Source organism: Treponema sp. J25, assembly GCF_004343725.1.
Lineage (GTDB): Bacteria > Spirochaetota > Spirochaetia > Treponematales > Breznakiellaceae > J25.
In genome coordinates, this window is sequence record NZ_PTQW01000006.1 from 1 (window position 1) to 57,671 (window position 57,671).

Sequence of the window (57,671 nt, forward strand, 5' to 3'; positions counted from 1 at the left end):
CGCTCATGGCAGCGGATACAAGATAATTAAATCACACTCTCAGGAGCCATCGCGGACGGTTTGTATCCTTCCGCGAGTGTAACCTGATTCGATTATAGTACACATCGAGGTATTCGAATACTGCTGCTCTGACCTTTCAGCAGAAGGTACGAATGTACGTTCATCAAGCTTCTCCATTCCCCCCTTTCAAGGTCTTAAAAAAGGATTCCGCACGGAAGTTGTCCCCGCAAAACCTTTTCTAAGAAAAATCTTTCAATCGTTTATAACGCTACCCACTTTTTCTGTACCCTTTTTTTTCTCTGGATGAGTTCTTGCTGTATCCTTTCGTATTCCCTTTGAGAAACAGGGAACCCCTCAGGAAAGGATCGTACCAGTTCTTCCATCCGGGTAATCCATTCCAGGGCACTGGAATAGTCCCGCCGATACCATTCGTCGATAATCGCCAGGGCCCGATACCAGCGGTACCGATCCCGGACAGTTCCTCCTTTTTCTATCGCATGCAACACCACTTCTCGGGCCTTGGCCACATCTCCCCATCGAAGGAAGAGAGCACTCCAGTACAAAGGGAAACGGGGGTTTCCCTTTTTCACGATACTCTGGGAGAGACTCTGGACCGCCTGGTAAAAAAATTGCGCCACCTCCCTGCTTGTAGCATCATCGCTTGGGGAAAACTTTGCCCTGGCCGACAATTTTTTACTTTCCAGAGTGAGAAGACCCTTTTCTTCAAAAAGTACCTCGCCAGGAGAAAGGGGAAACCTATACTTTACATACCGCCGGTACCAGCGGAGAGCAAGGGCTTCCACATCGCCTATTTCGGCTTCGAGGGCCCTGAGGGGATCCGAAAGGATATGCCCCACCTGGTAAGAAAGGTAGTACAGACTCTCCACATCACATTGATTATGGCTGGCTACCCGTACAAGGCCAGTTACATTGCCGGTCTTAAGGAAATGGAACCAATAGAGGGGAGCAAGCTCCCCCGGGATATCGTTTCCCCGGGGCCGATGCAGCACCCGTTCCTCAAGAGCTACGAGAGAACAAAGACCATGCTCATGTCTCCAGAAAAGGCGGGCAGGATACAAAAGATCGATATGATCCAACTCAGGGAACACAAGGCGATGCATGATTCCCCGGGACCGCAGGAGGGGTAGATCAAAGCGCTTTCCATTATAGGTAACAAGAATTTTTCCTTCCTTCTTACGCTGATCTAATTCCTGTTGTATTGCCTCCAGAAAAGCATATTCGCCCGGAAAATCCTCAAGGAGATACTGGGTAATCCGAAGGCTCCCATCAGAAAGGACATCTCCCAGGGCCGCAAGGAAAACCACCGTCCCGGCCCCGCCGGAAAGACCCGTTGTTTCAAGATCAAAAAAACAAAAATCGCTTATCCCTATTGTCCCCCGCCCTCTTTCTTCCAGAGCCACCCCCGGTAAGCTCTGCCAGAGCAGGACCGGCCAGGGGCTAAGCGATTCTTTCGACGCGGAGGAATTTTCTTCTATTTTCAGGAGCACCACCTGGCGCCATACCAGGCTTTCCCAATGCTCCCAGGGAAGGGGAAATATCTTCGGCGATTTCTTTTCTCCGTTTTCTTTTACACCACCCGAGCGGGAGACCTTTTCTGATTCAGCCGACCCGGGGCTTTTCCCATCAGCAGGGGCACCCGGCATCCGCGACAGGGCAGTTCCTTCCAAAACGGAGGACCTCGGCAGAAGGGTATCTCCTGTAGGAAGGGGCGATACGGAGGCCTCCTTTGAGTATTTTCGGATCCGCTCTAAGCGCTCTTTTAAACTACCCATAGGGGTTCCCCTTAGAAAGTACCGGCATGAAAAGCGGCGAGGAACTGTCTGGTTCCTTCTTTATACCCATCGGGTCCCACACAAGAAGGACAGCCTTCCTTACAGGGGCAGCGGGCAACCACATCACCCATAGCCACAAAGAGGTCCGGCAAATGCTCCAGCAGGGCTTCCGAAAGCCCCGTTCCCCCCGGATAGTGATCAAACACATACAGGGCTGGAAGACGAAAATGAGGATCCCGAACCCGTTCGGAAACGCCGATATCCCGGGAATCACACAAAAGGTAGATGGGCGCCAGTTTCTTTAAAAGGGTACCACAGCTCCGCAGCACGGCCCCCCGTTCTTCATCATCCTTAAGAGTTTCCAGGACGCGGGCCCCTTCCGAATCGGGGGGAAACAAAATCACCAGACAACGGGTATGAAGTTCTTCTTCGGGGAGCACAATATCCCCATAGCCCACATTTTCATGGGTATGAAAGCGAATCTTTTTGTACTTTGTCACCTGGGAACGGACCAGCACATCCCCCAAAAGGGCCTGGAAAAGCAGAGGGCCCTTCTCTGAAGACCCTTCGTTCTTTCCAGGAGATCCTTCGGCGGCTAGAGTCTCTCTGACAGGACTCGCTTCTTTTTTCCCGTTGGAGAGACTTCCGTTACCCGCGGCAACCTCTTCGCGGGATCCCTGGATCACCTGAATACCCCTGCCAGGGATTTGAAAAAATCGGTACAGTTCATCTTCCGAAAGGACCTTAATATCCCGCTTTACAAGCCCGTCGGTATAATAGTTTACCTCCGATTCCACCACGAGGCAGGTCCGCTTTTCTATATCGAGCTTTTGTACAATATATTGATTTCCCCGATGGATATAGACCGCATTGTCAAAGAGGAGTTCCTTGGCACTGGGCCGATCCATCTCGCCAATCACCTGATAGCGGCCACCCGTAATATCCACGATGACCACGTTGTCGGCGTTACTGGAACGGAGGCTCACTCCCTCTGCGGGATAGGAGCGATCCGCCCAGAACCAGCGCCGCCGGGGTGTTGTACCCGTACAGCGGAGTATTCCATCCTCCGTAAGGAAGTCCAACACCGGAAGGGCATCGCTCCCAAAGGGATCTTTCCCTGATGGAACAGAAACGGTGTCGGTAGCCTCCTGGACAGAGGGGCCCTCCCCTAGTTCTTCCTCCGCAAAGGGAAGTTCAAAGGCTCCACACTTAACGTGGTCCGTAAAAATGTAGGGGTTCTGGGGATTAAGACGCCCCTCTTCCGCAGGGATAGAAAAAAACCACTGGGGATGCTGCATGATAAACTGGTCCAGGGGGTTGCTGGTGGCCACGAGCACCGCGAGAGAAACGCCACCCCGGCGGCCACTGCGTCCAATCTGCTGCCAGAAGGAGTTGAAAGAACCAGGGAAACCGGCGACCACCGCCGCATCAAGGCCACCAATATCGATACCAAGTTCAAGGGCATTGGTAGAAACAACCCCTTGAATGGTGCCTTCCCGCAGGCCCCGCTCAATCTCTCGCCGTTCCCGGGGTAACAGTCCAGCCCGGTAGGGTTCAACCCGGATATGGTAGTTATCGGTATACAGGTTTTTTAAGTCCTCCCGCACATAGGAGGCGGCCACCTCCGTTTTAAGGCGGGAATGGGCAAAAAGAATCGTTTTTACCCCCCGCCGGAGCAGTTCCACCATCCAGCGGCGACTTTCCAGAATAGAACTCTTACGAATTCCCTGAACAGGATCCACAAGAGGGGGATTGTACAGAACTATCCGCTTTTCACTCGTGGGGGCCCCGTTTGTATCCACCAGAACTACCGGTCGGCCAATAAGGGTATGGGCCAAGTCTTTCGGGTTTCCAATAGTAGCAGAACAGAGAATAAACGTAGGATTCGCCTTATAAAACTGACAGATCCTCAGGAGTCGCCGGATAACATTGGCCACATGACTCCCAAAAACTCCCCGGTAGGTGTGGGCCTCATCGATTACCACATAGGCCAGGTTAGAAAAAAATTTAATCCACTTTGGATGGTTCGGCAAAATCCCCGCGTGGAGCATGTCAGGATTGGAAATGATGATCCTTCCGGTATCCCGGGCGGCAAGCCTTAAGGATTCGGGGGTGTCCCCATCGTAGGTGCAGACCTTAATGGGAAGGGCATCTCCCCCGCCAGCCACCAGGTCATTCAGTTCCGCCTGTTGATCCTGGGACAGGGCCTTCGTGGGAAAGAGATACAGGGCCCGCTCCTGGGGGTGTTCCAGCAGTCCCTGGAGAACCGGCAGGTTATAGGAAAGGGTCTTCCCCGATGCGGTGGGGGTAAGGACCATCACATCCTGCCGGGAACGGACGGCCTGCCATACCGCCCCTTGATGGCTGTAGAGCTGAGAAATCCCCTTTTTTTGCAAAGACCCTGCAAGCCGGGGATCAAGCTCCGCCGGCAAAGGGACATACCGGCCTTCCCGGGCAGGAATCGTATAGGTATACACAATGTGGGGGGCAAAAGCGGGGTGTTGTAAGAGTTCCCCCAGGATCTGCTGAGTATCCATGCTCATCATTATACAGAATACGGAAAAAGTGTCGACAGATAGAAGAAGCGGTTATATACTAGCTGTAGTACTACAGTCGTGAGGAGGCACCAGCATGTCCCAAGTGTTATCTATTATTCTCGGTGGAGGCAAGGGAACTCGCCTGTATCCCCTTACCAAGGACAGGGCCAAGCCGGCGGTTCCCTTTGGAGGAAAGTACCGCCTTGTGGACATCCCTATTTCAAATTGTATTAACTCCAACCTTCGGCGTATCTATGTATTAACCCAGTTTAATTCCGCATCTCTCCATATGCATGTGGCTCATACCTATATTTTTGACGCCTTTTCCCGGGGCTTTGTGGAAATTCTTGCGGCCGAGCAGACCTTTACCCACTCAGGCTGGTACGAAGGGACGGCCGATGCGGTTCGGAAGAATTTTGTCCACTTCCGGACCCAGAATCCAGACTACTACCTTATCCTTTCGGGGGACCAACTCTATCGGATGGACCTGCAGGACCTTATCCGTCAGCATCAGGAATCGGGGGCCGACGCCACCATTGCCTGCACCGCGGTAAGTCGAGAAGATGCAAGCCAACTGGGCATCCTTAAGGCAAACAAGAAAAATGAAATCACCGAATTTTTAGAAAAACCCGGCCCTACCCGGGATATCAGCGATTTTAAGATTCCCCCGGAACTCATGACGGATCGGCGAAGCCGGGGAAAGGATTACCTGGCTTCGATGGGTATCTATGTATTTAACGCCCAGGCCATGGAAGAAAGTCTGGACAATGATTACACCGATTTTGGGAAGGAGATTATCCCCTCCCTTATCGGGAAAAAGAAAATGAACGCCTTTATTTACGAGGGCTACTGGGAGGATATCGGAACCATTAAGAATTTCTACGAGGCAAACCTGGATCTTACCAGTCTGCGGCCTAAATTTGATTTTTACAACGAGAAGGCCCCTATCTACACCCATATGCGCAATCTTCCCCCTTCTAAAATGAACTTCAGCAATATGAACCAATCGATTGCCGCCGAAGGATGTATCATCACCAATGCGTCGATTTCAAATAGTATCGTCGGTATCCGGACCATCATCGAATCGGGGGCCAGTCTTAACGGCGTCGTATGTATGGGGGCCGATTTTTATGAATCGGAGGAGCAAAAGAAACAGAACGCCGAAGCCCGCATTCCCGATATCGGCATTGGGAAGGGGACCATCGTCAAAGGGGCTATCATTGATAAGAATGCCCGCATCGGAGAGGGCTGTCGGATAGGCATTGATGACCTTAATCGGGTGGATGGGGATTACGGGCACTACCACATTGTAGATGGGATCATCGTGATTCCCAAAAACGCCGTACTCTACCCTGGCACGGTGATATAGGATCGATAGGCAGGACCTTGCCGGACGCCTGCGGGGAGCGTCCGGCCCTGTATCGTTGTCCAGGACAGTTCAAGGGGCGACAGGAAGGTTTAGTTCAATTTTCCGTCTCATCCATAACAGGATTCGTGAGCACCCCTATGCGTTCTATCTCTACCTCTACCACATCCCCAGGACTAAGGGGGCTTACTCCGCTGGGGGTCCCTGTTGCAATGATGTCCCCTGCTTCGAGGGTCATATGCCGGGAAATAAACGAAATAAGGGTGGCCACCGAAAAGAGCATCTGTTTTGTGGAAGCCTGTTGAGTGACGTGTCCGTTGACACGGCAGCTAATAGCCAGGTTCTGAGGGTCAGGGATATCCTCTGACCGCACTATCACCGGACCAATAGGCCCAAAGGTGTCGAAGGATTTTCCCCGGAACCAGCCGGAACTATCACTTTTCTGGATATTGCGGCAACTGACATCATTGAAACAGGTATACCCATATACGTATTCCAGGGCCTGTTCTTCGGGAATCCATTTTCCCCTTTTCCCGATAATACAGGCCAATTCCGCTTCGTGATCGATCCGTAGATCGGGGAATTGATAGAGCCGGGCAAGTCGGGGAATCAAAATCGGCTCCCCGGGGCCTACAAGCACATTGGGGGTCTTTGCAAAAAGAATGGGTTCCTTCGGCAGTCCTTCCTGGGGAATAGTAATCTTAGAACTTTCTTCCACATGATCAAGGTAATTGAACCCTACACAGATAATCTTCGACGGCCGAAGGGTATATTCCCCTCCCCCCTGCACAGGAAGGGTTAGCATAGAAGGGCCCCCCTTCCCCCGGACCAATTTTTCTTTTCCGCCCTTTCCCGCCAAACCTTCCTTTCAGCCTGACCGGCAAACACCAATGGCAGCATCCTCTTAACTCCGTTCTACCGGCTGTGAGGGAATATGGGGAATGGCGGTGATAACCGGTGGAGTCCGGGTCTTTTTTATTTTAAGGACCACCTGGCCTTCCCGGACATCGGCGACAAAAACAGAGCCCCGCGGAGGATCCTCTTCCAGAATAAGAAGGGCCAGGGGATCCTCGAGCAACTTTTGCACCGCCCGTCGCATGGGCCGAGCCCCATACTTTGGATCCCAGCCCTGCTCTACCAGCACCTCCCGGGCGGCGGGCCGTACCTGAACCGAATACCCCTGCTCTGCAAGGCGTTCATTAAGGGCCTTTACTTCCAGGTCCAGAATAGCCAGCACCTGTTCCTTACTTAAGGGATGGAACACCACAATGTCGTCTACCCGATTAATAAACTCAGGATTAAAGAGCCGCTTTAACTCCGAAAGGGCGGCGGACCGAATTTCTTCCACCGACATGATACCGCTCCCCGAATTAAAACCGAGCCGGGCATCCCGGGAAATTTCCCGGGCCCCTGCGTTGCTCGTCATGATGATTACCGTGTTCCGGAAATTCACCGTGTGCCCCAGGTTATCCTTTAGTTCCCCTTCTTCCAACACTTGAAGCAGCAGATTGAACACATCATGATGGGCCTTTTCGATTTCATCGAAGAGGATAACCCGGTAGGGGTTACGACGGATCTGTTCAGTGAGGGTTCCCCCCTCTTCATAGCCGATATACCCCGGCGGCGCCCCCACAAGGCGGGATACGTTGTGTTTTTCCATAAAGTCGGACATATCGATTCTGATAAGGGCTTCTTCGCTCCCAAAAAGATACTCCGCCAGGCGCTTCGCCAGGAGCGTCTTTCCCACCCCCGTGGGGCCCAGGAAAATAAAGGACCCCTGGGGACGCTTAATAGAAGAAACCCCTGCCCTGCTGCGACGGATGGCGCTGGCTATCTGACGAATTGCCTCGTCCTGGCCAATCACAGCTCGATGCAGCTCTTCTTCGATATGGAGGAGCTTCCGGGAGACACTTTCTTCCAGTCGAGTAAGGGGAATACCGGTCATCTCGGAAACCACCGCCCGCACGTCCGCCTCCGTAACTTCCGGCCGGCGTTCATTACTGAGTCGCTCCCAGTTCTGTCGGACCGATTCAAGGTGATACCGGAGGGAACGGACCTGGTCTCGTATAATCGCTGCCCGCTCATAATCCTGGCGGGCCACCAGAGCCATTTTTTCTGCGGTAAGGCGTTTAATTTCCGCTTCAATCTCCTCTATTTCGGGGGGACGAACCTCATTTTCGAGCTTCTTCTTAGCCCCCGCTTCATCCAGCACATCAATTGCCTTGTCCGGCATATACCGACCCGTAAGGTAGCGCTGGGCCAGGGTAACCGCCGCTTTCAGGGCCCCCTCGGTATACACCACCCGGTGATGGGCCTCATAGCGCTGCCGAATTCCTTCCAGGATCTGCAGGGTCTCCTCCGGGCTCGGTTCATCGACCAGTACCATCTGAAAACGCCGTTCCAAGGCGGCATCCTTTTCAAAGTGTTTTCGGTACTCCGCCAGCGTGGTGGCCCCAATACACTGGATTTCCCCCCGGGAAAGGGCGGGCTTCAGCATATTGGAGGCATCGATGGTTCCCTCGGCACCGCCCGCTCCAATGACGGTATGAATTTCATCAATAAAGAGAATAATGTTTCCCGCCTGGCTAATTTCCTTCATGATTCGCTTAAGGCGCTCTTCGAATTCCCCCCGATATTTGGTCCCCGCCACCACCGACGCCAGATCGAGGGTAATGAGCCGCTTATCCATGAGTATTTCCGGCACATTCTCCGAGGCAATAAGCTGGGCAAGCCCTTCTACCACTGCCGTCTTCCCCACCCCCGGTTCTCCTACCAGGATGGGATTGTTCTTTGTCCTCCGGGCAAGGATACGCACCACCCGCTGCACTTCTTTTTTTCTCCCGATAACAGGATCCAGGTTTCCTGTTCGAGCAAGGGCGGTAAGATCCCGAGAAAATTCATCGAGCACGGGGGTCCGCACCGCCTTTTGTGTTGGGTTTGCCGCGGTCGGCCCTGGGCCACGAATTTCTCCCGCCGAAGAGGGGCCGTTCGCATCGGATCGTCCCCCTTCGTGTTGTCCGTCATCATGCTGGTGGGCCAAAAGATTTTTCAACACCGAACGGAGTATGTCCAAGGAAATTGCATGGGAATGGAGGTATCTACTCGTAGGGGTGTCTTCCTCCCGGGCTGCAGCCAAAAGGATGTGTTCCGTTCCCACATAGTCATGACCAAAGGTACGGGCCTCCTCTGCGGCGGTTTCCAGAAGGACTCTGGCCCTCCGGGAAGGGGGGATGTCTCCAAACACATAGGCCTGGCTTTTCTGGGGAACTTCCCGTTCAAGGAAGTGACGGAAGTCCTGAAGATCTATATTGAGCTCTTCCAGGGCCTTACATGCCACACCGGTTCCCTCTTTGAGCAGGGCGATCATGATATGTTCTGGCAATAGTTGATCCCCATTAAAACGACGAGCCTCATCTTGAGCTAACACAGAAAGTATTTTCTGAGCCCGCTGGGTTAAACCTTTAAACACGGTGTTCCTCCGCTACTCTTACATCCTACTACGGGAGAGCCCTTCTTACAAGAAGGGCCCGCACCTTTTTCGGGTTTTCTTTTTTACCTGCCTCCGCAAGTAAATCCCTTATTTCTAAATTAATCATTTGAGGGCCCAGCGTAAACCAGAGGGTATCGAGGGCCCCATAGGAGGGGATATTCTTTTCTTGAGGAAGAATGCCATAGGCAAGACCCATGCGCACCTGGGCAAGCATAAAACGGGCCTCCTCTTCATCAAGGAGAAGGGCAGCACGAAGCACCGCTAGGGCCTTAGCCACCCCATCCTGTAGTTCTTCCATTTCCTCTTCCAGATGATAGTGTCGGGCCTTCCGCTCGGTAAGCACCACTTTTTCAAGGTGTTCCTCAAAAAAGGCGAGGGCCTCTTCTTCACTCATCCCGGCGGGGACAGAAAAGCGCAAATTCACCAGGGGAAGATGATCCTCCGTGTTCTCTGAACTGCCCTGTTCTCCCCTTCCCCAGACAGTATCCAGAAAGACTAATTCAATACCCTTGCTTACCAGGTTCCCTGAGATCCGTTCAAACAGTTCCTTTGCAAGGATAGCGGGGATAAAAACCAGGGCTTCCAGCGTCATAGCCGCGCCACAGAGGCTAACATCGGAAGTTAAAAAACCGAATTCCTCATGGCAGGCCCACTGAAGCGTTCTATCAAGGGCTTCATCGATCTGAACAAGGTCTTTCCACAACGAACGGAAGGAAACCCCACCCTGGGTGAACACGACCTGCAAGTGATCTTCCCCGCCAAGGTAATACAAATTTCCTGCGGGCCGCCATATACAGGCCCCCTCATCTTCGGGGACCGAAAAAGGGAAAAGAGGATAGAGTTCCCGTACGGCGGGGGAAGAAAGAAGAGTAAGCCCCCCTGCATCTTTCCCGGGGAAAAGGTTATGAGTATCCGATTCTACAGGATGAAAAGAGGTATCTACCTGAGCAATGGCGGCCTTGAGCTTTTCTCGCAGGGGTTTTCGCTCCACCTCCGGAAGCCGGGCAGGGAACGGAAAGCCCTCCAGGTTTCTCCGGATACTTATACGGCTGTACAGGACCACATCCTGAGGAGCACTCGAAGAAAACCAGGGCAGCACCAGCGAAGGCTCCATAGGGTTATGCTCCTTGTTCTAACTGTTGAATTGCGTCCCGATACTGGGCCGCTTCCTCATATCGCTCTTTTTCAAGGGCCTCTTGCAACAGTTTCCGTAGCCGTTCTAGCTCACTCTGCCGATTCTGCTGATTGCGGAGAGAAACTGAAAGACGGCCCTTGTATCCCCCTTCTTTCCCATAAGAGATAATTTCTTTCTTTAAAAGGTTTTTAAATATGGCATAGCAGCGGGCACATCCGGCCCGCTGGGATTTTTGAAGATCCCGCCAGGTGGTACCACAAAAGGGACAGAATTCGTTTCCCGTTCCCTTTTTTCCTCGACTGTTTCGAACCGTTTGGGGAAAATTCTTGAGAAGTTCCATAAGGGCCTTCCCGACATCCTCTGAAAGATGTACAAGGCCATGACTTTTTGCACATTCTTCACACAAATGAAGTTCTGTTGGGCCCTCGCTCCCAACCTGATGGATAAACACAACAGCCTGACGCTCTCTACATATATCACATTTCATGATTGTTCGCTCCCTCTTTCTGGTGCCAGAAGATCATTGTTTTTGCAAAATTGCTACCGGCGAAATGGCCCCTGCCCTTCGGGCCGGCCCCCAGCCGGCAAGGGTACCAATAAGCACCGCCGCCCCGTATATTCCCAGGACCATGGGCCAGCGGATTATTACCGGAATTTCCACCAGGTAATAGGATGGATTAAGAAGGTGGAGGGGTTCTCCATGAAAAAACCCTCTGACTGTATTAATAACAATCTCCACCCCTTGAAGAATCTCATTTATAGTATACCCAATTCCAAGGCCAATGGCGATACCCACCAGAGCCCCCATCATCACGGTGATCAGGGCCGATCGAATAAAAATGCCCTCAATATCTTTTGGGCTTGCACCGGAGGCTTTAAGAATTGCGATTTCCCGGTTTTTATCTATCACGAGCATGGTGGTGGCGGCCGTCACATGGAAAGAGGCCACGATCATGATGAGGGTCATAATAAAAAGAAGTAATTGCTGGGTCGCCTTAAAAGAGGCATACTGGGTGGCAAGCAACTCTTTCCATGAGTAGACCCCATAGCCACTTCCTAAATATTCCTGCAGGTCCTGGACCAGGACTTCTAGATTCCCATAGGGGTTTTCGGTCTTTATCATATAAAATGTCCGGGAATTTTCGGGAGTCACAATGCGAGACTCAAGGGAAAGGGGAACAAAGCACCAGAGTTCATCAAGTTCCCGATATCCCGCCTGGACGATGCCCCGAACCGTAAGGCTCGTCACCCGGGGGATAAGGCTCCCATCAGCGCCGGTCCGCAGGGTCATCAGCCGAACGGTGCTCCCCACCGTGGCGCCAATGGTCCCTGCGATGGTACTTCCTAACAGACACTCCCCCGCTCCTTTAAAAGAAAGTTCCCCCGCCACAAGGGTAAGGTACCGTTTACTTCCCTGATTTTCCAGGAAGGGTTCACTAACGGCCCGAAGCTGGGCGCCACTTTTTCCCTTTGGCCCCACCAGAATCCCGAGGCTTTGGACTTCTCGCCAGTACCCAGTGATAAGGGGTTCCGCAGACGATCGCTCCGCCCCATTTTTCTGAGAGAGAAAGGCCTTTATGGGGTCATTTTCCCCTTCCTCAGCCCTTATATAGGGATAAATCTGTACATGCCCCGTTCCCAGTTCCAGGAAACGATCGGTAATACCCTGAATCATTCCATCCGACACGATGAGGGTTACTATAATGGGAATCATACTGATGGCAATGCTGATTCCCGCACCCCGCAGGTAACGGCCCCCATCCCGTTCTTTTCCCCAGAGGTAGCGGATGGCACAATACCAACGAAACCCCTCTCTCGTCATACAGGAACCTCTGATGTCGGATGAAGGGCCCCCTCCCGGAGCACGTAACGTTTGTGGGCCCGGGCGGCAATGTGCTGATCATGGGTAACGAGCACCAGGGTGCGGTTATGTTTGCCGGTAATTGCAAAGAGGAGTTCTATTACCAGGGCACTATTGCGGGGATCCAGATTTCCCGTGGGTTCATCCGCCAACACCAGTAGGGGCATATTGATGAGAGACCGGGCTACCGCTACCCGTTGACGCTCTCCCCCTGAAAGCTGGGAAGGATAATGGTGCATCCGCTCTTCCAAACCTACTTCCGTAAGTAACTGGCGAGCCCGCTCCATGGCTTGCCGTTTGGATTCCCCCGCCATAAAGGCGGGAAGCATCACATTTTCCAGGGCCGTAAAATCCTTAAGGAGATAATGAAATTGAAAGATAAATCCCACATCCCGGGATCGATACCGATAGAGTTCCTGTTCCTTCATCCGATGAAGTTCATAGGGCCCTACCACCACTTCTCCCGCATCGGCCCGATCAAGGGAGCCCATAATATTAAGGAGCGTGCTTTTACCACACCCACTTTCGCCCGTAATAGCCACCGACTCGCCGGGAAAAACATCAAGGGAAAGGTCCTGCAAAATAGCAAGGCGCTCTGAACCTGAGTCATAGGACTTGTAAAGGTGACGGATCGTTATACAAGGAAGAGAAGCATTTTCATTCATAACGCAGAACCTCCGCAGGGCGTAGGGTAGTGATTTTCCGGGATGCCAGGAAGGCCGCCAGGGTGGAAACCACTATAGGGAAGAGTAAAATCAAAAGGATATCCAGAGGAAGGAGTCGGCTTGGAACCGTTTTAAGATAGAAAATCTGAGGAGAAAAAATACCAAAGGTGCCCATTTCTATGGGATGTGCGGTAAACAACGAAATTCCCCAGGCAAGCCCTTTGAGGACCCCATTAACCACAGTTTCCAAAAAAGTAAAAAAAGGCCCTATATTAAAGGCAATTAACACCCCGGGGAACAACCCTATAAGGGCGCCCCCGCAGCCGATGAGCAGCCCCTCAAAGGTAAAAATCATCCGAATGGCCCGAGGAGAAGCCCCGATAGCCTGAAATAGGGCTAGTTCCTCCTGTCGTTCCAGCAGGGCCCGACGCTGGCTCTGAAAAATATTAAGGCCCACCACAAGAAAAATAAGGGCTACCAGGAAAAACATCAGGGACTTTTCAGTTCGGAGGGCCTGAAAGAAGGCCCTATTGTAATCCCGCCAGGATTCACTATGCAGGGATGGAAACAGTTTTTTAAGTGAAAATAAAACTTCCCCCTCCCGATAGGGATCAGTAAGTTTTATCCCTATCACCGGGCGGGTAGCCGAAGACACCAGGGAAAGACCGTTTTCATAGGGAATAAAGCCCCAGGCTGCATCGTACTGATAGTAACCACAGCGGAAAAGGCCGGTCACAAGAAACTCATGAACCGCCGGGTTCCCTTCTTCCCCGAGATCCCCAACCAACCAGAAAAGGGTAAGCCGATCCCCCACCGAGACCCCCAGGGAACGGGCCAACTCGGCCCCAAGAATGATACTGTTTGGTTGAGAAAGATCAAAGCTTCCCTCTTCTATGTGGAGTTTTTTAAGAAAACCCCTGTCTTCCTGGGCCCTCCTACCATCCAGAGCCCGGACCACGCAAACCTGGGGATTACGTCGGGAACCTTTTATAAGTCCCTGGAATTCTATAAAGGGTGTGGTAGATCGAATACGGCTATCCTGAGCAAGATAGCTCATCAATTGGTCCCTTGTCGCCTCGTCCTCCGGGAGCACACTTCTAAGATGATAGGAGGCTATTTCCAAAATGCTTTCTATAAACCCCAGTTGAAAACCATTCATCACCGAAAGGATGATAAGAAGGGCGCACACCCCCGTGGCAATTCCCCCGATGGCGAAAAAACGGGAAAAGAAACGGGAGCGGCCGCCTTTTTTAGGTCCCCCCCCAAGGTAGCGTCCAGCCACAAATACAATCCAGGCTTTTCCCATATGGACGTTACCTCCTCCTCCCGGGCCACTCTTCCCGAACTTTTACGCCCCCTTCCCGGACAATGCGCAGAATAGTTTTTCCATTCTGATACAGTTCTTCCACTTCCTGTTCTCCCTGATAGAACACCCGCCGTTCCAGAACACCCTGCTGATAGTTCCGTTCTTCCGTAAGACGTCCTTCCGTATCATACTGATAGGAGGTGCGGCTTTCCCGGCCATCGGGGTAAACCCGCCGTTGTTCTACAAGACGATCTGAATCCCAGCGATTGTACACCGTCACCACCAGGGCACCCTTTTCATCCAGTTGCCTTTCTTCCAGTACCCTGCCGCGGGAATCCAGGTTTACCTCGCTTTTTTTGACTCCCTGTTCTCTTTCAGCCATACCAATGCCAAGGGACCCCTTCTCGGAAGAAGGGATGGGGTCATTCCCTAAACCTAAAAGGGATACAAAAGAAATATTCTCCCTTTCCCCCGTATCGGCGTATTCCCGATACACGGCACGGAGTGCCCCTGTTCGATCATATCGATACCGATCTTTCCACAGGGTTTTTCCACGAAGATCCTGGACATCTCCCTGTACCAGCACAGAGCCATCATAGGTATAATAGGCCACCAGTCCCTCGTAGAAATTTTCCTCCTGTTTTTGGGCTTCCGCCCCTCCCTCGGGAGCTTTTCTTTCACTCCACTCTTCGATACGACGCCGTCCCTGGACATCAAGGACTTCGACGAAACGACGGTTATACTGATCCTCCTGAACTCGTCCGAGCAACCCCAGGGAGGCATCGTAGATACGATACCGCATCAGAATGGGCTTCCCCCGATGAAAGAGCTCCGCCTTTTCAAGTTGGGCCATCTGGGGGAAATACCGTTCCCGCAGTTCCTTCGCTAGTAAGGAAGGGGCGGCCCAGTCTACCCGCAGGGCATACTCCTGCTTTTGAGCCACCAGGGCAGGAACTTCCCGCAGAGGGATTCCCGCCGCATTGGAGAGGTACCACCGTTCTGCGGCAAGGGGAAAGAGGATGAAGAGCCCCCACATTGCCACAAGGGCGATGCCTCTGGAGGAATAATCAAACCCTCGGAAAGCCCGTTCTATCCCCATAGGATCTATGCCAGCCCCACGAATTCCCCTACAAAACGTTCTAGTTGAAAGGGCCTTAAGTCTTCGTATCGTTCCCCTTCTCCTAAAAAAAGAATGGGCAGTGAAAGTTGGCGGCCCAGGGGAAACACCACCCCTCCCCGGGCGGTAGAATCATACTTGCTCAGGATTACCCCATCCAGGTGTACCGCCTGGTGAAACACCTCTGCCTGGGAAAGAGCATTCCTTCCGGTGGTGGCATCCAGAACGAGGATCTTCCGAGAAATCCAATCCCCTGCGCGGGAAGCAATAACCCGATCGATCTTTTTCAATTCCTCTACCAGGGCGGTTTTGGTGTGCATCCGCCCCGCCGTATCGGCAATGACCAGTTCTGCCTGCTGGGCATGGGCCGCTTCAAGGGCATCGTAGACCACCGCCGCCGGATCCCCCCCACTCTGGTGGGCCACCACCCGAAGATGTAACCGCTCCCCATGGATTTTAAGTTGATCTATGGCCCCCGCCCGGAAGGTGTCCGCCGCCGCCAGGATTACCTTTCGGCCCTCTTTTTGATAGCGGGCCGCCAGTTTAGCACAGCTGGTGGTTTTTCCTACCCCGTTTACCCCCAAAATAAGAAAAACACCCCGTTCTTGTGGATTCAAAAGGGGACCTTGATTTTTATAGAGAGGATCCAGTTCTTCCACAAGAATTCTTGCCAAAAGTTGCCGGACTTCCCCCGCCTCAGAGAGGCCTTCCTTCTTACAGCGGATGCGGAGTTTTTCCACCACAGAAACACTTTCCTGGGCCCCCAGGTCTCCCTCGACAAGGTAATCCTCAAGGTGTTCAAAAAAGTCCTCCGAAATACCCCGACTTCCCTGAATAAGCTGTTTTAGTTTTTCCGCAAAGCTCCCCAGTCCCATAAAAAGCTACACTCCTCTTTCATCGCTATGGATTCATCATACCCGCATCATCCAATCTTTTTTGCATCCTAAAACCCTTCATCGGGGCTCCACAAGGGGCACCGTTTGTTGGGTCACCCCATCAATATACCTATTAAGATGATAGAGGGACTCTGCCAGGAAGATTCCCGTCACTACCCAGGCCCCGGCTGACACATAGTAGGTCCGCTGGGCATCGCCAAGGAGATTATACAGACCCTGGTATTCTACCGCGATAACATAATTTTGATATATCCCATTCAGCAAAAAAGCCATCGGCAGGGCAAGCCAAAAACGGCCAAAGGCCTGATAAAACCGTTTCCGCGTAACCTCCACCGAAGGGGGATCCTTTTTCTCAGAAGCAAACTGCCAGCTGATACCCTGAGGTGCTGGCCGATCATACTCAAGGCGGGTCACCAGGGTCTGTTCCTTTCCGTCGGGACTCACCAGTTGGATGGCTTCGAGCGCCCCCGGGGCAAGAGTAAGGGAAAGGGGCGTGGTGCCTACATAGAGGCCCCCGAGGTACACCCGGGACTGTTCGGGGCTTGTTTCTACCGACAGGGCCTGCAACGAGAGGGGTTTTAAGGAAAGGGCCACCCTGGTGAGGGCCCCGGAAGCCCGGTCTACCGAAAGGCTATAGAGATAATAGCCCGGGACCCGAAAGAGGAGATTGAAGGTCCGGGGTGGCCCCACAAGACGGCTCCCCGAGGGGAAAGGGATACCGTCCACGATAACCGAGGCATCCTTAGGTTCTACCTGGATTTCCAGAACCCCTAGGTCTTTACCAGAAAGAACCCTCCACAATTCATACACCACCGCTTCCAAGGCCCGTTCCTGATCCTCCGTGGCAAAGGCGACTACATCTTCATAGATGATTCGGTCCTCCAGGGCACTGTACAGGGACAGGGAAAGCTTCCACCGCCCATAAAAGGACTGAAGAAATCCGCCCAGCAGGGCATCTACTTTTTTTTCTTTGCAATAGGAGCGGCGCTCTCCTTCTTTCGGCATAGGAGGGAAGGTATCTTCCGTCCCGGCAGGGAGCACCTTGAGAGGAACAGGGTTTGGGGGAAGCGGAAAGGCTTCCTGAGCAGCGGCGAGGTTCTTTTGCAATTCCGCAAGGGTCTGATCAATCTTTTTTCGTTCTTCTTCGTATTTTGATGACCCAAGACCCTTAAAAAGAAGGGCATCCCGCTCTGAGCGCTTATTCGCAATTTCTTTGGCAAGCTGCTGGATTCTCTCCTGCTGGAGCTTTCGCTGATAACGTTGTAGTTCCTCGGCACTCCGCTCCCGTTCAGAAAGCTCTGAAAGGTAGGACCGGAGTTCCCTCATAATAACTGCCCCCAGATAGCGCTGAGATTCCTGCAAAGAAGCCGTATCCAAGGCGGTAAGCTGAAGGACCCAGGGGGACCTTTCTTCCTGGCCCCCCCACAGCCCCATCCCCACCATGAAAAACCAGGGGAGTATCAAGAGGCGTCGAAGTTTTTTACTGGGCATGCTGATTAGATTGCCACACAAACCGCAGATACCCCTCGATAAATATATCGATATCTCCGTCCATGACGGCCTGAATATTTCCCACCTCTATCTTGGTACGGTTATCCTTTACCAGCGTATATGGCTGAAACACATAGCTTCGGATTTGGTTACCCCATGAGATGTCCTTTTTCTCCTGGGCAAATTTTTCGTGTTCCTTTTCTTTTTCGGCCCGGTAGTATTCATAGAGCCTGGCCTTGAGCATGTTCATGGCGATGGCCTTGTTCTTTATCTGGCTCCGTTCATTCTGGCAGGCCACCACAATTCCCGTGGGGATATGGGTAATGCGGACCGCACTGTCCGTTTTGTTCACATGCTGGCCCCCGGCACCCCCGGAACGATAGGTATCGATCCGTAGGTCCTCAGGGCGAATCTCCACTTCCACCGAATCATCCAGGAGAGGAAACACATACACCGAAGCAAAGGAGGTATGACGGCGGGCGTTCGCATCAAAGGGAGATATCCGCACAAGCCGATGGACACCTGACTCCCCCTTCAGGTATCCATAGGCATAGGGGCCTTCGATCTGGACGGTCACCGATTTAATGCCCCCTTCGGCTTCTAGGAGATCCAGTTCTTCCACCTGGAAGCCCCGCCGTTCGGCCCATCGCAGGTACATGCGGTAGAGCATCCGGGCCCAGTCACAGGCTTCGGTTCCTCCCGCCCCCGCATGAACCGTAAGGAAGCACCCCTTTTCGTCCACCTCACCGGACATGAGTTCCACGATGTTGAGCTTTTCAAAGCGACTTTCTAGGTCCCGAAGGGTCTGCTCTATTTCCGCCGCATGGGATTCATCCCCCTCTGCCTCCGCAAGCTGGTGAAGCACCTCCAGGTCCTCCACCTCTTGCACTAACTTTTTCCACGGTTCGTACCGATTCCTAAGGCCCTTCAGTTCTGCCAGGACCTTTTCGGCCCCTTCCTGGTCATTCCAAAAGTCCGATTCTTGGGTCCTTGTCTCTAGGACCTGTATCTTTTGTGCTATTCCCGATGCTTCAAAGACGCCTCCAGGTATCCATGATACGGGCCTTTAAAGCTTGAATAGGAGACCCTAACTCGATGAGCAACATACGATTCTTACTCCTTTCTATCTAGACGATGATTATGGGGTCTTATTTTTGTGCCGGCGGACGGGAGACCAACTTTTGCCATTTTTTATCTTTCAGGTATGAAATCACCAGGGTCCCTTCCACCGGATACTGGTATATCCTGATTCTATCAAAGGCATCGGTAGCCCGGTCAAGATCGTACTTAAGGCGAACAAGGGTATCCGGATGTATCAGAGCCGATTCCCATACTCCCCGTTGAACCTTCTCAAAGCCATACTGGGCAATGATGTTGGCCAGTTCGCGGGCCCGCTCTTCTGAACCAGGATCCAGCACTACCGAAACAAACATATGTTTACCTTACCCTATCAGGGCCATTCTGTCCATAAGGGAGAATCGAGGTAGAGAAACCAGGGCCCTTAAAAAACCAGCGGCTCTTACCTCTCGGGTGCTCCACTGGCAATGCGATACTGCCCTTCCGATTCGGCAACAAAGGATTCCTTTTGCAGGTCCTGGAGGACCGAAGCAAGCCGGGTCCTTTCGTAGCCAGCATGCTGTTCCAGTTCTTCCAGGGTAAGGGCCCCTTCCCGGGAAAGAATACGGAGAATGGCCCCTCGAATTTGACGACGGGACCCCTTAAAGGGGCTTTGGCGATTATAGTGGGCGCTCTTTCGAGAAGGATTGGGGAGAATTTTCTTAAGGGCCGCCCCGTAATCCATAAGGGCCCAGTACCACTCCCGGGGCCGTTCTCGGTCCAGGGCCGCCTCCAGGATGGGCACCAGTTCCTGATCCGGCACACCCTCCCGATCTTGAAAAAAGAAGTGGAGCACCGCCGCCCGGATGTTGGTTTCGATAAAAACTTCGGGGGTATTGTAGGCAAAACAAGCCACCGCCCGGGCGGTATACGGTCCGATGCCGGGCAGCCGTTCCAGTTCGTGCACAGAAGCGGGGACCAGTCCTCCATAGTGTTCAGTAATACGGCGGGCCGCTTCCTGAAGGTACCGGGCCCGTCGATTGTAGCCCAGGCCTGACCACTCCTTAAGCACCTCCGGGAAGGGGGCCGCTGCGAGCAGCTCTGGCCGGGGCCAGCGTTGCATCCACCGTTCGTAATAGGGCACCACCCGTTCGGTCTGGGTCTGTTGGAGCATCACCTCCGAAACAAGGACACCCCAGGGATGGACAGTCCTCCGCCAGGGGAAATCCCGTCCCGCTTCCTTAAAATGGGACCACACGGCGCTTGTAAAGGCTTCTAAAAGCTCTTTCTGTTCCTGTTCCATACAGGCTCGCACAGAAATCAGGGGGATTGGCCCGGAAGGGGACCATATCCCCGTTGAGAAAGGGCTTTCACTATCTGTTCCACAATCTCTTCCGGGCCGGGCTGATCCACATCAATGATAAGATCCGCAAAATCATACACATCATTATCAATCCCATATAACCGGAGGTACCGTTCCCGATCCTGCCGGTCCCGTTCCAGGGTAAACCGGGTTATGGTCTCGAGGTCGCCCCCCTCCCGTTGTTGAATCCGTTGGGCCCGTACCTCCGGCTGAGCCCGGAGGTACACCTTGAGATCCGCCTCGGGGAGCATCCAGATAGCCAGCCGGGAACCAAGCACACAGCCCCCATCTTGCCGGGCAAGCTCCACCTGTCGGCGATCCACTTCCCGGTCCCACCAATCATCGGTACTAGCCCGGCGCAACACCTCTTCGAGGGAGAGCCCCTGTTCCTGGGCCAGGTTCCGAAAGGTAAAATTGATGCACCGGAGCCCGAGACGGCTTGCCAGAAGCCTGCTCACCGTGGTATTGCCACAGCCACTCTTCCCGGAAATAGCGATCCGTAGGTCCTGAACTGCCTTCATTCCACATTCCTTAACTGTTCCCGGATATTTTCCAGGGCATCCTTCATGGCCACCACCGCCTGGCTTACTTCAATGAGGGGACTCTTACTTCCGATGGTGTTTACTTCCCGATTCATTTCCTGGCAAAGAAAATCAAGCTTTTTCCCTGGCGCAGGATTTTCTTTGAGTTCCCGGCGGAATTCCTTAAGATGAGTCATAAGGCGGCTTATTTCCTCCGAAATGGTATACTTCATGAGAAGTACCGCCGTTTCTGTCAGGATGCGGTTTTCATCCACCAGATCCCCCATCACTTCCTGAAACCGCTGACGCAGGTTTTTCTTGATATGTTCTTCCAGCTGGGGCGCATGTGTTTGTACCGTGGCAAGGGATGTTTCGATGGTTCCTACATGCCGAAGGATATCCTCGGCGGTAGCCTCCCCTTCCCGGGCCCGCTGGGCTTCAAACTGACGCATCGCCTCTTCCAGGGCCTGATTCAGAAAAGGACGATACCGCTCGGGATCCCGCTTTTTTTCTACCTGGAGCACCCCTTCCATGCTGACAATGGTAGCCAGTCGTGGAGTTTCTCCAAGACCGAGGGCCGCGCTCAATTCCTGTAATGCCTTATAGTAGGAGAGGGCCATAGGGGTATCCACCACCACTTCGCTCTCAGAGACAAGTTCCCGCAGTCGTACCGTCACCTCCACTTTGCCCCGCTCGCAATGGTCCGCCAGGTATTCCCGAATGGGTTGCTCAAAAACCATAAGAGAAGAAGGAAGGTTGATATTCAGCTCGAGAAAACGGCTATTGTAGCCCCGAAGTTCTACCGAAAGGCTTCCAAAATCGGCGGTTTGTTCTCCATAGCCGTATCCTGTCATACTTTTCACATCATTCCTCCTCGCCCCTGTACTTCACCATTCTTACTACGATAGTCCTTTCCCATCTTTGTAAGCTTGTAAAGGCCCGTTTTAGTTTTCCCCGGTTTTTTCCTGGTTTCGTAACGCTTCGTACAGGGCCCTTCCCAGTTTCCAATTATCCCCTGCTCCCATGGTAATAAAAAGATCCCCCGGTCGTAAGGTCCTTTGCAAAAAAGGAAGGGCCTCGAGGGGATCGTCAAAATAGTACACCGCTGGGTACAGGGAAGCGGCCCGCTCAAAAAGGGTCTTTCCTGTTACCCCGCCCGTATAGGTTTCCCGGGCAGAGGGATAAATGGCATGGAGCAGCACCATATCCGCATCATAGAAGGATGCGGCAAACTCATCCAGGAGGGAAGCGGTCCTACTGTAGGTGTGACTCATAAAGCTTACAATCAGGCGACGCCGGGGATAAAAGGCCCGAAGTCCCGCCAGGGTCGTTTTAATTGCCGTAGGATGATGGGCGTAATCATCCATGATAAGGATTCCCTGGGCCTCGCCGATCCGTTCGCTCCGCCGCCGACTTCCCCGAAACGAGGCCAAGCCTCGCCGAAGGGCCTCCAGACGGGAAGCGGTCCAGAGCTCGGGCAGAATCTCTGTAAAACCATCGGCCTTCCCATCAAAGGTAGCGAGGAGGGAGCTTACCAGAGCGATGGCCCCCGTCGCGTTGAGCACCGTATGGAAACCAGGAACGGAGAGCGAAAACTCCCCCTCCATTCCTCGCAGACTAAAAAGGGTACACTCCTCTCCCTGGCGGACGGCGGTAACCCCAAAGGGGCCTTCCGCAGTTTTCCCGTACGGGATACGTTGAATATCCGGCCTGAGCGCCCCAATCCGATCGGCCACGTCCCGGGCCCCGGCATCATCATAACAATAGATGAGCAGCCCTCCCTGGGGCAGCCGTTGAGCATATTCCACAAAGGCATCCCGGATAGATTCATAGGTAGGATAATAGTCTTGATGATCGCTTTCTACGCTGGTTAAAAGGATCCGGCGCGGAGAAAAGGCCAGAAAATGTCGTCGATATTCGCAGGTTTCTGCCACAAAGAAGGTATTTCCCAGAATAAGGGTAGAACGGTTATTAAAATTGCTAACCCCACTTCCCGCAAGAACCTGGGCGGGAAGGTTAAGCTCCTTAAGGATCGTCCCTACCAGGGCAGTGGTGGTGGTTTTCCCGTGCACCCCCGCCACCGCCGACGAATCGAAACGACGAGAATAGGCTCCCAGAGCATCGGTGTATTTTATGATAGGAATCCCCATCTCTCGGGCTCGGAGGAGTTCCACATGACTTCCCGGGTCATAGGCCGCCGAATGGATCACCAGTTTTGTGTCGGGTAAAAGGTTCTGGGCCGAAAAGCCCTCCTGCACCGGGATGCGTAATTCCTTAAGAATGGCATCCGTATAAAATTGGTCGGCCGTGTCAGACCCCCGGATCCGGGCTCCCTGCGCAGAAAGCAATTCTGCCAGGGCACACATACCCGTTCCTTTTATACCCACCATATGGATGGGGACACCCACCAACCTTTCCGGAAGCTCCACCATACTCATAAAACCCTATACTACCGAAAGCTCCGTCTTTTGGCAATGTATAAGGTGGGTCAGATTGGTAAGCCCTGGCCCAAGGGAAAAGCGTCATATAAAACACCCGGGCCCTTCCCCCAAACATAGGCAGTGGCCTTGTCAAAAAGGAAAAAATACCCAAAGATAGGCCATCATGGCATACGGATCCCCCTTTACGAGTAGCGAACAGGTTTTTTTGTGGATAGAATCCTTTACCAACTATGAAAAGATTCCCTCGAGCCGCCCCTTTCGGCTGGACCGGATGGAAGCCATGGCGGAACTCGCAGGACATCCTGAAAAATGCGCTCCGGTAATCCATGTGGCGGGATCCAAAGGAAAGGGGTCCGTAAGTACCATCATAGCCTCGTTGCTCCAGAGATCCGGTCTTAGCACCGGTCGTTATCTTTCACCCCATGTAAGCGATTACCGGGAACGGATAGGCCTGGCAGATCGTTTTTTTGAGGAAGATATCTATTGCGCAGCGGGGGAAGAACTGCGGCAGATCGTGGAAAAAGCTCCGGTAGCATACCCCCAGTTCTTTGATCCCACCAGGGGGAATGGCGAGGCCCCCACTTTTTTTGAACTCTGTACCCTGCTCTTTTTCCTCTGTTGCCGCAGGGCCCAGGTAGACATTATGGTGGTGGAAGTAGGCATGGGAGGTCGGCTCGATGCCACCAATATTGTAAACCCCCTGGTATCGGTGATTACACCCATCGAACTCGAGCATACGGCATATTTAGGAAACACCATCGCAGCCATCGCAGGAGAAAAGGCGGGGATCATAAAAAAGGGGAAACCGGTAGTTCTTGCTCCTCAGCAAGCAGAAGCCCTGTCGGTGTTTCAATCTATCGCTCAAGAACGACAGGCCCCCCTCTATTATCTTCCTGACATGGTGGAGGTAAAAGAAATCCACATTTCTCCCCGGGGAACCCAATGGACCTGGAAAGTAAAGGAAGGGGAAACATCCCATCTTTGGCCAGAAAACCTGAGGGCCCACCCTCAGAACCTTTCGATTCCCCTTATTGGGGAGATTCAGGCCTGGAACACCCTCCAGGCCCTCGCAGCCCTGTATAGGATTTTTCCTGATACGGAGTGGACGGCCCTTCTTTCAGAGCTTTCCTCCCTTTCCCTTCCTGCTCGTTTTGAACGGATACACGAAGACCCCGAGGTTATCCTTGATGGGGCCCATACTCCCCGGAGCATCAAGCTCTGTCTTACCACATTTTGCACCCTCTATGGGGAAGGGAACATCCTTTTATTTGGATGTGCCGCCGACAAAGACGTAGAAAGCATGGCCAATATTCTGGCACCCCATTTCCGCGAGATTATCCTCACCAGGCCTGGAAATTTTAAAAAGAGTGACCTCCCCCGGATGGAGGAGGCCTTTCGGAAAAGCGGGGGGTCCTTTAAAACCCTGGAGGAGACCGATGCGGCAATTAACCTGGCAATCCACAAAGCACACGAGAAGGGGAAGGCACTTCTCGTGTGTGGCTCCTTTTATCTGGCTGCCGAGGCCCGAAGGTATTTTTTGGGAGCTCCATTGGGAGACCCAGATAAAGGAAAAAGGTAGCTTTGTAAAATTCTTTGGAATTGGGGCCCCACAATCAGAGGTAGAGAAAAACACCCTTTTCTTAGTTACTCATCAAGGGAGAAGAGATAAAAAGTCGATCTTGATGCATATCTTTAAATAACGAAAGTAGCGTAATTTTTTATCAAAAATCCAAAAAACTTGCCTTTTTCCCAAAGTGCCGGTATAGTAAGAGAAGGTCAGGTATTCTGTACCGCTTTCGTCTGCTACAAGGAAGGGCTTTTTTCATGGATGAAAATGGAAGTGGTATCGATATAAAATACGATGAGGATATTCTGCGGCTCATTAATCAACTTAAAACAGAAATTATCGAAAGGAAGTGGGCAGAAAAAAAATCCCGGGACGCCCTGGATTATGCAGAAAGTATCATCGATTCGGTAAAACATCCTCTGGTGGTGCTTGACGAGAACCGAAAAGTTATCTCCGCCAATCTGGCCTTTTACGATCTCTTTAACCTTACCCCCGGCATGGTGCTGGGACAACCGTTCCTACGGATTTCCGATGGTTTTTTTAACTTCGAAGAAATGAATCGCCTCCTCAGCGTAAAACCAACCACCGAACCGGTCGTGATAGAAATCCACCGCAATTTTCACCTTATTGGGAGGAAATACCTGAAAGCGGCTATTCAGGGACTCCAGTACAACGTCAAACACCTGAACTTCTCCTTTCTCACCATAGAAGATATTACGGAGCAAAAAAACACGGAGATGCAACTGCGGAAGGCCCTGGAAGAAAAAAGCATCCTCGTTCGGGAGGTACATCACCGGGTAAAAAACAATCTGCAGATTCTTTTAAGCCTTTTATCGCTTCAGATTAGCTCCCTCCATGACGAAAGTCCCGAAGAGGTGTTGGAAGAAGCCCGAACCAGAATCATGGCTATTGCGGCCGTTCATGAGTGTATTTCTGAAGACGGAGAAGTTGACCGTCTTCCCCTTCAGGAAGCCATACGACGTTTAATAGAAGGATTAGATGCCCTTTTTGATGATGGCGTACAGGTTTCTATCAAAGTCCCTGTAATTTTTCTTTCCATTAATCAGGCCACAATTCTTAGTTTAGTTCTAAACGAAATTGTATCAGATATTCATAAGGCAGGTTTCGAAGTTGATGCTCCGAGCAAACGGATCATCATTGAAGGACAAACGACGGGGAACGAAGTTATTATCACCATTTCTGATAATGGGCATGTAAAAGAAGCTCCCCGCCGCCTTATTAATCGGGCAAAACCAGAAAGCTCCTTAGGCTATATTCTGGTAAAGAACCTCGTAGAACAACAATTAAAAGGTAGTTGGAAAACCAGGATTAACAAAGGAATTACCCACGAAATCCGCTTTAATACGGAGGTCGATTCGGCTTTCACGGCCCAGCCCTTACAGGAAATATAAAACAAAGATGGCGTTAACCGCTGTTTCCACATCATAGATTCTCCTGTGAAGGCCAGTTTATGCAACAGGGTTCACCTCGTTGGGGATGGATGAATGAAATCCGCCACGAACGCAAGGCGAGGATGGATTCTTCCCACGAAGCGCCACCATACAGAACATCCCCCAGAATAGGATAGCCTAGCCATCGCAGGTGAACCCGAATTTGATGGCGAAAACCCCGACGGATACGGACCGAAAACAAAAAGCGATCAGCACCTTGACTTGTAACCGAAAGGATCTCCGTCTCGTAGGGAACTCCCCCATCAAGGGCAGCGGAACGACGAAGAGAAGAAAAGGGCTGCGCCTTCTGAGTAAGCAGGGGGCGCACTTCCTTGCGGCCAGGGCCATAGGCCCGAAAAGCACTCTGTATTACAAAGGGGAACGTCCACTCTTCTACCTTTCTTTTACTTTCAGGAGGAGCCGGGGGATACCCGGCCACAGGAGGGTTGTTTTCTCTCAGAGAAGCACAGAGGGCCTCATAGTCCTTTATGAACAAACCTTCTTCCTGTTGTTGTTGCAGGGCATCGTAAAAGGCCTGGGTCCTTGCAACCAGGACAAGCCCCTGGGTTTCATAATCCAGTCGGTGTAATACGCCCCCTTCAATGGGCTTTTTCCCTTTAATCTCCAGAACCTCGGGATATCTCCGGGCACACCAGGCAAGGAGGGTGTTCTGCTCTTCCCTATCCAGGGGAACCGTATGCAGGCGGGATGGTTTATACACTACGAGGAACGCTTCTTCTTCATACACTATCCGGGGCTCACCTTCCTGTATCCAGGGGTTCATCGTTTTATCCCTTATCATGAAAAGTCCCTTCCCTTTAGGAGGGGGGCCAGGCCCTTTCTTCCTGTGGAGTCATTCCCTGTTCTTTTCGCAATCGATGGAGCATCCCTTTAAACGTCTCCGGCAGGGGGGCCACAAAGGTCCGGGGATCCTTTTCTCCCGGCAAAAGAATAGTAAGACGAAAGGCATGGAGCATCAGGGAAGCCTCAGGGAAGTGACTATCCTTTTTTCCATACAACCGATCCCCCAGAATAGGGCACCCAAGGTACTTCATATGCACCCGTAACTGGTGGGTCCTCCCCGTACGGGGATACAGGGCTACCAGGGTATAGCCCCGGAACAGGCGAAGCACCCGATAAAAAGTAATAGCCTGCTTACCCCGTTCAGTGCTCCAGGTAAAACGCTGTCGATGGGAAGGATCCCGGGTAAGGAAGGTTTCTATTTTTCCCCGGGGCGCGGGGGGAGAGCCCTGGAGGATCGCGAGGTAGGTCTTCCGGGTGCTGCGATTCTTAAACTGGGCAGCCAAAAAGGCCAGGGCCTGATCTTCATAGGTGGCGATAAGCACGCCGGTGGTATCCTTATCAAGTCGATGAACGATACCGGGGCGCTGTACCGGCGGAAGAAGGGATACCCTGTCGTTGTTCAGCGGGGGCTTTTCTAAAAAAGCGGTAGGGCCCATCCTTTCCTCAAGGGCAAAATCTTCAATTTCTTTTTGAGGGCTTTTTGTCGAGGAATTGGCAGGAATCGGTGAAACCATACAGGTATTTTGCTGAGCCATTCTTTGTAATCGCCGAAAAAGAATCGCATTGGCGAGGGTTCCTTCCCTATGGGCCGCACCGGGATGGACCACCATCCCCGCGGCCTTGTTTATCACTACCACAGAAGCATCTTCATACAGGATATCCAGGGGAATATCCTGGGGCACAAGGTCCGCCGGCGGCGCACTTTCCCACCATAATTCGAGGCGATCCCCTGGATACACCATCCGGGAAAGTTTGACGTCCCTTCCATTACAGCGGGCAGTACAGCCCCGGGCCTTTAGTTGAGAACGGGAAAGGATCCCCACGCATTCTGCCACATACCGATCGAGCCGCATCCCTTTTCCGGCCCGTTCATCTACTACCGTAGAGAGGTGTTCCATCTATACCTCGTTCCTCTTACTTTTCGGGTTTTTGTTCTTCCTGACCCTGCGCAGGAGGCCAGGGCTCTTGTTCAATGATGATATCCGGCGGAGGAACCCGCAATTCTACCTCTTGCCGTTGCCGTTTGTAGGTGTGAATAAAGTAATCCACTGTGGCAATGATAAGGGAGGTTCCAATACCAATACCGAGGGCAAGAAACCGTTGGGACTCATCCATTTCGATGGCCCCCGCAGGCTTGAGGGGCCAGGGAGCATACCGCTGGTCCCAGTTATTGGTAGCCCAGCGGTACGAATCAATGCCCGTGGTAGCAAAAAAGATAGTAAAGGGGAGACTTCCAAAGGCGATAACTTCAAAACGCCGCAGGTCCTGAAGCCACCGGGGAAATTCATCCTTTTTGTAGAGTTCTGGGGTAGGAGAAGCAGCAGCACCCGTACTTTGCGAAAAAAGAGGAGGCCCCCCATACCAAACAAGAAACACAAGCATCGCCACCGCGCCATATCGTTGTCTGCTTTTCACGGGCTACCCCCTTTCACTGACCTTCTTTTTTGTCCCGTTCCCCAAACAGGGCTGTTCCAATGCGTACAAGGGTGGACCCCTCTTCTATGGCAACCTCAAAATCCGAAGACATACCCATCGAAAGAATAGAAAGATCCACCTCGGGGAAACGCTGCAATAACCGCTGCTTTGCCTGAAAAAGGGTGCGGAAGGATTGACGAACAAGAGAAGTGTCGCTTGTATAGGGCGCCATGGTCATGAGCCCCCGGATGACGCAGGCCCTTCCAGCAAGGACATACTCGACGGCCTCAGTGAGGGCATCAACGGTAGGGAACCCCGTTTTGGAAGCTTCCCCCGTATGGAGTTCTAGCAAGATAGGAATGGGCGGTCCTCCGCTGTGCCGTTTCTCGATTTCCTCTAGCACCTCAGTCCGATCGATGGATTGGATACAATCAAAAAGCAACAGGGCCTGCCGTACCTTGTTCCGCTGCAAGGGCCCTATCATATGCAGTTCCATACCGGGGAAGAGGTCGTGCCGCTTTGCTAGCTTATCCCGGGCCTCTTGAAGGCGGCTCTCACCAAACAGACGGAGCCCCGCTTCCCAGGCTTCCTGGATGGCGGAGAGGCTCTGGAATTTACTCACCCCCATGAGGCGGATCTCGCTACTTTTTCTACCACTCCGCTGACAGGCCGCTTCTATCCGTTCTTTGATCCGTTCCAGGTTATCCCGAATAGCCATAGCATCGCTCCAACGTCATAGCAAGGTTCACAAATTGGTCGATCGAAAGGTTCTCCGCCCGAAGAGAAGGATCGAGCCCCGCTTCCGCAAGAATAGCGGCGGCAGAACTATCCGTTTCGGCTGTCATGTTTTTTCCCCGATGGGACATATGCATGAAGGCCTCCAGATTATTTTTAATTGTTTTTCTTCGGGATGCAAAGAGGGCCCGAACAAGGCCCCAGTAAAGGGGAGGATAACTCTCCAAAGCAATATTTTTCCTGGCCGTGAGCAGGAGACCCTGGGATTCCACTTTGGGAGGAGGATAAAAAGAAGGGCCCTTAAGAATCATAAGACTCTTAATTGTATACAGGGACTGACAGAGCACCGAAAAAGAAGAATACTGTTCGGTCCCTACGGAGGCCAGCATTCGCTCTGCCATTTCTCGCTGGACCAGCACCACCATTCGCTTAAAGAGGAGTCCCCCTTCGATCATGCGGGCAAGGATAAGGGAAGCGATATTATAGGGGAGATTACCCAGCAAATAGGCTGGCCGTTCTTGCTTCATCGCCTCTTGCCAAGTAACCAGCACATCCCCCTCTATCAATTCAAAGTTTTCATTTCTTCCATAGGTGTCCCGCAATATACGGGCAAAACCTCGATCAATCTCGAACGCCCGGACCCGGCAGCCCCGTTCTAGCAATAACTCGGTCATACAGCCAAGACCGGGACCTATTTCCCACACCAGCGGTTGGTTTTCCGGAAGCTCCAGGGCATCCACCAGACGCCGGCGGACATCCCGGTTAATCAAAAAATTCTGCCCAAATTTTTTTTGCATCCCCAGGCCATGCTGTTCTAGAAAAGCCCGCAGAGCCCGAGGAGAATCATAGATGGTCGAAAGCCCGGGGTATTCCTCTTTTGATTCCACGACTTTCACCATACACCAAGAGAAGGCTTATCGCAAGCGTTGCAAAAAGAACAAGTCCCCCAGCCTCAATCTTCCCTGACATAACCGTGACAGCCGGGAAATAGGTAGCCATTTTTAAGAGTCCCAGTATAAGGGTATAGAGCAGTTCCAGGGCCCTTTGAAAAAAGAACGATAGAAAAGGGAAAAGAAGGATCCCCAGGAGAAACCCGAGGGCCCCAACCATAAATACCATAACGAAGAACCCTACGATGGGACTTATCATAATACCCACGGGGTACAAAACCCCAAAAGATGCAATCACCACAGGAGCGGTCATAAGAAAGGCCCCCATACTTGCCGTAAGGGCATTCAAGAGGAAGGGTGATATACGGGGCCGCAATAAATAGTTCCACCGGGGGGCGAGTACCAGGAGCCCCACCAGAGCAAGGTAGGAAAGCATAAACGCGAGGGATCTCCCATCGGCGGGAACCCACAAAAGGTGTACCATAAAGGTGGCGGCCAAAATATTGAGGGTATCCATGGGGATACCCTGGAGCTTGCAAAGCGAAGCGAGGGTAAGCATAAGAACCGCCCGTACAAGGGAGGGGGAGGCCCCTACCAGGTACACATAGCCCCAGAGAAAAAATGTAGAAATAAGGAGGGCCGCCCGCTTCCCCACCAGGCGTTGTCCACCCCACAAAAAAAGCCAAGAGAAAACCGCCAGGTGCATCCCCGAAAGGGCCAGGAGGGGAGCACAGCCCGCTTCCCGGAAAGCCCTGCTTACGGTACCATCCAGTTCGTTGCGATCCCCCAGGAGGAGGGCCTGGGCCAGGGGCCCCCAGGAAAACGAGACAAGACGCTCGGTAATCCAGGTACGGATTGAAGCCCGAAAAGACGATAGATTCCGGATAAGGGACTCATATAGTGCACCCCAACCAGTGCCAGTCTTCCCTTGTTTCTCCAGGGGCGACGAAACATTCAAACTCCAGGAACGGACCATAAAGAAGGCCCCAGGGGCTTTCCATTGACCTTCCACAGAAAGGGGATATCCAACTATGAACTTCCCCTGCCCCAACCTATCTTTGGGGACCAGGAGTTGGGCCGTCCCCCGGGCAGCACTCCCCACACCACGGCCATTCCACACCCAGCGCACCCGCATCGGCACCATCCAGTTCCCCGAGGAGGTTCTACGGATATCCCCCGACAGGGTCCCCTCCATGCGAACAACGGTAGACCCTTCAAGGAGACTGGTGAAAGCAACCTTTTCTCCGGGAGAGGGGGCAGCACGAAAAGAGACATACCCAAGACAGAAACCAACCCCAAGGGCAACAGCAAAACCGGTAAGTCGGAGCCAGAGCCGTTCTTCCCTTTCATGATTCTTTTCCCTGTCAAAAAAGAGGGGATACAGCATCGCTGTTTCAGCCATGGCTTTAGCCACCATGACGAAGGCTATGAGACCGCCTAATATCCAGAACTGGGCCGAAGGGGGCACCAAGGGAAAGCCATAAAACACCACCACCATGCCCCCCGCCGCCAACAGGAGGGGAGAAGCTCTGAGTAGGGTATACATAGGGGATTGCTTCTTATCCAGCCTTACCAGCGAAGCCGATTCATGGCGTTCCGGGCCAGGGTCTTTATATCCGCCGGATAGGGTAAGTATCCAACATACAGGAGATAGTCAAAGGCCACCTTATCCCCCAGTTCTCCCAGGGCATTAATAATCGCTTCGAGGACCTCCCTATCAAACTGACCGGTCCGTTCCATAGTAGAGTTGATAAGACCGAGGTGCAGCGAAAGGGCACTGGCAGCTTCGGAACTTCCCATAACCCCGAGACAGGCAATGGCATCGAGAAAATGGGCCTTTTCCTCGGGCTTTTTTGCATAATCTCCCTGAACCTGGTAAAAGTGTTTAAGAACAAGGGTACTTGCCCGGCTCCATCTGTTATCCCGAATAATCTGTACCGACCGATAGCGCAAATCCTGCACCGCCCGTTGCTCTTCCGGATCAACAGGATAGAGGCTGAGGGCGACCTCCAGGGCCGCTTCGGCAATTTCTCCCAGATCTGCCGGCACAAAGGAGGGCCGTTCCTGGGCAATATTCAGGGCCGCCAGTTTTTCGAGGGGAGGATTCTTTTTTATCACATCGATGAGATATTTTTTATAATCCCCCTTAATCATCCCCAGGGCCTGCACCGCCTGTTTTTTGTATTCCTCAGGATAGGCGGTCATCATGGTCGAAAAAAGGACCGGGAAGGAAGAGCCATCCCCTAACGTACCAAGGGCGGCAATACTTGCCGAAAGGATCTCATAATCTACATCCATACCGGAACGGAAAAGGTTATTTTGATTCGTCAGGAACTGGTTAAGATTTTCAATAATCCGGCTATCTCCTCGACCGAGTTTGGCAAGGGAAGAAAGGATGGCAACCCGGACCTTTGTATCCCGATACACTATAAACACCCGCCAGAGGGTCTGGACCGCCTGAACATAGCCGGTATCCCCAATTCTTTGAGCTACCAGGGTAGTAAGGGCTATTTGCTCAGGGTCATCCCGCAACAGGTCACTATACTGCAAGGAAAAGGAAAGCACAAAGTCGCAGAAAGGGCCCACCTGGGATGCCAGTCGGGGGTCGGCCAGGGCTGACTGAACGAGTTCTATCCTGGTACTGCTACTACTCTTCAGAAAATTGCGGGTGTAGGAACTTAAAAGATCGCTGCCTTCTTGAGCGGCCAGCGGTATTCTTCCCCCAAGGGCCCCACCTACCACAAGCAGAAAAAGGAGTTTCCATCCCTTCATAGTCTTTCCATGGTTATTGTTCCACCGATTGCTTAACCTCATCGCTACGACCTCCTTCTTCTTTTAGTAGGGCAGAGTCTTCCGTTTCGCTTGAAGATTCCCTAAACACACTTTCATAGTCCGTTTCTGGAATTACCCCAAACACCGCCGCAAGGATACGATTCCGGGTCAAAACCGAGAGAGGATAGGCCTCCACATGGAGGACGGACCTGTTTTTTTCTTCGTTATAATCCACCGAACGAACGATTCCTGGCATCACCAGGGGTTCCCCATTCACTTCAAATTGCACCTTAATCTTCATTTCGGGTTTTCCCTTTCCCCCTACCACCACCGCATACCCCGTATCAGAAAGGTCCTGCAAAATACATTTAAGGCCCGGAGCGGTTTCCACCTTTTCAGGGGATTCTTCTCCTTCCTGTAAAAAATACAAATAGGCCGGTTTATGGGTACGCAGCCGCACGGAACGTCGTTTTTGGGTCCGGAAAAGGGAGTCTGAATGGGCTACCTGCAAACAGTAGGTTCCCTTCATGAGAACCTCGTTTAACACATAGGTATCGAACACGTATCCCGCATCATCCTTTCGCCAGAAATAAATAGCCAGGCGCCGCCCCTTCCAATCGGTAATCCCCTTCCGTAAGGGAACGGCAGGTCGTTCAATGGAAAGGTATTTACTTGAGTTCCCAATAACCTTCGAAGCATACACCCCTACCCCATCGACAAGCACTTTAAGGGGTTGTAACACTTCAATATATCGGGTACTCGAAAGCCCCTTTTTTACCTTGGGATGTTCAAGGGCCACCTTTTTTCGATATTCATATAGTTTAGAAAGGAATTTCTGGGTTTCTTCTTTAGTTTCTTCGCCGGTCATCTGAATGCGGCGCAGGTATTCCCGGATGCACATATCAAGCTGTCCCTCTGACCAGAAAAGACTGGTAGGGTCCTCGAGCTTTACCATCAGGGCAAGACGACGAAGCAGATTAATTTCTGCAAAACTAAAACCCGCATCCTTCCCTCGGGCAAAGAACTCTACCCATGAATAGTTTGGCCCCTTCCTTGCGGACAGGAACAGTACCACCAGGGCCCCGCCGAGAAGAATGAGGAACAGGAGAAGTATCCACATCTCTTGCTTTGCCTTCCTATTTCATTTTAGAATACGAGAGATCCCCACTCTCCCACTATAAGGGTAACAGATTTTATGAAAGGGCTCAACCATATTTTTTTGTCCCGAACAGCATCATGAATAATGCAGATTCCCCCGCTGATAGGGGCCTGAGACAAGGGCGGGCTTTCGAAAGTCTCCTCCTTTTTTTACTTCTCTTTACCCCCCTTATGCCCCAGAAAGAAGGGCTTACCTCCTTTGGTGTTTTCAAAGTTGATGAAGTCCTGACCCGCCTCTTGTTTCGGGATGTACCGCTCATAGCCTTTTTGATGTTCCGCTTTCATCTCGATATTCCTGAAGCACTTCCCAAACTTCGCTCCTTTCGGTGGAAAGATTTCCTGGTGATTCCCCTCACGGTCTTTTTACTTGCCCTTACTGGAATGATTATACAAAAGGTGTATCATGTGAGTACCGGATTCTCAGGGCCTCTGTTTCAGATACAGGGGCCCCGTACCGGTTTTGAGTGGTGCCTTCTGAGTATTAGTACGTTTTTCAGCGCTTACGCAGAAGAGGTGTTCTTCCGGCTCTATCTCCTTGAATGCTGGGGGATATCTCATCTTTTTTCAAAAATGGCTCCCCTACTAAGGGGAACTCTCCGGATAGAGCCTTTTCCACGTACCACCCCGTCTATAGAAAGGTCCCCCTTCTCCTGGCGACCACTTCCCTGGGGTCCGGTGATTGTTTCCTCCCTCCTGTTTGCCCTTACCCACCTGTACCAGGGCCCTCTGGGTTTTTTTCAGGCCCTGGGAGCAGGCTTAATACTTGCCCTCGTGTATCTTCAAACAGGATCGATACATCCCCCCGCCCTTGCCCATGGGATATTTAACCTTCTGGTCTATCTCCGGATTTTTTTCTCCTGACCCCTGTTGTTTTTCCCTACGGGCCTTTCCTGGGAACGGACCAGCCTATCATAGTTCCTGGAGTTACTCTTTTTGTACCCCTTGATAAATCATACTGTTTATATATATAATTTATAATATACAACCATACTACTGGGGGGACCTATGCGACAGAAAATACACCAAGAGGGGCTTTTTATTTTGTTTTTGGGGCTTGTTCTATCTGGCTGCACCAGAAACACCACTTCTTCCCTGGCTGAGGGAAACCCGACGAATTCCCGACGCCCATCGGAAGTTGCCCGGACAGAACCAGCAAGCCTTCCGGCAAATTCCGCAGCTTCGTCCTCCCAGGAGGTTTCTCTGCGAACCAGGAAAGAAGCCGTAGAAGCCCTTTCTTCCATCAGTTTTACCGTGTTTCCGGTTCCCCAGGATTTACCTCCCTTTACCGCCCAGGATCTTCAGGGAAAACCCTTCAGCCTAGAACAATTCAAGGGCTCCTTTGTGCTCCTTAATTTCTGGGCTACCTGGTGTCCTCCCTGTAGACAGGAAATGCCCTCCATGGAAACCCTGTATACCCAGCTCAAAAACAAGGGACTTGTAATTGTTGCCATCTCGGTAGGGGAAGATCCTAAAACGGTATCCCAATTTCTTGTAACTAACCCCCATAGTTTCCCGATTGCCCTGGATCCCTCGGGAAGAGCGGGGGCTATTTTTGCTGGCCGGGGTATTCCCACCACCTATATCCTGGATCCTCAGGGCAGAGCCCTGGGAGGAACCATCGGTGGTCGAGATTGGATGGATCCCCGCACGGTACGGGTGCTCACAGAACTGGTAACAAGCAAAGAGTAACGCCATGGCCCAGACGGTAGATGTATTTCTGGCTTTCATAGCGGGTCTCTTATCGTTCCTTTCGCCCTGTGTGTTTCCCCTCTTTCCTTCATATCTAGCGATGCTAACGGGAAACACGGTCCGGGACCTGCAAAAAGCGACGACCCATACGGGCATTCGTTCATCTGAAAAAGGCAGCGAGGACCGAGAGGAACCTAACAACCTTACCGGCATCCGAAGACATCTTTTTGCCCGATCCCTGGCTTTTTCCGCTGGCTTTACGGTGGTGTTTTTACTGTTAGGGATAGTGTTTTCAGGAACCAGCGCCTTTTGGGGATCCCACCAGGTCCTTTTAAACCGCATCGGCGGCATCGTTATTATCTTTTTAGGGATCGATACCTGGTTTGGTTTTATTTCCTTTCTAAAGAGGGAATGGCGCATCCATCCTACTAATCGCCCCCAGGGTATGGGAGGGGCCTTTCTTTTTGGAGCCGCCTTTGGGGCAGGCTGGAGTCCCTGCATTGGACCTATCCTGGCCTCTATCCTTCTTATGGCAAGCCGTAAAGAAGTGGTACAAGCGGCGTTTCTTTTACTGAGCTACTCCCTTGGACTTGCAAGTCCCTTTATCCTGTTAAGCCTTTTTCTGGGGCAACTTTCTTCCTTCATAGGCTTCCTTAAAAAACATATGGCTACGATCCAGAAAATTTCAGGGGCCCTGCTCATCGGCATTGGTCTTTTCATGTTCCTGGGGGATCTGCGGAGCCTCTCGGCCCAGATGGTACGCCTTGCCTATACACTGCAGGGGCTTTCCAAAACCCAGGGGGGAGTCTTCCGATGGCTCTTTACACTTTTGTATTTTGCCCTGGCGTTGTTTTTCCTCTGGCGCACCATTAAATCCATAAAACAAAGCCCCCCCTTCTTCCATCCCCGGAACCTGCTTCGTCTGGTATGGACGGTGCTTTTCTTCACTCTGGCGATTCTCGAAGGGGGGGGATGGTTTTCTTCTCTCCAGGTATTCTCATCCTGGCTTCTCTTTGAAGGAATGTAGCGAAGCTATTCCTCGGTAGCTTTTTCTCGGTCCGAAACCCGCAGGTAGGTATACTGGGAAAGGGCCTTTTCGAATTCCGCCAGGATTCGCATCCCCTCGTTAGGACGAACCACATCGGAGCGGATCGCCTGTTCCACCTGGAGTTTCATGGAACGGACCAGTTCTGCGGGGGCATAGCCGTTTTCTTCGAGCACATCCTGAACCGTATCGCCCTTAAGGGTTTCCTCGATGTACCAGCCCCCTTCTTCGTCCTTATCCAGAACCACATGGGCTTCGTCCATGCGACCAAAGAGGTTATGCATGTCCCCCAGGGTATCCTGATAGGCGCCGGTTAGAAAAATGCCCAGATAATAGGGCCGCTGGTCCAGTTCATGGAGCCACAGGTATTCCCGCTGGTTTTCCCCTTCCCCATCGCCGATAAAACAATCCACCTTTCCATCCGAATCACAGGTAATATCCGCAATGGTGCCCTTCACGGTAGGTTCCTCACCAAGCCGGGTAAGGGGCGTGATAGGGAATAACTGTCCCAGGGCCCACCAATCAGGCAAAGAACGGAAGACCGAGAAATTCCCCAGGTATTGATCCTTAAGGCCCGCGATGAGGTCCTTCATCTCATCGCTCATGCGGGATTTCCCTTCATAATACCGCCCGATCTCAGCCAGAATTTCCCAGGACAGGGATTCCACAATCGCCCGACTGTGGAGATCCAGGTAGCCCAAATCAAAGAGACTCATGGCCTGTTGCCGGTAAAACACTAAATCGTGGAAGGCCTCCTCGTAATGTCCCGCATCAAGGGTTTCCCGAATTTCCAGCATATCCCGGACCACCTTGGGCGCCTGGGGAGAAAGAGAAATCTGTTTGAGGGTATTCAATTTTTTTATCCGGCCAAAAACTTCGATGGCTATCATGGAATGGTGGGCTACCAGGGCTCGACCACTTTCAGAAACAATTGTCGGGTGGGGTACCCGTTCCTCATTACAGACATCAAGGATACCATAGACCACACTGTTGGCATATTCCCGCAAACTGTAATTTGCCGAGGAAGCCACCGCACTGCGGCTCCCATCATAATCCACGCCGAGACCGCCACCCACATCAATATATTCCAGGGGGAAGCCCATCCGAACAATCTTGGCATAAAAGCGGGCTCCCTCCCGGACACTCCGGGTAATCACCTGTATATCGGGGATTTGACTGCCCACATGAAAATGCAAGAGGCGCAGCGAGTCTTTAAGGCCCCCCTGTTCAAGAAGGGCGAGGGCTTCAAGTAAATCCACCGTAGAAAGCCCAAATTTAGCGCTTTCCCCTGAGGAGGTAGCCCACTTTCCGGAACTACGGGTGGCGAGTTTAATCCGAATTCCTATGAGGGGACGGACCCCCATTTCTTTAGAAAGGGCCACGAGGGAACGGATTTCTTCCAGCTTTTCTGCCACCACTATCACTTTTTTACCGATTTTTGTCCCCATCAGGGCAAGACGAATAAATTCCTCGTCCTTATACCCATTACAGATGAGTAGCCGCTCTCCATTGGTATGGAGCGACAGGGCCAAAAGCAGTTCGGGTTTACTTCCTGCTTCAATCCCCAGATTATAGCGGGAACCGGCGGTCATCAGGGTTTCCACCACTTCCCGCATCTGGTTTACCTTGACGGGATACACCCCCGCATAGCGACCTTGATAGGAGGCTTCTGCAATAGCGGTGGTAAAACATTCATTGATCCGACGAACCCGATCTTCCAGGATATCCTGGAACCGAATGTGCAGGGGAAGTCTGAGTCCCCGTTCCCGGGCTGCGGCGAGTATATCCACAATGCGGATCGAAACATCATCCTTTAAGGGTGAAACCGTAAGGAACCCCTCTGGATCAATAGAAAAATAGCCGGCCCCCCATTTCGAAATGCCATACAGCCGGTTAGCTTCGTGGGTAGACCAGTTCATAACGTTCTTTCCCCAGGCTGGGCTGCGTGGACCGGCGATTTTCTCTCCGAAAGGTCCCCCGGCTTCTCTGGTACGGTACTCCCCATTTTTGCTTCGGAGGCCTGCCCAAAGACAGGATGTACCACCCTTCCATCATGGGTACGTAAGCATCCATAGATGTCGGGGCGTCGATCCCGAAAAATTCCCCAGCGGGCCCGGAAACGGGCTATCCCATCGAGATCAAAGGTATGGGTTATCACCATTTCTGAAGTCCGGTCCGCCGTTTCTACCAGCTGTCCCCGTTCGTCCGTAATAAACGAAGAACCATAAAAGGTGATACTTGAATCTTCAATAGTTTCCGTACCTATCCGATTTGCCGCCACGAGGGGTACCACGTTCGCCGCCCCATGTCCCTGTTGTACCGTTCGCCAGTGGGCAAGGGAATCAAGGTCGGGACTCTGGGGCTCCGAACCAATAGCCGTGGGGTAAAAAAGCATTTCCGCTCCCTTAAGCACCATGGCCCGGGCCAGTTCTGGGAACCACTGGTCCCAGCAAATTCCTACTCCAATAGTGGCATAGGCAGTTTTCCACACCAGGGGGCCCCTATCGCCGGGGGTAAAATAGAATTTCTCTTCATAACCGGGTCCATCAGGGATATGACTCTTCCGGTATACCCCGAGCACGGTCCCATCCGCATCGATGACCGCTACCGAGTTATAGTACACCTGTCCCGAGCGCTCAAAAAAACTAATGGGAAGCACCACCTTGAGTTCCCTGGCCACGGCAGAAAAATGGCGTATTGCTGGATTTTCTTCGACCGCTGTGGCAAGTTCAAAAAATTCTTCTTTTTCTTTTTGACAGAAATAGGGGGTTTCAAACAGTTCCTGTAAAAGAATAATCTGAGCCCCCGCCGATGCCGCCTTCCGAACCAGGCTATCGGCCCGCTCTATGTTTTTTTGCCGTTCCCAGGTACAGGCCATCTGCACTGCCCCGACCGTCACCTGCCGCATGCCACACCTCTCCTCGTCCATCACTCTTGAGACTCGTCCAGCCCTATGAGCTTTCCTCTAACGCTAGACCCTATAAGCATTCTCTTTTTTTAGCCATGGGTCAATATACCTGGAAACCAGCAGCCAGAAAAGGTTCCTCCAAAAGCAGCACAGTTCCCCCTCTATTTCCGTGGGGTTACTTTTCAGGGCATGGCGTCCCCGAAAGAGCTGTTTTCTCCCATCAACCGCTCCTGGCTCTTGCAGGAAAGACCCTATCGGAGTATGCTGAAAGAAGTTTTTAACAAAACACTTTGTGTGTTGTCTTACCCATCAATCTATTTTTGAATCAGGAGTCTGATTATGGATTTTGTAAAAACCATGCGAGAAAAGGCCCAGAAAATGCAAAAAAAACTGGTCCTTCCCGAAGGAACCGAACCCCGCACGGTGCGGGCAGCCCGGATCATCCTGGATGAAAAACTCGCCTCCTCGGTAACCCTGTTAGGCAATCCGGGGGCAATCGAAGCGGTGGCCCAAAAGGAAGGGGTTAATCTCCAGGGGATTAGCCTGGTGGATCCCGCCACGGCAAAGGATCTTGAACTGTTTGCCCAGACCTATTACGAACTGCGAAAACACAAGGGGATGACCCTGGAACAGGCCCGGATCGACATGAAGGCTCCCCTCCGATGGGGGGCCATGATGGTTCACCTGGGACAGGCCGATGCCATGGTCGCCGGTGCAGAGAGCACCACCGCCGACGTACTTCGGGCAGGGCTTGCCATCATCGGAACCGTTCCGGGTTCCAAAACCGCCTCTTCCTGTTTTGTGATGCAGATGAAGGATCCCCAATGGGGAGTAGAGGGGGCTATGATTTTTGCCGATTGTGCGGTCGTACCGGACCCCACGGCGGAACAGCTCGCGGAAATTGCCCTTTCTTCGGCCCAATCCTGTCGGGAATTCCTCGGGGTAGAACCGGTCGTGGCGATGCTTTCATTTTCCACCAAGGGATCGGGGGGTGACCACCCGGACGTGGTAAAAGTGCGCAGCGCCCTCGAATTGGTAAAGAGCCGGGACCCCGCCCTGCTTATCGATGGGGAAATGCAGGCCGATGCGGCCCTGATACCCTCCGTGACGGATAAAAAAGCCCCCGGCAGTCCCATTCGGGGAAAGGTAAACACCCTGGTATTCCCGGATCTGGGGGCAGGGAACATTGGGTACAAACTGGTTCAACGGCTCGCAGGGGCAGAGGCCTTTGGGCCCTTCCTCCAGGGCTTTGCAAAACCCATCAGCGATCTTTCCCGGGGATGTTCGGTGGATGATATTGTGGTTACCGCCGCCGTGACCCTTTCGCGGGCCCGCTAACCCATTCGGCACCGCAGAAAGAACACCGGGGGAAACGAGGGGGGTTGTGATAAAAACAGAACAGTATCGACAACAGGTTCAACGGGCACTTCAAAAAGGAAAGGAGCGGGACTACCCCGCAGCCATCACCATTCTGGAAGAACTTTTGTACCAGAGTGATGAGGGGCATCCCGAGGTCCTGCTCCTCTTGGGGCGGGCCTACCATGCTATTAAAGAATACGGTCGAGCCCTGGCGGCATTCCGAGAAGTAATCCAGATGCAACCGGAGGATGCGGCAGGGTATTTTTTTGCAGGCCGTACGTATCTCTCTATGGGGATGGCCCAGGAAGCGGTATGGTTCCTTAAAAAAGCAAAAGAACGAAATCCAGAGGATTATCAAATCCTTGCCCTCCTTGGTATCGCTTGCCTTAAGGCCCGTCGTTCCGGCGAGGCGGTAGAACTTCTTCAACAAGCGGTAGAACGGGGGGCCGGCAATAGTCCCCGGATTTATCGGGCATACCTGAATGCCTTGCTGGTGCGGGGAATTAAGCTGTGCCGCAATGGAGAGCCTGACCTGGGAAGCCAGATGCTTCGCTTTGTCATAGAAAACGGCCTTAACACTCCCCTTCCTCACCTGGAACTCGGCAGGGTGTACCGGGAAGAAGGACGGCTCCAAGAAGCGCTCTACCACTACGAAGAGGCCTCTCGCCTTGCGCCCCAGGATACCTCAATCCGCTGGTATCGAGCCTCTTTGCTTATGGCCCTGGGCAAAAGCGATGAGGCCCGCCGGGAAATCGAACGACTTCGCACGATCGATGAGGATATTCCCCATCTTTCCTGGACCACTGAACTTATCGACCGTTGTATGATTCGCTCCTTCATTGCAGAAGGCGCCTGGCAACGGGTGGTTCAGGCCTGTGGTTCATTCCTGCGTCGTTATGGACCGGATCCTATGGTGCATGCGATGTATGCAGAGGCCCTGCGAAACCTGGGGAATTTCGAAACCGCCCGGAATCACCTTGAGCGGGCCATAGAACTGGCCCCCCGCCAGATAGAATTACGGTACGCCAGCCTTATCCTTTCGTGGCAGGAAGAAAACTGGCAGGACCTTCAAAAAAATCTAGAAGTCCTCAAACGACTGGGGGGAGACCCCCTTATCATTCAGCGGTTCCAGGCACTGCTCCATGCCCAGTGGGAAGAGGATGATAAAAGGGTGATCTCCGAACTTCAACAGGCCATCCGGGATGGGGGACCTTCTCCAGAACTGATGTTTTCTCTGGCAGAGCGGTATCTTAAAGTAGGGCTCCCCGAACTTGCCATGGGATGGTATCACAAAACCCGGCAGATACTACCCCACTATGAGCGGGCCTATCTGGGTGAACTGGCCGCTCGAGAAGCGGCCCTTGAAGAGGGGCTCGGTGGCAGTTCCGAAGAACTTGAACAATGTTACGAGGAGTACCTTTCTCTCTGGCCCGATAACTGGAAAATACGGCGAGAATACGCCCTTTACCTCATTAAATCCAAAAAATACGAAATAGCCCAAAGGGAATTACAAAATTTACTAGTGCGAGAAACAAATAACGATAGTTTGAAACGGCTTCTTGCCTACACGTACCGAAAAACCGGTAAATACCGGGAAGCGGCGGTGCTCTTAAAAAAATTACTTCAAAAAAATTTACAGGATACCAACTTACTTTTTGAGTTTGTGTTCTGTCTGGAACGATCAGGGGCCCGGCCCTATGCATACCTGGTACTCGAAAAGGCCCAACATTACTACAAGAATTCCTTTGAACTGTTTATAAAGTTAGGTGACCTGGCATATGAACTCCATCATATCGAAAAAGCCCTGGATGCCTACCGGGCAGCAGCCCACCTCAAAGATGAAGACCCCCTGCCCTACCAGCGGATGGCCCACATTTACCGAAAACAGGGAATCCACGAAATGGCCCTGCGGTATGAACAGGAGGCCCAGAAGCGAGAAAATCGTCATAAAAATCCACTTCCATCATAGTACAGGTATGCTAAAGATTTTTTTGAACGATAGTTTTAATTTTCATCGCAAAACTAGTTGTATAAACTGGAATTTATTCTATAATGATGATAGAGGGAGGTTTCAATGGCAAGCAAAGCAATGGATCTCTTCGAGGCCTACGCCCAGGATAAATTACCCAAGGATCAGGGATATATTGTTTCTTCGTTTTTCAGTAATACGTCCACTTATTCAAAATACGAAGTGGTTTCCTATTCGGGAGTAAAATCAATCTACCTTACCGAAGAGGGACTTACTTTTCAGACCAATGGGAAAAAACTCCACATTCTTATTGAACCACCAGATTATCCCAGCAAGGCTATCGAACCCTACGTTCGATCAAGTCAAGAGCAAATTCCGCTTCGATTTAGTGAACTAGAGCAGATGGTAGCAAAAAACCAAACCCGCATTATGATTGCAAAAAAACCCATCGTAACTTTTTCTTCCTTCACCATCCTCCGTCCGACGGGAATAAATTTTGCTCTTGTCTTTTATAACCTCCCGGATCTTTACGATACCCTGGCCATCTTCTTTGAAAAGACCTATAACAAAGAAGCGGCGGTTCCTATGGCGGATGCAAAAAAGGCGGCCCAGAAAACGGTGGAAATCATTAGAAATACTATGAATTTCACCGGCGAATTTGGGGAAGCCTAAGGGGGCACCCCCCGTTTTCCCCTTTTCATTAAGAAAAATATTCAGAAAACACATACCAGCATAGAATGAAGGCAAAGGGGATATCCTCTCGAGAAAGTGGCATATCACGAGGAGAGAAAGAGAGGCTTCCCCTGACATTTTAGAAAGAAGCTTCCTTACTTTTTACTGGGGGGACCCCCAAGGGATATTCCTGAGTACCTTCCTTCCCAAGTCGAAAAAGGACTATGCCTCCGAGTTCTCCGTCCGCCTTGCGGCGGGAATCTGCTGGGTGATACAATGGACATTACCCCCGCCCTTAATGATTTTCATTCCGTCGATGGGAACGAGGATACGGTCAGGATACAGATCCCGAAGGATGCCTAAAGCCCGGTCATCTGTCTTCTTAAGTTCCCCGTCGCCAGACTTGCCAAAAACAGGCACTACTAAGCCGCCCGTAACAGGATAAAAATTGATATAGCTCAGGGTAAGGGGCTCTCCGTTGTAAAAACGCTGGGGGGGCTCAGGAATAAGCACTACCTCGAGGCGGCGTCCCCGGGCATCACGGGCCTCAGAGAGTATCCGAAGATTCTCCTGGGTCCTTTCCCAATTGGGGCTGTCCTGACCCGTGGCGCCCTGAAGGACCACAAGGCCGGGGCGAACAAAACAGGCCAGATTATCCACATGGCCATCCGTTTCATCTCCCCAGAGTCCCTTTCCGAGCCAAATGATTGTGTCTACCCCAAGATAGTCCCGAAGATACTGTTCTATGTCTGCCCGACTCAACCGGGGATTTCGATTAGGGGCCAGGAGACACTCTTCCGTGGTAAGAAGGGTTCCTTCCCCATCCACGTGGATAGAGCCGCCTTCCAGAACAAGGGGGGCATCAAAACGGGGTAACCCCAACCGCGCAAGGATGTGAGGGGCAAGCTGGTCATCAGCCTCATAGGGGTGATATTTTTCTCCCCAGGCGTTAAACTTCCAGTTAACCCCTGCGCGCCGCCCCTGAACATCAACCAGAATAGTGGGACCATTATCCCGCATCCAGGAATCATCGTGGGGGAATTCCCAGATCTCCACCGAAGCGGGAAGGCGACGCCGGGCATCCTCACTTGCCCTATACCTATTGGATTCCTCCAACGGCCGGGCTACCATGATAAGGGGCTCGAATTCTGCAATGGCCCTGGCTACTTCCACATAGCCTTCCCGGGCTTCTTCAAGGCCTGCCAGCCAGGCTTCTTCTCGCACCGGCCAGGACATGAGAGTAGCCTCCCGGGGAAACCATTCGGCGGGCATCCAAAAACCCTGTTCCCGCGGAAGACCGGACACGCTATCAGGGATAGTATACATACTACGATTCTCGCTACAACAGCACGTTAAAATACCAGGATAAGATTAACCGCGCTGGTCCCTTTCCCCTGCTGTTGCTTGACAGAAGCTTCGAATTGAACTCCCATATGCTCGCAGGCCTCTCCAATAAACGAAAGGTAATACCAGCCTAATCCATCGTCCCCGTAGGGGCCGGTACCATGCTCATATACTTCCTGAAGGCTTTTCTCGCCAAGGCTGAGCCGACCCCGTTCTTCAAACATCCGTTTGGTATCCTCAAAAGAATTGGAACCATCGTACAAACTAAGACGCAACCGAAACCGCCACCGATCCACCGCCCAGCGCTTGGAAAGAGACCACACCATAATCGAAGCAAGTCCATTCGGCAAGCGGGCCAGAAGCTCCTGGCGTTTCTCAGGCCGCTCCAGGGTAGCTCGAATTTCCGAGGGTTTTACCTCAGGGCCAAGGAGGCTAATAAGGGTAGAACGCTCGGCGGCCCCCATCAATTCTAAAACCATAAGGGAAAGATAATCCGCCAAATCCACTCGTTCGAGGCATACATCCAATAGTCGTTTTACATCCCGCTCGATGGTCTGTCGCTCCTCCGGAGCGCTACAGAGCAACACAAAATAGATGAGGGGATCCACCGTTTCTAAAAGATCCTGCACAAAGAGGGCAAGGCGCCGTTTTTCATCAGGGGTCCGGCGACTATCCAGGGAAAGGTTTTTTAAAACCGGCTCCTGAATTTCTTTTTTTATCTGGGCCACCGCTTCTGTCCGGGATTTAAGGGCATTTTTTAATTCCACCGGCGATACCGCGTTCTGGGCGTCTAGAGCTTGATGAGGATGGGAACGGTTCCACTTATGGATGACCGAGCTGTTTACCGCCCGTTGAATCACGGCGGCATTAAAAAACCCATGTTGAAGCGAAAAAACCACGAGCCGGGCTAAATCACCAATTTCATTTTTTACGGACGTCAAATCCCGAACAGGGAATTCCGCCTTATCCACAAAACCCGCAAGCAACAACCGCTTAAGCCAGGGGATATCCAGGGCTTTCAATTTAAAACCATAGCGTTTATCCCCATCGGGGGTTTCAAAAACATGCAGACCCGCCCCAACCCGTTTCTGAAAAAAGGCAGCTCCCTCGGGCGTAAGCACAATACGGGAACGCAAATCAATACACCGGGGACGTTCACTATTTGTTGTTGAAGCCGGGGTAGGAACTGCCGGCATGAACTACCTCCACCCTATTTTTATTCATAGTCTATGGTTTTCCGAAACAGAAGTCCATGGGGAACTCCCCTCTGTTTCTTTCGAAAAACAACGTTTTCTTTTCGACCTATCTATATTGTACCATGATACACCGGATTGACAAGGGGTAAAAATAATTGCATATATATACATATTTTTTGCATATCCTTACGAGGTACTTCCATGGCTCAAAAAATTTCTATGGCCACCCCTTTGGTGGAAATTGATGGCGACGAAATGACCAGAGTGCTCTGGCAGGTAATTAAGGAAAAACTCCTTACCCCTTACATCGATTTAAAAACGGTATATTTTGATTTAGGCCTTTTACATCGAGATGCCACTAACGATAAGGTCACGGTCGAAGCTGCCGAGGCAATTCTTGCGTATGGGGTGGGCGTAAAATGTGCCACCATTACGGCCAATAGTGCTCGCCAGAAAGAATATAACCTCCAGCACCTGCATCCCAGTCCTAATGCCACCATCCGGGCCATTCTGGATGGTACGGTTTTTCGCAAACCTATCGTGGTAGCAAATATCCATCCCACGGTGGTCACCTGGAAAAAGCCCATTGTTATTGGCCGTCATGCCTACGGGGATGTGTACAAGGCCGCCGAGATGGCTATACCCTCCGCCGGCAAGGTGGAACTGGTATACACGACAAAGGATGGCAAAGAACAGCGCATCCTTGTAGCCAATATGGACGGTCCTGGGGTTGTCCAGGGGATGCACAACCTGGACGATTCTATTACTAGCTTTGCCCGGGCATGCTTCCTCTATGCCCTGGAAGAAAAACTCGACCTCTGGTTTGCGACCAAAGATACTATTTCGAAAACCTACGATGGTCGTTTCAAAGAGATTTTCCAACAGGTGTACGAAACTGAATTTAAGGCTCGCTGTGATGCCGCAGGGATTTCCTACTTTTATACCCTTATCGACGATGCGGTAGCCCGGGTAGTTAAAAGCGAAGGGGGCTTTTTGTGGGCCTGCAAAAACTATGATGGGGATGTCATGAGCGATATGGTTGCCAGCGCGGCCGGAAGCCTTGCCATGATGACCAGCGTTCTGGTTTCTCCCCGGGGAGCCTTTGAATACGAGGCCGCCCATGGAACGGTGCAACAGCACTACTATCGATATCAGCGGGGAGAAAAAACCAGCACCAATCCCGTGGCCCTTATCTTTGCCTGGACAGGGGCCCTCAAGAAGCGGGCCGATTTAGATGGACTCCCGGAGCTCGCTTCCTTTGCGGAGCGACTAGAGAAGGCGACCCTTTCCACCATTGAAGGGGGCCTCATGACCGGAGACCTGGCAAAACTCGCTTCCCCTGCTCCAAGCAAAGTCTTAGATTCCTGGGAATTCATCGATGCTATCCGGGCTACTCTAGAAAAGATGTGAATGCTACACTGCGTTCGTAGGGGGAGTGGGGGACGGTTCCCTTGCTCCCTTAGAAAAACCCGAGATTTATCCCGTCGGGAGTATCAGTTTTTCGCCTGGTAAAAGACAATATTTCTGGTGGGTCCCTTTTTGCGCCCCGTAAAACCGATACTCTCCGACGTCCCCCTTTTGTTCGGTAAAGGCCGATACTGCCAAAGAACCAGCGCCTTTTTTTTCCCCGGTAAAGGTCGATATTGACCAAAGGACCTGCGCCCCCTTTTTTCCCACTAATGGTCGATATTGTTCCAGGCCCCTCTCAATTTTGAAAACTGTGGATGTTTCCTTAGAGGCGGCCAGTGAAAGTTCCAGTCCCAGGGCACCCCTTAATTTCGAAAACTGTGGATCGGCGCGGGAATCCGTCCCCCCCGGGCGATAAAGGCATCGCTCGAAAAAGGATGAACCGGCATCACCGGAGCTCCACCGAGAAGTCCCCCAAATTCTGCCCAGTCTCCTGCCTTTTTACCTGGTACAGGAATAATCCGCACCGCCGTGGTTTTATTGTTTACCATACCAATGGCCATCTCATCCGCAATAATCGCCGAAATAGTGGCCGCACTCGTATCTCCCGGAATAGCAATCATATCCAGCCCTACGGAACACACGCAGGTCATGGCCTCTAATTTATCCAAGAAGAGGCTTCCCCGCTGAACCGCCGCCACCATCCCTTCATCTTCCGAAACAGGAATGAAGGCCCCCGAGAGTCCTCCCACATGGGTACTGGCCATTACCCCACCCTTCTTCACCATATCCGTAAGAAGAGCAAGGGCTGCGGTGGTTCCATGGGTTCCCGCCGATTCAAGGCCCATCTCTTCTAGAATGCGGGCCACCGAGTCACCCACAGCCGGCGTCGGAGCAAGGGATAGGTCCAGGATACCAAAGGGAACCCCGAGCCGTCGGGCCGCCTCCATCCCCACCAGTTGTCCCATCCGGGTTATTTTAAAGGCGGTTTTCTTAATTACCTCCGCAATTTCATCAAAACTGGCTCCGCGATACTGTTCCAGGGCGGCCTTTACCACCCCAGGGCCAGAAACCCCCACATTCAGGCTTGCCTCCCCTTCTCCTGGTCCGTGGAAAGCCCCTGCCATAAAGGGATTATCCTCCGGAGAATTACAGAACACCACCAGCTTGGCACAGCCAATGCCATCATGCTGGGCCGTTAATTGGGCGGTTTTCTGAATAATGTGACCCATCTGGCGAACCGCATCCATATTGATACCGCTGCGGGTGGTCGCCACATTTACGGAAGAACAAACCCGCTCTGTTTGGGCCAACGCCGAGGGAATAGAATCAAGTAAAATCTGGTCCCCCCGGCTAATTCCTTTTTGAACCAGGGCGGAAAAGCCCCCCACAAAATCAATGCCCAGTTCTTTCGTTACCTCATCGAGGGTAAGCGCATAGGGAGTATAATCCTTCTCTTCGCTCGCTCCAGCAATAAGGGCGATGGGAGTTACCGAAATTCGCTTATTGATGATAGGAATTCCAAACTCTACTTCGATATCCTTTCCCACCTTTACAAGATTCCCTGCGACGCGGAGTATTTTATCCCGTATTCGCTTGCGGGTAGCCTCTCCCGAGGCGGCCACACAATCAAAGAGGGAAATTCCCAATGTAATTGCCCGAATATCGAGCTTATAACGGAGGAACATATCCACCGTTTCTTTAATCTCAAGGGGAGTAAATACCATACCACTACCTTCTCATGTTCTCTTTTTCGCGTTCTTTAATCGCATTTAAGAGGGACAAGGTTTTTGCCCCCTGTCCCGTTAAATTCTATGCATGGCCTGAAACACCTGTTCGTGCATCATATTAATGGAGACCTGCAATTCCTTGCCCAAGTCCGTAAGTTCCTCTTTTAAAGTAGCCAGAGGTTTAGTACTTTGAGAAAGGTCTACCATCATCATCATGACAAAGTTGCCGGAAAGAATGGTCTGGCTAATGTCTTCAATATTGATATTCCGTTCTGCAAAAAAGGTACTGACCCGGGCAATGATTCCTACCCGGTCAGTCCCCACAACCGTTACAATCGCATTCATCCTAAAGGGGCCTCCCTTTCCCCGGGGCTGCAGAAGCAGCGAGGAAAAATATATCGTAGCGTTTATGATACCGATTCACCGCTTCTCGTGCAAGCAAAAAATCGTTTACCCCATTTAGGGGCCCTTTTTTACTTCCGAATCAGGATGCACCATAGTATTGGATTCTATATTTTTCTCTTCCCCATTATCTATTTCTTGTTCATTTAAAAAAAGATCAAGCACCGTAAGGAACAGAATAACAATCACCGGCCCCAAAATAAGCCCATTAAACTTAAAGGCAGAAACCCCTCCCAGGATAGAAAAGAAGATAATCAGGGGATGAAGATTTATCCGGTCCTTAAGAAACAGAGGACGGATAAAGTTATCAAGGGTAGATATAAAAAATGCTGAAAGAATTAAGAAAAGCACACCGCGAAGGATTTGGCCGGAGAAAATTATATACAATCCGAGGGGGCCCCACACAAGGCCCGCTCCCATAATAGGAATAAAGGTACAGAAAAAAAGAAGTATCGAGAACACAAGGGACCCTTTGAGTTGAAACAACGAAAAAAGAACAAAAGCAATAAGGGCCTGAATAAACGCCACCAGGATATACCCCAGAAAAAGGTTCCGGACAATCTCTCTGAATTTGGCTGCCAGTTCCCCTATATATTCTCGCTTAATAGGAATAGCCCGGACAATAAGATTGTATAGATAGGTCCCGTCTAAATAAAGGAAAAAAAGAGTAAAAAGCATGAAAAACAGGCCTACCACAAAGGAGCCAATATTTTTAATAACCCCCGTTCCTATGCTAAACAAACGCTGACTACTTTCTCGAAGAATCCTAAAGAATTCCCCTTTTATAGCACTCTCATCAAAAGAGATCTGTCCTCCCGAAAGATCAAAAACAATTTTTTTCAGTTGTTCTAATTGGGCATCCAAGAAATTTGGGTTTTGAGTAAAAAAATGGATCAACAGTCGACTTAAAGAAACCAATTGATGATACAATTGGAAGAGAATCCATAGGAGAGGAAGAATAATAAGAATCATAGTAGCTATCGAAAAAAATGCCGCAAGCAGGCTTTTCCGTACTTCATACAGGGGTTTCTTAGGGTTCAACCGAGTTTCAAGCCGGGAATAAAGAGGATTAAACAAAATATACAGTAGGGTTGACCACAGAATGATGGTAGTAAAAGGAAGAAAAATACGTCCCACTAAAAGGAAAAATACGACGAATAGAACAAAGAAAAAAATATTTTGGATCGACAACTTATGCATACCAACAATCCTTTTCTACAATCCTGCAAGAATTTTTTCTGCCTCACCACGACGACTATAGGAGGGGTTTCTCTTAAGAAGATCCGAAAGTCGTTGACGGGCATTGGCTGCATCCCCCAAACTCGCATAGGTTTTACCCAATTCAAAGAGGGCATCCCAATTGTTGGAATCCAGTTTTACCAATTCTAGATAGGCATCCCGGGCCTTTTCAAAACGGCCCGCTCCCACATAGGCCCGGGCAAGGTTTAACCGAACCACATTATTCTTTGGTTCCATCACGAGGGCCCTTTCGTAATGTTCGATACTTTTATCCCACAGTTCTTTCTTTGCATAGGCAGCCCCCAGATTGTTATTTACCTCAAAACTTTTTGGATCAATAGCGTAGGCTTCCAAAAGATAATCCAAGGCCTTATCAGGGAATCCATTTGCCAAATAGAGGGCTCCCAGATTAATTCGAGGCTTGGTATACTTTTTATCCTGGTTTGCAGCCCGTGTATAGGCCATAATTGCTTCATCTATCTTGTTGTTTGCCTCAAGAGCAAGCCCATACGTATATTGATACACCGCGTTAGATTCAGAGGATTGGACCGCCCGTGCTGCATAGGTAAGGGCCTCATCATTCTTTTTAAGGGCAAGTTTTACCACCGCCATGTTATAGTTAGTCTGGGCATCTTGGGGTTGCAAGACCAGGGCCTTTCCAAAGGCCTGTTCTGCCTCTCCATAGTTACCGGCCCCACTATAGGTAGCGCCCAGTTCTCTGAGGCTTGCCACGTCATCAGGCATGTAGGTAAGGGCGGTAGTAAAGGCTTGAATTGCCCCTTTTGTATCGCCCTTTGTTGAAAGGATACGCCCTATCTCTCGATAGGCCACTGCATAATCGGGCTTGAGAGAAACCGCCCGACGATAGGCAGAAAGGGCCTCGTCTAAACGTCCGAGGGCCCGCAGAGTTCCTCCCAGATTATACCAGGCCGGTTCAAAGTCCGCTTTCAGGGCCGTGGTGGTTTCAAAGGCCTGGCGGGCCTCTGCATATTTTCGGGCATTAAAATAGGCCCGACCCAATTCGAAGGAATAGAGATAATTTTTGGGATCTAGCCGATTCGCTTCCTTAAGCTCCGTAATAGCATTATCCCATTGACGGAGGTCACTATTGATTTTTCCAAGGGTATAATGAGGTAAGGCCTGGCTGGGATCCACCTTAATGGATTCCCGGGCATAACGGATCGCCTCTTTTAAAGCGTTTTGCCCGGTCTCACTTTCTTTATCCGCCATGTAGCCCCCAAGATAGGCGTCGGCTATTTCTGCCAGTTTCTGGGCCTGAAAACGAGCTTCCCCTTCGGGCATTCTTTCAAGGGCCTGAGAAAAAAGATCCCGGGCAGAAGAAAAATCTTTTTTCTGGATAGAGTTTTTTCCCTGGGCAATTAAATCGTTGATAAGACGCATCCGTTCCTGGAGTTCCCGACTCTTACGGGCCAGCTCTTCTTCCTGGGCCTTGCGTCGGGCTGCTTCTGCCTCTTCTGCGGCCCGGCGTTCAGCCTCTGCGGCCGCCCGGGCAGCAGCGGCAGCTTCCGCTTTAGCCCGTTCCTCTTCCAGAGCCTTGCGCCGGGCCGCATCTGTGGTTTCGCTCGTCTGCGGGGATGCTGTGCTGCCCGTCCCGTGTGCCGTTTGAGAAGCCGCCTTGGCAACCGATTCTACCGCCTTCGACACCTCTTTTAGGGCACTGGAAACCGCCTCCGAGTCTTTTGGGGCGCTTCCCTGGGAAAGCTCCTGTTGCTTCAGCGCCTCAATCGCCCTATCCCGAAGTTCCCGAACTTCCTCATCCTCCGCATTTTCAATAAGAAGAGCATCGAGAAGATTCAAGGCCCGCTGATACTCGGCCCGTTCAATATAGTCTCGGGCAAGGGCCAACGTATTGGCCCGTTTTGCGGCCTTAGCCGACAGCATCCCCCGATAGATAAGTATGCCACTTCCCACGAGCCCTATCACAAGGGCCACCCCGATAAGTGCTATGGCAATTACCTTTTTTTTCTGTTTCTTGTCGGTATTCATACTTCTACCTCTTTCTTCTGCTTTTATTTCTATCTCTTTCCTTCTTTGAAATCAATCAAAGGAAAAACCTTTTTATTCAAGTTCAAATTCTCCCTCATACCCCTGGACCCCTTCCGAACCGGCCTGTAATTGCCGGGTTTCCTCGGCCGCACTCTGCAGAGAGGCAGAAACCTCTTCCAGCAGCTTCTTACGCCGTTCTTCTTCCGCTCGGAGCGCCGCTTCTTCGGCTGCCTTTTTTGCGGCCGCCGCGGCAAATTCCTGTTTCAAGAGGGCTATCATCTGTTCCACCTGGGGCCGCTTGGGAGAAGCCGGTTCAAGGGTAAGATATTGCTCATAATCCTTGAGGGCCTTATCCAAAGAGCCAAGCTTGACATAGGCATTTGCCCGATTAAGATAGGCAGAGCTAAAACTCCCATCAATCTGAAGGGCCTGGGAATAGTATTGCTCTGCAAAAAGGGCGCTTCCCTTACTAAAATACGCATTTCCCAAATGAAACGCCACAAGGGCACTCTTATCGGTTCCCCGGGCAAGCACTTTTCGATATAGACTGATCGCATCGTCCCAGCGTTGCACCTGTTGATAGGCAATTCCCAGGTACAAGGCCGCCGTAACATTGGCCGGATCCTGGGTATACACCTGTTCCAAAAGGGGAATCGCCTCAAGGGGTTTGTTTCGCAAAAAGAGATCCTCTCCTTTTTTAAACAGTTCCTGGCAAAAGACTTCTGTGCTGGTTAAAGAAAAAAGCACCACAAAAAGAAACCTGCGAAGTCTCCAGTTCTTTTTGACCATACACCTGCTTCCCATCAATTTTGCATGTTTGGGACAGCAACGAGCAATCCCCTGAAGGGCAGGAAAGAACCAAAAAAGGGCTCCCTTTCTATGGGGAAATTCCCGGACATTTACGCCTTCCATGTGCTATCCCCCTTTTTTATCATGGGTTTGACAGGTTCCCGTAAAATGAGTACCATTTTTAGTACGTTTATAATAGCATAAAGGGGCATGGTACGTCATGATACTGGCCATAATCATTGCAATTCCCCTCTCCGTCATCATTGGGTTTCTCCTCTACTTTCTTATCAAGTCCATTATACTCCCAATTAAGGTTGAGTCCATTGCAAAACTCATAAAACAGGGGAAACTTCAGCAAGCCATTAAGACCGCAAAGGCTATTATCCAGCGAGAACCCCGCAATGCAGAGGCCCACTATCTTCTGGGTAACGCCTACCTGGCAGATAATAAGGCAGAGCTGGCCCTGATGGAATTCAAAATGGTCAACCAGATTGCCCTTTTTTCACCCCTGGTCCCGGAAGCGGAATTCCGAAAACAGATTGCCAGTCTCTTCGTTCGTTTTAATCAGATAGAAGAAGCCTTAAAAGAGTATCTGCTCCTTATCAAACTTGAGCCTTACACCGCAGAACATTACTATTGGGCAGGCAAGCTCTTCAGCGAACGGAACAGGACCGACATGGCTATCAGTTACCTTAAGAAGGCGGTGGAACTGGATCCCCGGCATGGGAAGGCCCACTACGAATTAGGGGTGCTCCTGTATCGGGACAAACGCCCTATCGAAGCAAAGGAAGAACTGGAAACGGCCCTTAGACTTCAGAACGATCTAAATCAGGCCTACTATTTGCTGGGTAAAATCCAGAAGGAATCCCATGACTACGTGGCGGCCCTCCTCTCCTTTGAAAAGGCCATCCGGGATCCGGAGCTTAAGATAAAGGCCCTCGTAGAACGGGGGGGCTGTTACATGAGTATGAACGCCATTGATAAGGCAATCCCCGAATTAGAGCGGGCAGTAAAGTCCGCCACCGACGAATCGAGTCCCGAAGTTTTGTATGCCCGATACTTTCTTGCCATGTGTTTTGAAAAAAATCGAGAACTTGATCGGGCCATTGAACAATGGGAAAAGATTTACGCCAAAAAACCCAATTTCCGCGATGTGGCAGAAAAACTCTCCCAATATCAGGAATTCCGGACCGATGATAAAATGAAGGATTATCTAACTTCGGGACAAAATGAATTTATAGAAATTTGCAAGGCCCTGGTAACCCAGGGGCTTTCACTCCTCGTTAAGGACTATAACGAAATTCCTAACGGCTGCGATATCATTGCCATTGAGGGTGATCAGGCAAAGTGGCGGAATGTTAAGAAACTTCCCCGGCTTTTGCGCTTTTACCGGATGCCAGAACTCATCGATGAGGCCACGGTCCGGGCCGTTCTCGAACAAATGAGAAAACTGAATATCACCCGGGGTGCTATTTTTACCAGTTCCGGGTTTTCTCGATCCGCCATGGAATTCTCCGAGTCTCGTCCCCTGGAACTCTACAATAAGGATCAGCTCCAGAATCTCCTGGACCGGGTCGATATCTACAGCAACCTAAAAAAATCATGAAAATCCTCTGTATTTCCGACCAGATTGATCCCCTTATTTACAGCAATTCGATTCGTCAACGATTCGGAGACATCGATCTCGTGGTGAGTGCGGGGGATCTTCCCCTGGAATACCTTGATTTCATCGTCAGTTCCCTTAACAAGCCCCTGCTCTTTGTATACGGGAACCACAATCTGGAAGGTCTTTCCTATTACCGGCCGGAATATGAAGACTACTTCAAACTGGTCCAACGACGAATTGCAGATCAGACAGCCGCACCCCAGGTTGGTGCCATTCACATCGGCTCCCGGATTCACCGAGAAGAGGGGCTCATTTTTATGGGTCTCGGGGGAAGCTTACGTTATAACAATGGACCAAACCAATTTACAAACCGCCAGATGAACTGGGAAATCATAAAACGGATACCCCACCTCTTATACAATAAACTGAAATACGGACGTTATCTTGATATCCTGGTAACCCACGCGCCACCCCTCGGTATTCATGATAGGACCGATCCCTGTCATCGGGGTTTTAAGGCGTTCCTCTGGTTTATGCGCTTTTTTAAGCCCCGCTATTTGATTCATGGCCATATTCATCTGTATGATCTTTCAGATATCCGGTGTACCCGGTATTATGAGACCCTGGTGGTCAATGCTTATAGCCACTATATAATCGACATTTCTACTCCTTCGGAGCATAGCCATGAGTGATCTTACCCAGATTCAAGCCCAGGAAGATTTTAATCGGGCCAGGAGCAAGGCTTTTTTCTCTCGCATTCAGCACTTTTTGCATCCCGAACGGGATGCGCTCCTTTCCTTTACGGAAGTAAAGGAAATTTTACGTCCCAAAAACGAAACCTACAAGGGTATGCAGGTCGTTCCGGTCGATCGCATTATTGGAAGTGAAGGCCGTTATCGGGATTTTAACAAGTATTTTCTTCCCCGTTCCGACTACCTGCGGCAACGATGGGCCCGGGTCGATGAGGCTCATCTTAAAAACATCATTCTTCCCCCCATTCAACTCTACGAAATAGGGGGGGTATACTTTGTCCGGGATGGAAATCATCGGGTATCGGTGGCCCGGGCCCAGGGGATTCAGTCCATTGATGCGGAAGTCATCAGTCTTTCCACCGAAATTCCCCTTTCCCCTGACATGACTACCGAGGACCTCCGGAGGGCCGTCATAGAATATGAGAAAAAACTCTTTTATGAAAAAACCCATTTTAAAGAACTCACCGGCTGCACCACCCTAGATTTTACCACCCCCGGTCGTTATGACGAAATTTATAACCACATCCTCGTTCACAAGTACTACTTAAATGAACATATGACGGGAGAACTTCCTTTTTCTGATGCCCTTGTATCCTGGTACAATAACGTGTACAAGCCCATCATCGACATTATCGAAGAAGAAAACCTGGTGAGTCGCTTCCCGGGGCGTACCCCCAGCGACCTATACGTATGGATTGTAAAACATTGGGACTTCTTAAAAAAGAAATATGGTATCCATTACTCGCTCGCCGAAGCCGCCCGGGACTTTGCAAAAAAATACGGCAAAGAGCGGCCTTCATTCATGGATTATGTAAAAATCCTGTGGAAGTGGATTTTTCCGTTTTCTCGTTAAAGAGGTAAAGGGCTCCCGGTAGCATACTCAAAGGATATCCGCTTCGTTAAAATAATAGCGACTATTGCAGTAATGGCACACCACTTCCACCGGCAGGGGTCCCTCTTTAACCATAGTATGGCGTTCCTCCGGTGGCATAGTGCGAATAAATTGTAAAAACCGCTGGGCCGAACAATCACAGAAAAACTGCACCTGACCAGGGGGAAACAAAACCGGCTCAAAGGCGGAAAACCAGGTCATGAGGAGTTCGTTGCTGCTCCGACCTTCACCAAACCAGTTCCCCAGGCTGGGGAGTTCCCGAAGGCGATCCTCCGTGTCTTCCATGTCAAGGTCTAGAGCTCCGGGCATGGCCTGCATAAAAAGGCCCCCTGCACCCCAGAGTCGTCCTTCGGTATCAAAGGAGACACTTACCATACAGGCCGTTTTTGTTTGTTCGGAACGAAGAAAATAGACCGTCAGGTCTTCCGCAATACGGCCATGTACCAGGGGAACATGCCCCGTATACAGGGTTCCCGTGGGATCCTTTCGAATGACCTGGAGAGTTCCCTGGCCTATGAAGGGCTTAAGATCAAAACTTTCCAAGGGTTTATCGAGACGGATGGAAGGATTATACAAATAACCGCGGACCTTTCCATCCCAGCTGGTTTCGGTAGC

General features: G+C 51.4%; 49 protein-coding genes (1 of these 49 running past the window's edge). 13 read left to right on the plus strand and 36 right to left on the minus strand.

The window, feature by feature from the left end; translation table 11 throughout:
• Positions 1–260: 260 nt before the first annotated feature.
• Together C5O22_RS01750 and C5O22_RS01755 are read right to left on the minus strand one after the other, a co-directional pair.
• Complete coding sequence (locus C5O22_RS01750) at positions 261–1,793, minus strand: ribonuclease H-like domain-containing protein (protein WP_132779481.1); 1,533 nt, start codon at positions 1,791–1,793, stop codon at positions 261–263.
• A gap of 11 nt (positions 1,794–1,804) precedes the next feature.
• Complete coding sequence (locus C5O22_RS01755; RefSeq protein ID WP_243692843.1) at positions 1,805–4,330, minus strand: DEAD/DEAH box helicase; 2,526 nt, start codon at positions 4,328–4,330, stop codon at positions 1,805–1,807.
• Positions 4,331–4,424: 94 nt separating this feature from the next.
• Between C5O22_RS01755 and C5O22_RS01760 the strand changes: the two genes are divergently transcribed.
• Positions 4,425–5,699 (plus strand): glucose-1-phosphate adenylyltransferase, encoded by a 1,275-nt coding sequence (locus tag C5O22_RS01760; protein WP_132779482.1) that lies wholly within the window; start codon positions 4,425–4,427, stop codon positions 5,697–5,699.
• A gap of 94 nt (positions 5,700–5,793) precedes the next feature.
• On the opposite strand, the gene C5O22_RS01765 is transcribed toward C5O22_RS01760, so the two are convergent.
• The 16 genes from C5O22_RS01765 to murC all read right to left on the minus strand — a co-directional run bounded on the left by C5O22_RS01765 (position 5,794) and on the right by murC (position 23,035).
• On the minus strand, positions 5,794–6,501 hold the full coding sequence (locus C5O22_RS01765; RefSeq protein WP_132779483.1) for a fumarylacetoacetate hydrolase family protein: 708 nt from the start codon (positions 6,499–6,501) through the stop codon (positions 5,794–5,796).
• A 99-nt stretch (positions 6,502–6,600) separates the two neighbouring features.
• Positions 6,601–9,165, minus strand: coding sequence for an ATP-dependent Clp protease ATP-binding subunit (locus C5O22_RS01770; RefSeq protein WP_132779484.1), 2,565 nt, complete (start codon positions 9,163–9,165; stop codon positions 6,601–6,603).
• A gap of 28 nt (positions 9,166–9,193) precedes the next feature.
• The gene (locus C5O22_RS01775; RefSeq protein ID WP_132779485.1) at positions 9,194–10,300 is read right to left on the minus strand and encodes a hypothetical protein; all 1,107 of its coding nucleotides are present in this window, start codon (positions 10,298–10,300) and stop codon (positions 9,194–9,196) included.
• A 4-nt stretch (positions 10,301–10,304) separates the two neighbouring features.
• Positions 10,305–10,808: a UvrB/UvrC motif-containing protein gene (locus C5O22_RS01780; protein WP_132779486.1), complete on the minus strand. Its 504-nt coding sequence runs from the start codon at positions 10,806–10,808 to the stop codon at positions 10,305–10,307.
• 33 nt (positions 10,809–10,841) lie between these two features.
• A complete protein-coding gene (locus tag C5O22_RS01785) occupies positions 10,842–12,143 on the minus strand; it encodes an ABC transporter permease (protein WP_132779487.1) in 1,302 nt (433 codons plus the stop codon).
• Positions 12,140–12,847 carry an ABC transporter ATP-binding protein gene (locus tag C5O22_RS01790; RefSeq protein WP_132779488.1) on the minus strand — a complete coding sequence of 236 codons (708 nt, stop codon included), beginning with the start codon at positions 12,845–12,847 and terminating at the stop codon, positions 12,140–12,142. Before C5O22_RS01790 ends, C5O22_RS01785 begins: the two co-directional genes overlap by 4 nt.
• Positions 12,840–14,153 carry an ABC transporter permease gene (locus C5O22_RS01795; RefSeq protein ID WP_132779489.1) on the minus strand — a complete coding sequence of 438 codons (1,314 nt, stop codon included), beginning with the start codon at positions 14,151–14,153 and terminating at the stop codon, positions 12,840–12,842. The genes C5O22_RS01790 and C5O22_RS01795 overlap by 8 nt, the downstream gene beginning before the upstream one ends.
• Before the next feature lie 7 nt (positions 14,154–14,160).
• Positions 14,161–15,252 carry a hypothetical protein gene (locus C5O22_RS01800; RefSeq protein WP_132779490.1) on the minus strand — a complete coding sequence of 364 codons (1,092 nt, stop codon included), beginning with the start codon at positions 15,250–15,252 and terminating at the stop codon, positions 14,161–14,163.
• A 5-nt stretch (positions 15,253–15,257) separates the two neighbouring features.
• Positions 15,258–16,145, minus strand: coding sequence for a signal recognition particle-docking protein FtsY (gene ftsY, locus C5O22_RS01805; protein WP_132779491.1), 888 nt, complete (start codon positions 16,143–16,145; stop codon positions 15,258–15,260).
• Positions 16,146–16,223: 78 nt separating this feature from the next.
• Positions 16,224–17,657 carry a PEGA domain-containing protein gene (locus C5O22_RS01810; RefSeq protein WP_132779492.1) on the minus strand — a complete coding sequence of 478 codons (1,434 nt, stop codon included), beginning with the start codon at positions 17,655–17,657 and terminating at the stop codon, positions 16,224–16,226.
• A protein-coding gene (prfB, locus tag C5O22_RS01815; RefSeq protein WP_243692844.1) for a peptide chain release factor 2 occupies positions 17,647–18,763 on the minus strand; the annotation gives its coding sequence in 2 pieces (ribosomal slippage) (positions 17,647–18,690 and positions 18,692–18,763; 1,116 coding nt in all). Before prfB ends, C5O22_RS01810 begins: the two co-directional genes overlap by 11 nt.
• A 42-nt stretch (positions 18,764–18,805) precedes the next feature.
• A complete protein-coding gene (locus C5O22_RS01820) occupies positions 18,806–19,090 on the minus strand; it encodes a CRISPR-associated endonuclease Cas2 (RefSeq protein WP_132779493.1) in 285 nt (94 codons plus the stop codon).
• A gap of 86 nt (positions 19,091–19,176) precedes the next feature.
• The gene (locus C5O22_RS01825; RefSeq protein WP_132779494.1) at positions 19,177–20,016 is read right to left on the minus strand and encodes an HhH-GPD family protein; all 840 of its coding nucleotides are present in this window, start codon (positions 20,014–20,016) and stop codon (positions 19,177–19,179) included.
• Positions 20,017–20,033: 17 nt separating this feature from the next.
• Positions 20,034–20,597 carry a (d)CMP kinase gene (gene cmk / locus C5O22_RS01830; protein WP_132779495.1) on the minus strand — a complete coding sequence of 188 codons (564 nt, stop codon included), beginning with the start codon at positions 20,595–20,597 and terminating at the stop codon, positions 20,034–20,036.
• Positions 20,594–21,451 carry a YicC/YloC family endoribonuclease gene (locus C5O22_RS01835; RefSeq protein ID WP_243692849.1) on the minus strand — a complete coding sequence of 286 codons (858 nt, stop codon included), beginning with the start codon at positions 21,449–21,451 and terminating at the stop codon, positions 20,594–20,596. Before C5O22_RS01835 ends, cmk begins: the two co-directional genes overlap by 4 nt.
• 90 nt (positions 21,452–21,541) lie before the next feature.
• The gene (murC, locus tag C5O22_RS01840; protein WP_132779497.1) at positions 21,542–23,035 is read right to left on the minus strand and encodes a UDP-N-acetylmuramate--L-alanine ligase; all 1,494 of its coding nucleotides are present in this window, start codon (positions 23,033–23,035) and stop codon (positions 21,542–21,544) included.
• 166 nt (positions 23,036–23,201) lie between these two features.
• On the opposite strand from murC, the gene C5O22_RS01845 reads away from it, so the two are divergent.
• Complete coding sequence (locus C5O22_RS01845; protein ID WP_132779498.1) at positions 23,202–24,617, plus strand: bifunctional folylpolyglutamate synthase/dihydrofolate synthase; 1,416 nt, start codon at positions 23,202–23,204, stop codon at positions 24,615–24,617.
• 245 nt (positions 24,618–24,862) lie between these two features.
• Complete coding sequence (locus C5O22_RS01850) at positions 24,863–26,017, plus strand: sensor histidine kinase (RefSeq protein WP_132779499.1); 1,155 nt, start codon at positions 24,863–24,865, stop codon at positions 26,015–26,017.
• Positions 26,018–26,048: 31 nt separating this feature from the next.
• Here the strand turns inward: C5O22_RS01850 and C5O22_RS01855 are convergent, their stop codons facing one another.
• From C5O22_RS01855 to C5O22_RS01890, 8 genes are read right to left on the minus strand one after another with little or no spacing between them, the layout of a single operon-like run.
• Positions 26,049–26,858 (minus strand): pseudouridine synthase, encoded by an 810-nt coding sequence (locus C5O22_RS01855; RefSeq protein WP_165910363.1) that lies wholly within the window; start codon positions 26,856–26,858, stop codon positions 26,049–26,051.
• A 16-nt stretch (positions 26,859–26,874) separates the two neighbouring features.
• Entirely contained in the window at positions 26,875–27,978 is a 1,104-nt protein-coding gene (locus C5O22_RS01860; RefSeq protein WP_132779500.1) for an RluA family pseudouridine synthase, read from the minus strand.
• Between the two features lie 16 nt (positions 27,979–27,994).
• A complete protein-coding gene (locus tag C5O22_RS01865) occupies positions 27,995–28,495 on the minus strand; it encodes a hypothetical protein (protein ID WP_132779501.1) in 501 nt (166 codons plus the stop codon).
• A 13-nt stretch (positions 28,496–28,508) separates the two neighbouring features.
• On the minus strand, positions 28,509–29,213 hold the full coding sequence (locus C5O22_RS01870; protein WP_132779502.1) for a YggS family pyridoxal phosphate-dependent enzyme: 705 nt from the start codon (positions 29,211–29,213) through the stop codon (positions 28,509–28,511).
• A complete protein-coding gene (gene rsmA / locus C5O22_RS01875; protein WP_132779503.1) occupies positions 29,197–30,129 on the minus strand; it encodes a 16S rRNA (adenine(1518)-N(6)/adenine(1519)-N(6))-dimethyltransferase RsmA in 933 nt (310 codons plus the stop codon). Before rsmA ends, C5O22_RS01870 begins: the two co-directional genes overlap by 17 nt.
• The gene (locus tag C5O22_RS01880; RefSeq protein WP_132779504.1) at positions 30,074–31,666 is read right to left on the minus strand and encodes a ComEC/Rec2 family competence protein; all 1,593 of its coding nucleotides are present in this window, start codon (positions 31,664–31,666) and stop codon (positions 30,074–30,076) included. Before C5O22_RS01880 ends, rsmA begins: the two co-directional genes overlap by 56 nt.
• 23 nt (positions 31,667–31,689) lie before the next feature.
• Complete coding sequence (locus C5O22_RS01885; RefSeq protein ID WP_243692845.1) at positions 31,690–32,934, minus strand: HEAT repeat domain-containing protein; 1,245 nt, start codon at positions 32,932–32,934, stop codon at positions 31,690–31,692.
• The gene (locus C5O22_RS01890; protein ID WP_132779505.1) at positions 32,906–34,012 is read right to left on the minus strand and encodes a PilZ domain-containing protein; all 1,107 of its coding nucleotides are present in this window, start codon (positions 34,010–34,012) and stop codon (positions 32,906–32,908) included. The genes C5O22_RS01885 and C5O22_RS01890 overlap by 29 nt, the downstream gene beginning before the upstream one ends.
• 209 nt (positions 34,013–34,221) lie before the next feature.
• On the opposite strand from C5O22_RS01890, the gene C5O22_RS01895 reads away from it, so the two are divergent.
• The 3 genes from C5O22_RS01895 (at position 34,222) to C5O22_RS01905 (ending at position 36,766) form a co-directional block, all read left to right on the plus strand.
• Positions 34,222–34,911 carry a CPBP family intramembrane glutamic endopeptidase gene (locus C5O22_RS01895; protein WP_165910364.1) on the plus strand — a complete coding sequence of 230 codons (690 nt, stop codon included), beginning with the start codon at positions 34,222–34,224 and terminating at the stop codon, positions 34,909–34,911.
• 144 nt (positions 34,912–35,055) lie between these two features.
• Positions 35,056–35,739: a TlpA disulfide reductase family protein gene (locus tag C5O22_RS01900; protein WP_132779507.1), complete on the plus strand. Its 684-nt coding sequence runs from the start codon at positions 35,056–35,058 to the stop codon at positions 35,737–35,739.
• A 4-nt stretch (positions 35,740–35,743) separates the two neighbouring features.
• A complete protein-coding gene (locus tag C5O22_RS01905) occupies positions 35,744–36,766 on the plus strand; it encodes a cytochrome c biogenesis CcdA family protein (protein WP_132779508.1) in 1,023 nt (340 codons plus the stop codon).
• Between the two features lie 5 nt (positions 36,767–36,771).
• Here C5O22_RS01905 and speA read toward each other — a convergent pair whose 3' ends face one another.
• Together speA and aguB are read right to left on the minus strand one after the other, a co-directional pair.
• Positions 36,772–38,703, minus strand: a complete 1,932-nt coding sequence (gene speA, locus C5O22_RS01910; RefSeq protein WP_132779509.1) for a biosynthetic arginine decarboxylase — start codon at positions 38,701–38,703, stop codon at positions 36,772–36,774.
• Positions 38,700–39,692, minus strand: coding sequence for an N-carbamoylputrescine amidase (gene aguB, locus C5O22_RS01915; protein ID WP_132779510.1), 993 nt, complete (start codon positions 39,690–39,692; stop codon positions 38,700–38,702). Before aguB ends, speA begins: the two co-directional genes overlap by 4 nt.
• 339 nt (positions 39,693–40,031) lie before the next feature.
• On the opposite strand from aguB, the gene pta reads away from it, so the two are divergent.
• The 3 genes from pta to C5O22_RS01930 all read left to right on the plus strand — a co-directional run bounded on the left by pta (position 40,032) and on the right by C5O22_RS01930 (position 43,692).
• Entirely contained in the window at positions 40,032–41,030 is a 999-nt protein-coding gene (pta, locus tag C5O22_RS01920; RefSeq protein ID WP_132779511.1) for a phosphate acetyltransferase, read from the plus strand.
• A 46-nt stretch (positions 41,031–41,076) separates the two neighbouring features.
• On the plus strand, positions 41,077–43,020 hold the full coding sequence (locus tag C5O22_RS01925; RefSeq protein WP_132779512.1) for a tetratricopeptide repeat protein: 1,944 nt from the start codon (positions 41,077–41,079) through the stop codon (positions 43,018–43,020).
• A 105-nt stretch (positions 43,021–43,125) separates the two neighbouring features.
• Entirely contained in the window at positions 43,126–43,692 is a 567-nt protein-coding gene (locus tag C5O22_RS01930) for a hypothetical protein (RefSeq protein WP_132779513.1), read from the plus strand.
• Positions 43,693–43,914: 222 nt separating this feature from the next.
• Here C5O22_RS01930 and C5O22_RS01935 read toward each other — a convergent pair whose 3' ends face one another.
• Both C5O22_RS01935 and C5O22_RS01940 read right to left on the minus strand, forming a co-directional pair.
• On the minus strand, positions 43,915–45,018 hold the full coding sequence (locus tag C5O22_RS01935) for an agmatine deiminase family protein (protein ID WP_132779514.1): 1,104 nt from the start codon (positions 45,016–45,018) through the stop codon (positions 43,915–43,917).
• 26 nt (positions 45,019–45,044) lie between these two features.
• On the minus strand, positions 45,045–46,232 hold the full coding sequence (locus C5O22_RS01940; protein WP_132779515.1) for a DUF8084 family protein: 1,188 nt from the start codon (positions 46,230–46,232) through the stop codon (positions 45,045–45,047).
• Between the two features lie 201 nt (positions 46,233–46,433).
• Here C5O22_RS01940 and C5O22_RS01945 point away from each other — a divergent pair, with 201 nt between their 5' ends.
• Positions 46,434–47,642, plus strand: coding sequence for an NADP-dependent isocitrate dehydrogenase (locus C5O22_RS01945; protein WP_132779516.1), 1,209 nt, complete (start codon positions 46,434–46,436; stop codon positions 47,640–47,642).
• A 362-nt stretch (positions 47,643–48,004) separates the two neighbouring features.
• Here C5O22_RS01945 and C5O22_RS01950 read toward each other — a convergent pair whose 3' ends face one another.
• From C5O22_RS01950 to C5O22_RS01970, 5 genes are all read right to left on the minus strand, one after another.
• Positions 48,005–49,366, minus strand: a complete 1,362-nt coding sequence (locus C5O22_RS01950) for a PFL family protein (RefSeq protein WP_132779517.1) — start codon at positions 49,364–49,366, stop codon at positions 48,005–48,007.
• Positions 49,367–49,444: 78 nt separating this feature from the next.
• The gene (locus tag C5O22_RS01955) at positions 49,445–49,714 is read right to left on the minus strand and encodes an ACT domain-containing protein (protein WP_132779518.1); all 270 of its coding nucleotides are present in this window, start codon (positions 49,712–49,714) and stop codon (positions 49,445–49,447) included.
• Between the two features lie 114 nt (positions 49,715–49,828).
• The gene (locus C5O22_RS01960) at positions 49,829–50,971 is read right to left on the minus strand and encodes an AI-2E family transporter (protein ID WP_132779519.1); all 1,143 of its coding nucleotides are present in this window, start codon (positions 50,969–50,971) and stop codon (positions 49,829–49,831) included.
• A gap of 15 nt (positions 50,972–50,986) precedes the next feature.
• Entirely contained in the window at positions 50,987–53,017 is a 2,031-nt protein-coding gene (locus C5O22_RS01965) for a tetratricopeptide repeat protein (protein WP_132779520.1), read from the minus strand.
• A gap of 72 nt (positions 53,018–53,089) precedes the next feature.
• A complete protein-coding gene (locus C5O22_RS01970; protein ID WP_243692846.1) occupies positions 53,090–53,929 on the minus strand; it encodes a tetratricopeptide repeat protein in 840 nt (279 codons plus the stop codon).
• Between the two features lie 97 nt (positions 53,930–54,026).
• Between C5O22_RS01970 and C5O22_RS01975 the strand changes: the two genes are divergently transcribed.
• The 3 genes from C5O22_RS01975 to C5O22_RS01985 are packed head-to-tail and all read left to right on the plus strand — an operon-like array spanning position 54,027 to position 57,017.
• Positions 54,027–55,412 carry a tetratricopeptide repeat protein gene (locus C5O22_RS01975; RefSeq protein WP_132779521.1) on the plus strand — a complete coding sequence of 462 codons (1,386 nt, stop codon included), beginning with the start codon at positions 54,027–54,029 and terminating at the stop codon, positions 55,410–55,412.
• Positions 55,409–56,104 carry a metallophosphoesterase gene (locus tag C5O22_RS01980; RefSeq protein WP_132779522.1) on the plus strand — a complete coding sequence of 232 codons (696 nt, stop codon included), beginning with the start codon at positions 55,409–55,411 and terminating at the stop codon, positions 56,102–56,104. The genes C5O22_RS01975 and C5O22_RS01980 overlap by 4 nt, the downstream gene beginning before the upstream one ends.
• The gene (locus C5O22_RS01985) at positions 56,097–57,017 is read left to right on the plus strand and encodes a transcriptional regulator (RefSeq protein WP_132779523.1); all 921 of its coding nucleotides are present in this window, start codon (positions 56,097–56,099) and stop codon (positions 57,015–57,017) included. Before C5O22_RS01980 ends, C5O22_RS01985 begins: the two co-directional genes overlap by 8 nt.
• Before the next feature lie 27 nt (positions 57,018–57,044).
• On the opposite strand, the gene C5O22_RS01990 is transcribed toward C5O22_RS01985, so the two are convergent.
• A protein-coding gene (locus C5O22_RS01990; protein WP_132779524.1) for an Hsp33 family molecular chaperone HslO crosses the window boundary here: on the minus strand, positions 57,045–57,671 show its 3' portion. 291 nt of this gene lie beyond the right edge of the window; only the last 627 of its 918 coding nucleotides appear in the window; its start codon lies beyond the right edge, outside the window; the stop codon is at positions 57,045–57,047.

Excerpts from the sequence above, each read along its gene's own strand:
- C5O22_RS01955 (WP_132779518.1), bottom strand. The coding sequence starts at position 49,714 with ATGAATGCGATTGTAACGGTTGTGGGGACTGACCGGGTAGGAATCATT.
- C5O22_RS01820 (WP_132779493.1), bottom strand. The coding sequence starts at position 19,090 with ATGTTTGTTTCGGTAGTGCTGGATCCTGGTTCAGAAGAGCGGGCCCGC.
- C5O22_RS01950 (WP_132779517.1), bottom strand. The coding sequence starts at position 49,366 with ATGGTATTTACTCCCCTTGAGATTAAAGAAACGGTGGATATGTTCCTC.
- C5O22_RS01960 (WP_132779519.1), bottom strand. The coding sequence starts at position 50,971 with ATGCATAAGTTGTCGATCCAAAATATTTTTTTCTTTGTTCTATTCGTC.
- pta (WP_132779511.1), top strand. The coding sequence starts at position 40,032 with ATGGATTTTGTAAAAACCATGCGAGAAAAGGCCCAGAAAATGCAAAAA.
- C5O22_RS01940 (WP_132779515.1), bottom strand. The coding sequence starts at position 46,232 with ATGCCGGCAGTTCCTACCCCGGCTTCAACAACAAATAGTGAACGTCCC.
- C5O22_RS01975 (WP_132779521.1), top strand. The coding sequence starts at position 54,027 with ATGATACTGGCCATAATCATTGCAATTCCCCTCTCCGTCATCATTGGG.
- C5O22_RS01965 (WP_132779520.1), bottom strand. The coding sequence starts at position 53,017 with ATGAATACCGACAAGAAACAGAAAAAAAAGGTAATTGCCATAGCACTT.
- rsmA (WP_132779503.1), bottom strand. The coding sequence starts at position 30,129 with ATGGTGAAAGTCGTGGAATCAAAAGAGGAATACCCCGGGCTTTCGACC.
- C5O22_RS01755 (WP_243692843.1), bottom strand. The coding sequence starts at position 4,330 with ATGGATACTCAGCAGATCCTGGGGGAACTCTTACAACACCCCGCTTTT.
- C5O22_RS01885 (WP_243692845.1), bottom strand. The coding sequence starts at position 32,934 with ATGAGGTTAAGCAATCGGTGGAACAATAACCATGGAAAGACTATGAAG.
- C5O22_RS01855 (WP_165910363.1), bottom strand. The coding sequence starts at position 26,858 with ATGATAAGGGATAAAACGATGAACCCCTGGATACAGGAAGGTGAGCCC.
- C5O22_RS01825 (WP_132779494.1), bottom strand. The coding sequence starts at position 20,016 with ATGGAACAGGAACAGAAAGAGCTTTTAGAAGCCTTTACAAGCGCCGTG.
- speA (WP_132779509.1), bottom strand. The coding sequence starts at position 38,703 with ATGAACTGGTCTACCCACGAAGCTAACCGGCTGTATGGCATTTCGAAA.
- C5O22_RS01905 (WP_132779508.1), top strand. The coding sequence starts at position 35,744 with ATGGCCCAGACGGTAGATGTATTTCTGGCTTTCATAGCGGGTCTCTTA.
- C5O22_RS01750 (WP_132779481.1), bottom strand. The coding sequence starts at position 1,793 with ATGGGTAGTTTAAAAGAGCGCTTAGAGCGGATCCGAAAATACTCAAAG.
- C5O22_RS01980 (WP_132779522.1), top strand. The coding sequence starts at position 55,409 with ATGAAAATCCTCTGTATTTCCGACCAGATTGATCCCCTTATTTACAGC.
- C5O22_RS01780 (WP_132779486.1), bottom strand. The coding sequence starts at position 10,808 with ATGAAATGTGATATATGTAGAGAGCGTCAGGCTGTTGTGTTTATCCAT.
- C5O22_RS01800 (WP_132779490.1), bottom strand. The coding sequence starts at position 15,252 with ATGGGGATAGAACGGGCTTTCCGAGGGTTTGATTATTCCTCCAGAGGC.
- C5O22_RS01765 (WP_132779483.1), bottom strand. The coding sequence starts at position 6,501 with ATGCTAACCCTTCCTGTGCAGGGGGGAGGGGAATATACCCTTCGGCCG.
- C5O22_RS01970 (WP_243692846.1), bottom strand. The coding sequence starts at position 53,929 with ATGGAAGGCGTAAATGTCCGGGAATTTCCCCATAGAAAGGGAGCCCTT.
- C5O22_RS01930 (WP_132779513.1), top strand. The coding sequence starts at position 43,126 with ATGGCAAGCAAAGCAATGGATCTCTTCGAGGCCTACGCCCAGGATAAA.
- C5O22_RS01795 (WP_132779489.1), bottom strand. The coding sequence starts at position 14,153 with ATGGGAAAAGCCTGGATTGTATTTGTGGCTGGACGCTACCTTGGGGGG.
- C5O22_RS01850 (WP_132779499.1), top strand. The coding sequence starts at position 24,863 with ATGGATGAAAATGGAAGTGGTATCGATATAAAATACGATGAGGATATT.
- C5O22_RS01895 (WP_165910364.1), top strand. The coding sequence starts at position 34,222 with ATGCCCCAGAAAGAAGGGCTTACCTCCTTTGGTGTTTTCAAAGTTGAT.
- C5O22_RS01785 (WP_132779487.1), bottom strand. The coding sequence starts at position 12,143 with ATGACGAGAGAGGGGTTTCGTTGGTATTGTGCCATCCGCTACCTCTGG.
- C5O22_RS01900 (WP_132779507.1), top strand. The coding sequence starts at position 35,056 with ATGCGACAGAAAATACACCAAGAGGGGCTTTTTATTTTGTTTTTGGGG.
- C5O22_RS01870 (WP_132779502.1), bottom strand. The coding sequence starts at position 29,213 with ATGGCTATTCGGGATAACCTGGAACGGATCAAAGAACGGATAGAAGCG.
- C5O22_RS01775 (WP_132779485.1), bottom strand. The coding sequence starts at position 10,300 with ATGGAGCCTTCGCTGGTGCTGCCCTGGTTTTCTTCGAGTGCTCCTCAG.
- C5O22_RS01790 (WP_132779488.1), bottom strand. The coding sequence starts at position 12,847 with ATGAATGAAAATGCTTCTCTTCCTTGTATAACGATCCGTCACCTTTAC.
- C5O22_RS01890 (WP_132779505.1), bottom strand. The coding sequence starts at position 34,012 with ATGTGGATACTTCTCCTGTTCCTCATTCTTCTCGGCGGGGCCCTGGTG.
- C5O22_RS01935 (WP_132779514.1), bottom strand. The coding sequence starts at position 45,018 with ATGTATACTATCCCTGATAGCGTGTCCGGTCTTCCGCGGGAACAGGGT.
- C5O22_RS01860 (WP_132779500.1), bottom strand. The coding sequence starts at position 27,978 with ATGGAACACCTCTCTACGGTAGTAGATGAACGGGCCGGAAAAGGGATG.
- C5O22_RS01880 (WP_132779504.1), bottom strand. The coding sequence starts at position 31,666 with ATGTATACCCTACTCAGAGCTTCTCCCCTCCTGTTGGCGGCGGGGGGC.
- C5O22_RS01835 (WP_243692849.1), bottom strand. The coding sequence starts at position 21,451 with ATGACAGGATACGGCTATGGAGAACAAACCGCCGATTTTGGAAGCCTT.
- murC (WP_132779497.1), bottom strand. The coding sequence starts at position 23,035 with ATGAGTATGGTGGAGCTTCCGGAAAGGTTGGTGGGTGTCCCCATCCAT.
- ftsY (WP_132779491.1), bottom strand. The coding sequence starts at position 16,145 with ATGGGACTGGGGAGCTTTGCGGAAAAACTAAAACAGCTTATTCAGGGA.
- C5O22_RS01810 (WP_132779492.1), bottom strand. The coding sequence starts at position 17,657 with ATGCCCAGTAAAAAACTTCGACGCCTCTTGATACTCCCCTGGTTTTTC.
- C5O22_RS01845 (WP_132779498.1), top strand. The coding sequence starts at position 23,202 with ATGGCATACGGATCCCCCTTTACGAGTAGCGAACAGGTTTTTTTGTGG.
- C5O22_RS01760 (WP_132779482.1), top strand. The coding sequence starts at position 4,425 with ATGTCCCAAGTGTTATCTATTATTCTCGGTGGAGGCAAGGGAACTCGC.
- aguB (WP_132779510.1), bottom strand. The coding sequence starts at position 39,692 with ATGCGGCAGGTGACGGTCGGGGCAGTGCAGATGGCCTGTACCTGGGAA.
- C5O22_RS01945 (WP_132779516.1), top strand. The coding sequence starts at position 46,434 with ATGGCTCAAAAAATTTCTATGGCCACCCCTTTGGTGGAAATTGATGGC.
- C5O22_RS01985 (WP_132779523.1), top strand. The coding sequence starts at position 56,097 with ATGAGTGATCTTACCCAGATTCAAGCCCAGGAAGATTTTAATCGGGCC.
- cmk (WP_132779495.1), bottom strand. The coding sequence starts at position 20,597 with ATGAAGGCAGTTCAGGACCTACGGATCGCTATTTCCGGGAAGAGTGGC.